Source organism: Pseudomonas sp. lyk4-R2A-8, from assembly GCF_030209095.1.
GTDB classification, from domain to species: Bacteria; Pseudomonadota; Gammaproteobacteria; order Pseudomonadales; family Pseudomonadaceae; genus Aquipseudomonas; species Aquipseudomonas quebecensis.
Window position 1 is genome coordinate 453,717 of the sequence record NZ_JARVSS010000011.1, and the last position, 55,502, is coordinate 509,218.

Genomic DNA, 55,502 nt, shown 5'->3' on the forward strand with positions numbered 1-55,502 from the left:
CCAGGGATTGCGGGGTTGTCGGTCTGGGTGTAGCCGTCCAGGTCGCCCAGTTCCCAGTTGGTGGCTTCTATATAGAGAATCGGCACATTCAGCGCCTCGAACGCTTCGCCGTCGCTGCAGCAGCCGGTGCCTTTGGGGTATTGCGGGTCCAGGCCGGGGTTGGTGAACAGGGGAATGTTCAATTCCCTGGCGATCTGGAATGTGTGCTCGCGCAACGCCGCCAGCGCCGGGTTGGCGGTGCTGTTCTGGCCGGCGTGGGCGTACATCATGTCGCCGGTGATCAGGCTGTCGAGGTTGATCATCGCCAGCATATTCGCGCGCTGGCTGGCGCTCAGCGAATCGACGAAAGCCCGAGAGCCGCGCAAGCCTTCTTCTTCCGCGCCGAAACCGACAACCTGCAGGCCGTTTTCCAGCTGCAGACCGCCCAGGTTCTTCGCCACTTCGGTCAGTACGCTGGCGCCGGAACCGTTGTCGTCCAGGCCTTGCAGGGTCGGGCGGCCAAAGTAAGTGTCGAAATGCGCGCCAATCACCACGTACTGCGGCCGGGTGCCGGCGGCGTAGGCTACTACGTTCTGCGAGGCGCGACTGCCGCCGCTCCAGGTGAAATCCTGGCGACTGATGCTGTAGGCCGCGCCCATCTGGCTTTGCATCCAATCGGCCGCGCCGGCGAAATTGGCCGTGCCACGATAACGGCCGGGGTAATCGTTGATCAGTTTTTCCAGGGTGGTATTGGCGTGCTCGCCGTATTCATAGGCTGAGGTTTGCAGGGACAGCAGGGCGCAGGTCGCGCCGATCGCGAAGGCGAGGGGCTTTATCACAGGGTCTTCCTTGAAGTGACGGAGTTGTTGAACCCAGACCCTTTGCACAATGTGCGCCTCATTCCCTGGGCGATTGTGAATTGGCGCATTGTTAAACGGCGGGGTCGCGTGGCTGTAAGTTGTAACGGATTTGATACCAGCGACGGTATTCAATGTCGTGACTTGGCGCACGATTTTGGAGAGGGGTGCTGCGAAAGGTAGCGTTTTTGTTACATGGACACGGGCTGTGGGAGGAGGCTGGCTCCGCCCCACAGTCAACCGATGCTTAAGCCTTGAGGGTCTTCACACCTTCGGGCGTGCCCAGCAGCAACACATCCGCCGGCCGCGCGGCGAACAGGCCGTTGGTGACTACGCCGACGATGGCGTTGATCCGGGTTTCCAGCTCGACCGGGTTGGTGATCTGCATGTTGAACACATCGAGGATGATGTTGCCGTTGTCGGTCAACACGCCTTCGCGGTACACCGGGTCGCCGCCCAGCTTCACCAATTCGCGGGCTACGTGGCTGCGGGCCATGGGGATAACTTCCACCGGCAGCGGGAATGTGCCCAGCACCGGCACCAGTTTGCTGGCATCGGCGATGCAGATGAAGGTCTTGGCCACGGCCGCGACAATCTTCTCGCGGGTCAGGGCTGCGCCGCCGCCCTTGATAAGGTGCAGGTGCTCGTCGCTTTCATCGGCGCCATCGATGTAAAACTCCAGGTCGCTCACGGTATTGAGCTCATACACCGGAATGCCGTGGCCCTTGAGGCGCGCGGCGGTGGCTTCGGAGCTGGCCACGGCGCCGTCGAACGCGCCCTTGTGCTGGGCCAGCGCATCGATAAAGCAGTTGGCGGTGGAGCCGGTGCCGACGCCGACGATGCTCTTGTCGTCGAGTTTGGGAAGGATTAAATCGACGGCGGCCTGGGCCACTGCCTGTTTGAGTTGATCCTGGGTCATGCGGGCTCCGGAACGGGCGGGGAGTGATCGAGGGCGGCGAGTATACCCCAACAAAACCTCGGGATTCGTGTGGTCGTACGGCTAAAAGCCGGGTTAGACTCCTTGGCCCTGCCCAACCCGCCCAGTGATGCTTTCCGATGCTTGAACAGTACGTCAAAAAGATCCTCACCTCGCGCGTCTACGACGTGGCCGTGGAAACCCCGTTGCAGACCGCCCGCCAGCTCTCCGAGCGCTTGGGCAACAAGGTCTGGCTCAAGCGGGAAGACTTGCAGCCGGTGTTCTCGTTCAAGATTCGCGGCGCCTACAACAAGCTGACCCAACTGAGCGCCGAAGAACGTGCGCGCGGTGTGGTCACCGCCTCGGCGGGTAACCACGCCCAGGGCCTGGCCCTGGCGGCGAAAGTGCTGGGGGTCAAGGCCACTATCGTGATGCCCAAGACCACCCCGGAGATCAAGGTTGAAGGCGTACGCTCGCGCGGCGGTAAAGTGGTATTGCACGGCGATTCGTTTCCGGAAGCCCTGGCCTATTCGCTCAAGCTGGTCGACGAAAAAGGCTACGTCTACATTCACCCCTACGACGATCCGCACACCATTGCCGGGCAGGGCACCGTGGCGATGGAGATCCTGCGCCAGCACCCTGGCCCGCTGGATGCGATTTTCGTCCCGGTGGGCGGCGGCGGCCTGATCGCCGGTATCGCGGCATACGTGAAATACCTGCGCCCGGAAATCAAGATCATCGGCGTCGAGCCGGACGATTCCAACTGCCTGCAAGCCGCGATGGCAGCGGGCGAGCGCGTGGTGCTGCCGACCGTGGGTCTGTTTGCCGATGGCGTGGCGGTGGCGCAGATCGGTCAGCACACGTTCGAGATCTGCAAGGACTATGTGGATGAAGTGATCACCGTGAGCACTGACGAAATCTGCGCGGCGATCAAGGACATCTACGATGACACCCGCTCCATCACCGAGCCGGCCGGCGCGCTGGGCGTGGCGGGCATCAAGAAATACGTGGAAACCCGTGGCGTCAGTGGCCAGACCCTGGTAGCCATTGATTCCGGCGCCAACGTCAACTTCGACCGCCTGCGTCACGTGGCCGAGCGCGCCGAGTTGGGTGAAGGCCGCGAAGCCATTATCGCCGTGACCATTCCCGAACAGCCGGGCAGCTTCAAGGCGTTCTGCGAGGCCGTGGGCAAGCGCCAGATCACCGAATTCAACTACCGCTACCACACCGGCAGCGAGGCGCACATCTTTGTCGGCGTGCAAACCCACCCGGACAGCGACCCGCGCAGCGCATTGATCGCCAGCCTCACCCAGCAGGGTTTTCCGGTGCTGGACCTGACCGAGAACGAACTGGCCAAGTTGCACATCCGCCATATGGTCGGCGGGCATGCGGCCAAGGTCAGCGACGAAATGGTCCTGCGTTTCGAGTTTCCGGAACGGCCGGGGGCGTTGTTCAACTTTCTCAATAAACTGGGCGGTCGCTGGAACATCTCGATGTTCCACTATCGCAACCATGGCGCGGCCGATGGTCGTGTGGTCGCCGGCCTGCAAGTACCGGCGGACGAACGTCACCTGGTTCCGGCGGCCCTGGCGCAAATCGGCTACCCGTACTGGGATGAAAGCGATAACCCGGCCTACACACTGTTCCTCGGTTGAGCGACTACGCTGACTGGGCGACCTTTAAGGAAGACGATCCATGGATACCCTGATCACCCTCAAGACTGTCCACATCGCCGCCACTGTGGTGCTGCTGCTGTGTGGCCTGGGCCTGGCGCTGCTGGCCTGGCGCAACCGCAGCGCCGGCCCGGCCGTCGTCGTCCGGCGCCCCTGGGCGTTCGTGTGGTTGCTGATGGGAGTCTGCCTGCTCAGCATGCCGTTTACCGGCTGGTGGCTGGTGCACTTGGTGGGCTGGCCACTGGGGCAGACGTGGATACTGGGTTCCAGCCTGCTCTACACCGTGGCGGCGCTGGCCTGGTTCTGGCTGGTGGCGCGCCTCAACCGGCTGCGCAAAGGCGAGGGCGGCAGCCTGAATTTCACCCTGGTGCTGGCGGTGGTCAGCCTGGTGGGGTTTGTGGCGATTGCTGGGTTGATGGGGGCCAAGCCGGTTTAACGCTTGGGCCGTGTCGCCTGCATCGGGGGCAAGCCCCTCCCACACGGACTCGGTCAAATGTGGGAGGGGGCTTGCCCCCGATAGCACCCTCAGCTACGCAGGGTAATCATCGGCCAACCCCGCTTCTCGGCTTCGGCGCGTAAATTGGGGTCCGGGTCGACCGCCACCGGGTTCGCCACCTGCTCCAACAGCGGCAAGTCGTTCATCGAGTCGCTATAGAAGTAACTGCCTTCCAGGCTATGCCCGGTCTCCTCCAGCCAACGATTCAAACGCGTGACCTTGCCTTCACGGAAACACGGCACGTCCGTGCTGCGTCCGGTATAGCGGCCGTTTTCCATCTCGCATTCAGTGGCGATCAGGGTGTCTACGCCCAGGCGTGCGGCAATCGGCGCGGTGACGAAGCGGTTGGTGGCGGTGATGATCACCAGCTTGTCGCCGGCTTCGCGGTGCTTGGCCAGCAATTCTGAGGCTCGTGGCAGCATGATCGGCTCGATGCAGTCGCGCATATAGTCGTTATGCCATTCGTCCAGCTGGGCCATCTCGGTGCGGCCGAGGATCTCCAGGCAAAAGCTCAGGTAGGCGGCGTTGTCCAGGCGGCCGGCCAGGTAATCCTGATAGAACTCGTCGTTGCGGGCCTTATAGGCCACCGCGTCGAGAATCCCGCGTTCGCACAGGTAATCGCCCCACGCATGGTCGCTGTCACCGCCAAGCAGGGTGTTGTCCAAGTCGAATAAAGCCAGGCGCATTGCAGTTACTCGCTGAAATGTCTGTAAAAAGGCGTCCAGAATACGGTCTTTTCACAAGAGTGCACATAAGCTAAGAAGCCTCGTTGCCGCTTGCGCAAGCTTTGTGGAACAATGCGGCGACATGCGTTTGCGAGGTTGTTGCCGTGATCGACCCCGATGGTTTCCGTCCTAATGTCGGGATTATTCTTACGAATGATGCCGGACAGGTGCTATGGGCTCGCCGAATCAACCAAGATGCCTGGCAGTTTCCTCAGGGCGGAATCAACCCCGACGAAACCCCTGAAGACGCCTTGTACCGTGAGTTGAACGAAGAAGTCGGCCTTGAGCGTGAAGATGTGCAGATTTTGGCCTGTACCCGTGGCTGGTTGCGCTATCGTTTGCCGCAACGCCTGGTGCGTACCCACAGCCAACCGCTGTGCATCGGCCAGAAGCAGAAATGGTTTCTCCTGCGCCTGATCTCCAACGAGCAGCGGGTGCGGATGGATTTGACCGGTAAACCGGAGTTCGATGGCTGGCGCTGGGTCAGTTATTGGTACCCGTTGGGCCAGGTGGTGACATTCAAGCGCGAAGTTTATCGTCGCGCTCTCAAAGAGCTTGCCCCGCGCCTTTTAGCGCGCGACTGACGACGGAGTTCGACCCCGAGCCATGCTCAATACGCTGCGCAAGATCGTCCAGGAAGTTAACTCCGCCAAGGATCTCAAGGCGGCGTTGGGGATTATTGTGTTGCGCGTCAAGGAAGCCATGGGCAGCCAGGTCTGCTCGGTTTACCTGCTGGATCCAGAGACCAACCGTTTTGTGCTGATGGCCACCGAGGGCTTGAACAAGCGCTCCATCGGCAAGGTCAGCATGGCGCCCAATGAAGGTCTGGTTGGCCTGGTAGGGACGCGTGAAGAACCCCTGAACCTTGAAAACGCGGCCGATCACCCGCGTTATCGTTACTTTGCCGAAACCGGCGAAGAGCGCTACGCCTCGTTCCTTGGGGCGCCGATCATCCACCACCGCCGCGTTGTCGGCGTGCTGGTCATCCAACAGAAAGAACGCCGCCAGTTCGACGAGGGTGAAGAAGCCTTCCTCGTGACCATGAGCGCGCAACTGGCCGGGGTTATCGCCCACGCCGAGGCCACCGGCTCCATCCGTGGCCTGGGTCGCCAGGGCAAGGGCATCCAGGAAGCCAAGTTCGTCGGCGTGCCGGGCTCGCCAGGCGCCGCCGTGGGTACCGCGGTGGTCATGCTGCCGCCGGCCGATCTCGACGTGGTGCCGGACAAGACCATCAGCGACATAGACGCTGAAATCAAACTGTTCAAGACCGCCCTCGAAGGCGTGCGCGCCGACATGCGCAACCTGTCGAACAAACTGGCCACCCAACTGCGCCCCGAAGAGCGCGCGTTGTTCGAGGTGTACCAGATGATGCTTGACGACGCGTCCCTCGGGAACGAAGTCAAGACCGTGATCAAGACCGGCCAGTGGGCCCAGGGCGCCTTGCGCCAGGTGGTCAGCGATCACGTCAACCGTTTTGAAATGATGGACGACGCCTACCTGCGCGAGCGCGCCTCGGATGTGCGCGATCTGGGTCGCCGTCTGCTGGCCTATCTGCAGGAAGACCGCAGCACCAACCTGGTCTACCCCGACAACACCATCCTGATCAGTGAAGAACTGACCGCCACCATGCTCGGCGAAGTGCCTGAAGGCAAACTGGTGGGCCTGGTGTCGGTACTCGGTTCGGGTAACTCCCACGTCGCGATCCTGGCCCGCGCCATGGGCATTCCGACAGTGATGGGCCTGGTGGACCTGCCGTATTCCAAGGTCGACGGCATCGATATGATCGTCGACGGCCATCGCGGTGAAGTCTTTACCAACCCCAGCGAAGTACTGCGCAAGCAATATGCCGAGGTGGTGGAAGAAGAGAAGCAGCTGGCGCTGGGCCTCGATTCGTTGCGTGAGTTGCCGTGCGTAACACTCGACGGTCACCGCGTGCCTTTGCTGGTCAACACCGGCCTGCTGGCCGATGTGGCCCGCGCGCAGCAGCGAGGCGCCGAAGGCGTGGGTCTGTACCGCACCGAAGTGCCGTTCATGATCAACCAGCGTTTCCCGAGCGAGAAGGAACAGCTGGCGATCTATCGCGAGCAGTTGTCGGCCTTCCACCCGCTGCCGGTGACCATGCGCAGCCTGGACATTGGCGGCGACAAATCGCTGTCGTACTTCCCGATCAAGGAAGACAACCCGTTCCTGGGCTGGCGCGGTATCCGCGTGACCCTCGACCATCCCGAGATTTTCCTGGTACAGACCCGCGCCATGCTCAAGGCCAGCGAGGGCCTGAACAACCTGCGCATCCTGTTGCCGATGATCTCCGGCACCCATGAGCTGGAAGAAGCGTTGCACCTGATCCACCGGGCCTGGGGTGAAGTGCGCGACGAAGGCGCCGACGTGCCGATGCCGCCGATTGGGGTGATGATCGAAATTCCGGCGGCCGTATACCAGGCTAAGGAGCTGGCGCGGCAGGTGGACTTCCTGTCGGTGGGTTCCAACGACCTGACTCAGTACTTGCTGGCCGTGGACCGCAACAACCCCCGGGTGGCCGACCTGTACGACTACCTGCACCCGGCGGTGCTGCAAGCCCTGCAACATGTGGTGCGCGACGCCCACGCCGAAGGCAAACCGGTGAGTATCTGCGGTGAAATGGCCGGCGACCCGGCGGCGGCGGTGTTGTTGATGGCGATGGGCTTTGACAGTCTGTCGATGAACGCCACCAACCTGCCGAAAGTGAAGTGGCTGCTGCGCCAGGTCAACCTGAGCATGGCCAAGGATCTGCTGGCGGAGGTGATGACCATCGACAACCCGCAAGTTATCCACAGCTCGCTGCAATTGGCCCTGAAAAACCTGGGCCTGACGCGGATGATCAATCCGGCGTCTGCCAAGACCTTGTAACTGATCGTTCCCACGCAAAACGTGGGAAAGATCATGCCGCTAAATTCTGAGCTCTACTTCACCCAGTCGCCCACCCAGCGGCCCAAAACTACGCTCCACCATCCGCCGCGTCCCATCGGCATTCACAATCAGCGCCGTACTGGCTCGGGTCCCATAAGCAGGGCTGGCGATAAACACGCTGGATAACAGGCTTTCAGTCGCCAACCCCACGCCGGTATCCGGTAACTCGGCAAACGGCGCCGTCTGCGGGTCGCTTAAAATCCCCAGCAACGTTTCCGGCTGCGGGTCTGCCAACACCTCGCTCAACGCCGCCTTGGCCTTGAGCAACTTCGGCCACGGTGTATCCAGCCCGGCATTTGAAAGCCCATAGACCCCGACTTTCAGTTGCGTTGGCTCAGTGTGGTTGGCGTTGTAATGCCACAACTCATCCCGCGTGCCCACCAGCAGGTTAAACCCGGCGTATTCAATCGATCTGCCGTTAACATCGGCCAAATATTCATCAATCGGTAGCGAACCACTGAGAAACCGCGCCACCAGTTCCCCACGGGACCTGCGTGCGGGCGGCTGGTACGGGTCGCGAATATTGGTCAGGGCCGCAAACCGGCCTTCGGCGCTGATCCCCAGCCAGGTGCCGCCGGCTTCCTGATCGCGGCCGGCGTACACATGGGGCATATCCGGCCACTGCGCCAGCGGCAGCGTGGGGCGGGCATAGAACTCATCACGGTTGGCCGCGACGATCAACGGCTGGGCGTGGCCCGGCCGCCAGGCGAAAACAATCAGGCACATCAGGCGATCCCTTTTGTGTTTTTGTCACTCTACTGACTCAAGCAGAGGCGTTCCATCGTATCCAGTTGGGTCGCATGCCTTCCATCCGTTAACATGCCGGACTTGTTTCGAGGGCTCCCATGGAATTTCTACTGTATCTGGTGCTCGGCGCCTGTGCGGGTGTGCTCGCCGGGCTGTTCGGCGTGGGAGGCGGGATCATCATCGTGCCGGTGCTGGTGTTCAGCTTCACCTTGCAGGGCTTCGACCCGCAGGTACTGACGCACCTGGCCGTGGGCACGTCCCTGGCGACCATCATCTTTACCTCGGTCAACGCTGTGCGCGAGCACCATCGGCGTGGCGCGGTGCGCTGGCCGATCTTCGTGTGGATGACCGTGGGCATCCTGATCGGCGCCGGCTTCGGTGCGCTGACCGCCGAAGCGATTTCCGGGCCGCACCTGCAGAAGATCATCGGCGTATTTGCCCTGCTGGTGGCACTGCAACTGGCCCTGGACATGAAGCCGAAGGCCAGTCGAACGGTGCCGGGCAAGGTTGGGCTGACCCTCGCCGGCACTGTTATTGGGTGGGCCTCGGCGATTTTCGGAATTGGCGGCGGCTCGCTGACCGTGCCGTTTCTGACCTGGCGCAGCGTGCCGATGCAGCAGGCGGTAGCTACTTCGTCGGCCTGCGGCCTGCCGATTGCGCTGGCCAGTGCATTAAGTTTCATGATTCTGGGCTGGCACGACCCGCTGTTGCCCGCTCATAGTCTGGGCTTCGTGTATTTGCCGGCGCTGTTGGGCATTGCCCTGACGAGCATGGTATTTGCGCGCTTCGGTGCACGGTTGGCGCATCGCTTGTCGCCGCGTTTGCTCAAGCGTCTGTTCGCCGGTTTGCTGTTTTGTGTCGGTTTGAATTTTTTGCTGTAACGCACGCTTAATCGCGTCCGGGCATGGTCCGGTCGCCATAACGAATGATTTAACGAGGAGTCGCAATGCTGCCTTACCCGCAGATCGACCCGGTGGCCCTGGCCATCGGTCCGCTGAAAATCCACTGGTACGGCTTGATGTACCTGATCGGCATCGGCGGCGCCTGGCTGCTGGCGTCCCGGCGCCTGAACCGTTTCGACCCGACCTGGACCAAGGAGAAGCTCTCCGACATGGTGTTCTGGTTGTCGATGGGGGTGATCGTCGGCGGGCGCCTGGGGTATGTGCTGTTTTACGATCTCTCGGCGTACATCGCCAACCCAATGCTGATCTTCGAGGTGTGGAAGGGTGGCATGGCGTTCCATGGCGGCTTCATCGGTGTGATGATCGCCGCCTGGTGGTTTGGCCGTCGCAACGGCAAGTCGTTCTTCGAACTGATGGACTTCGTCGCGCCGCTGGTGCCGATCGGCCTGGGCGCTGGGCGTATCGGTAACTTCATCAATGCCGAGTTGTGGGGCAAGCCGACCGACGTGCCGTGGGCCATGGTGTTCCCGCCGTTCAGCGACCCTGCCCAGTTGCCGCGCCATCCGTCGCAGCTGTACCAGTTCGCCCTGGAAGGTGTGGCACTGTTCCTCATTCTGTATATCTTCTCGCGCAAACCGCGCCCGACCATGGCCGTGTCCGGCATGTTCGCGCTGTTCTACGGGATCTTCCGGTTCATCGTCGAATTCGTACGGGTGCCGGATGCGCAGCTGGGTTACCTGGCGTGGGGCTGGCTGACCATGGGGCAGGTGCTCAGCATGCCGATGATTCTCGTCGGTCTTGGCCTGTTGTGGTGGGCGTATAACCGTCCGCAACCGCTGAAGAACACCGCGCTTTAAATTCGAATGCCTGGGCTCGACCGCGAAGAGCCCAGGCTTCAACGATACGGGTACCCACATGAAGCAATACCTCGAACTACTGAACGACGTCGTGACCAATGGCCTGACCAAGGGCGACCGTACCGGCACCGGCACCAAGGCCGTGTTCGCCCGGCAGTTTCGGCACAACCTGGCCGACGGTTTCCCGCTGTTGACCACCAAGAAGCTGCACTTCAAGAGCATCGCCAACGAGCTGATCTGGATGTTGAGCGGTAACACCAACATCAAGTGGCTCAACGAAAACGGCGTGCGCATCTGGGACGAATGGGCCACCGAAGACGGCGACCTAGGCCCGGTCTACGGCGAGCAGTGGACCGCCTGGCCGACCAAGGACGGCGGTACGATCAACCAGATCGACTACATGGTGCACACGCTCAAGACCAACCCCAATAGCCGCCGTATCCTGTTCCATGGCTGGAACGTCGAGTACCTGCCTGACGAAACCCAAAGCCCCCAGGAGAACGCGCGCAACGGCAAACAGGCCCTGCCGCCGTGCCACCTGCTGTACCAGGCATTCGTGCATGACGGCCACCTGTCGATGCAGTTGTATATCCGCAGCTCCGACGTATTCCTCGGCCTGCCGTACAACACCGCCGCGCTGGCGCTGCTGACCCATATGCTGGCTCAACAGTGTGACCTGATTCCCCACGAGATCATCGTCACCACCGGCGACACCCATGCCTATAGCAACCATATGGAACAGATCCGGACCCAACTGGCGCGTACGCCGAAGAAGCTGCCGGAGCTGGTGATCAAGCGTAAGCCCGAATCGATCTACGACTATAAATTCGAAGACTTCGAAATCGTAGGCTACGAGGCCGATCCGAGCATTAAGGCCGACGTGGCTATCTAGAGCCTGACGCTGTCCAATGTGGGAGGGGCTTGCCCTCCCACAGTTGAACAGTGTTCGCTTGAGTCAGTGCCCGTGGCTCCTGCCTACATGTGAGGGCTCGGCCTCGCTGGGGGCCACCCCGCCGTTGACCTCCAATCGCTGCAAAATCCCGCAGTGATCCCCACCCCCACACCGCTGGCGCAGATCCAGCAATTGCTCCTGCAAGGCCAGCAACCCATCGATGCGTGCTTTCACATGCTGGATATGCTCGTCGATCAACGCATTGACGCTTTCGCACTGGTCCTGGGGGCTATCGCGCAGGCTGAGCAGGCTGCGGATTTCTTCCAGGGTCATGTCGAGGCTGCGGCAGTTGCGAATAAAGATCAGCCGCTCTGTGTGCGCCTGGGTGTACACGCGGTAGTTGGCGTCGGTACGTGCCGGGGGCGGCAGCAGGCCTTCCTTCTCGTAGTAACGGATGGTTTCCACCGGGCAGTCGGTAAGTTTCGCCAGTTCGCCGATCTTCATTGGCGCAATCTCCACAATGGATGCTTGACCCTATAGTGGCTACAGGGTCTTTACTTGGCAACAGGCACCTTACGGACGCGACCTGATGAGCGATTCCATTCACACCCCACATAAACACGACCATGACCATGACCATGGCGAGCAGAAGCTGACGCCCGTGCATAACCACGGGCATGGCGGCTCCTGCTGCTCCGCCACCCCGGCCCCTGCGGTGGTGCAACTGAGCGAAGCACCCACCGCCGGTGCGCACCTGAGCACCTTCCGTATCGAGGCCATGGACTGCCCCACCGAGCAAACGCTGATCCAGAACAAACTGGGCAAGCTCGCCGGTGTGCAGCAGCTGGAATTCAACCTGATCAACCGTATCCTCGGCGTCACCCATGACCTGCCGAGCACCGCGCCGATCATTGACGCGATCAAATCCCTTGGCATGCAGGCCGACCCCATCGAAGAGGGCGTGCCTGCCGCTGCCCCCCCGGCCAAGAAGCATTGGTGGCCGTTGGCCGTGTCGGGTCTTGGGGCGTTGGGCGCCGAAGTGCTGCACTTCACTAATGCCGCGCCGACCTGGGTGATTGCCCTGGTGGCGCTGGTGTCGATCTTCAGTGGCGGCCTCGGCACCTATAAAAAGGGCTGGATCGCCCTGAAAAACCTCAACCTGAATATCAACGCCCTGATGAGCATCGCCGTCACCGGCGCGGTACTGATTGGCCAGTGGCCGGAAGCGGCCATGGTGATGTTCCTGTTTACCGTGGCCGAACTGATCGAGGCGAAGTCCCTGGATCGCGCGCGCAACGCCATCAGCGGTTTGATGCAGATGACCCCGGAACGGGCCACCGTGCAGCAGTCTGACGGCAGTTGGACCGAACAGGAGGTGAAAAGTATCGAACTGGGCGCTGTCGTGCGGGTTAAGCCCGGCGAGCGTATCGGCCTGGACGGTGAAGTCACTGCGGGTCAATCCACTATCGATCAGGCGCCGATTACCGGTGAAAGCTTGCCGATTGAAAAGACCGTGGGCGATAAAGTCTTCGCCGGCACCATCAACCAGGCAGGCTCTCTGGAGTACAAGGTCACGGCGGCAGCCAACAACTCCACCCTGGCGCGGATCATCCACGCGGTGGAGCAGGCCCAGGGCGCACGGGCGCCGACGCAGCGCTTTGTGGACCGCTTTTCGAAGCTCTACACCCCGGCTGTTTTCCTGTTCGCCCTCGGTGTGGCGGTGATTCCTCCACTGTTCATGGCCGGCGTCTGGTTCGACTGGATCTACCGCGCGCTGGTGCTGCTGGTGGTCGCGTGCCCGTGTGCATTGGTGATCTCCACACCGGTGACCATCGTCAGCGGCCTGGCCGCTGCGGCGCGCAAAGGCATCCTGATCAAGGGCGGCGTGTACCTGGAGGGTGGTTACAAACTTGATTACCTGGCCCTCGACAAGACCGGCACGATCACCCACGGCAAACCGGTGCAAACCGACTACCTGGCGCTGTTCCCAACCCTCGAGGACAGCGCGCCGGCCCTGGCCGCCAGCCTGGCGGGGCGTTCCGATCACCCAGTTTCGCTGGCGATCGCCAACGCGGCTGTGGATAAAAACCTGCCGACCCATGTTGTGGATAACTTCGAGGCCTTGGCCGGCCGGGGCGTGCGCGGGGACATCAATGGCCAAACCTACCACCTGGGTAACCACCGCCTGGTGGAAGACCTTGGCCTGTGTTCGCCGCAGTTGGAAGAAAAGCTGTTCGCCCTGGAAAAACAAGGCAAGTCCGTGGTGCTGCTGCTCGATAAATCCGGCCCGCTGGCACTGTTCGCGGTGGCCGACACGGTCAAGGACAGCAGCCGTGAAGCCATCGAGCAGTTGCATGAATTGGGCATCAAGACCCTGATGCTCACCGGCGACAACACCCACACCGCCCAGGCAATCGCTGCGCAGGTGGGCATCGATCAGGCCCAGGGCGACCTGTTGCCCACCGACAAACTTCACGCCATCGAAACCCTCTACGCCCAGGGCCGTCGAGTGGGCATGGTCGGCGACGGCATCAACGACGCCCCGGCCCTGGCGCGCGCCGAGATCGGCTTTGCCATGGCCGCCGCCGGCACCGACACTGCCATCGAGACCGCCGACGTGGCCTTGATGGATGACGATTTGCGCAAGATTCCGGCATTCATTCGGTTGTCGCGACAAACGTCGAGTATCCTCAAGCAGAACATCGCCCTGGCGTTGGTGATCAAGGCGATCTTCCTCGCGGTGACGTTCATGGGTATGGCCACCATGTGGATGGCGGTGTTCGCCGACATGGGCGTAAGCCTGCTGGTGGTGTTCAATGGCCTGCGCCTGTTGCGCAAATAGACAAGAGAGGGTGGTGTGCTGAGTGCCGAGCTGAAGGCGTTTTTTATGGTCGCCCGCCTGGGCAGCATCACCCAGGCGGCGAAAAAACTCGGCCTGAGCCAGCCCACGGTCACTACCCAGATCCGCAACCTGGAAAGCCAATACGGCGTCGAGCTGTTCTATCGCGGCGGGCGCCGCCTCACCGTCAGCGACGAAGGCGCGCGGTTGCTGCCGATGGTCAAGACGCTGTTGCAGCAGGAAGCCGATATCGAGTTTTTCCTGCGTAACAATGGTCAGGTCCAGGGCGCCCTGCGTATTGCCGCGACGGCACCTTATTACATCCTTGATCTGGTCAAAGCGTTCCGCGAACGCCTGCCGCAGGTGGAGGTGTCGGTGGAAATCGGCAACTCGCAGCAAGTGCTCGAAGCGCTGGATGATTACCGCGTCGATGTGGCGGCGTCCTCACAGCTGCTCGACGACCCACGTCTGATCCGCCGCGTCCTCGGCACCGATCCGCTGGTACTGGCGGTGCATCGCAACCACCCCCTGGCCAAACTCGATCATGTGCCGTTGAGCGCGCTCGCCGGACACACGCTGTTGATGCGCGAGGTGGGTTCCACCACGCGGCGCCTGACCGAAGACATGCTGCGCGGGGCTGGCGTGAGCTACGGCCCGCTGCTGGAAATCGGCAGCCGCGAATCGATCCGCGAGGCGGTGCTGCGCAATATCGGCATCAGCATCATCGCCCGCCAGGAAGTGCCCCATGACCCGCAGTTGAAGGTGCTGACCCTCGAGCATGCGCCGCAGATTCCGGAGTATCTGTACTGCCTCAAAGAACGAAAAGGCGCTCGCCTGCCGGCGGCGTTTTTGGGGTTGGCGCAGGAGATGTCGCCGATCTGAAGCCTTGTAGTGGCTCTGGGGGGCAATCGGGGGCAAGCCCCCTCCCACAGTTGAATTGTGAACGGCTTCAAGTGTGGGAGGGGGCTTGCCCCCGATTGGCGATATGCGTCCTACACAAATCTGCGAATACCACTATCGCCGCGCTTTGCCTTCCTGCCACAAGAGCGACGCATTGCCTGCCTAGCATGGCCTTCATCCGTTTGATGAGGTGCCACCATGAACACAGCCCTGACCCAACCCGGCGCGCCCATGAAGGTGCGCGGTATCCAGAAGCGCTTCGGCGCCTTTACGGCGTTGGACAACGTCTCCCTGGATGTCGCCGCCGGCGAGCTGGTGTGCCTGCTGGGCCCGTCCGGCTGCGGCAAGACCACCTTGTTGCGCTGCATCGCCGGCCTGGAGCGCCAGGACAGTGGCGAGCTTTACCTGGGCGGCCGTGACGTCTCCGTGCTGCCGCCCCAGGCACGGGACTACGGCATTCTGTTCCAGTCCTACGCGCTGTTTCCCAACCTGACCGTCGAAGCGAACATCGGCTACGGCCTCACCGGCAGCGGCCGCGACGAAGTGCGCCAGCGCGTCGGTCAAATGCTGGAACTGGTGGGCCTGCTCGGCAGCGAAAAGAAGTACCCCGGCCAGCTTTCCGGCGGCCAGCAACAGCGGGTCGCCCTGGCCCGTGCCCTGGCGCCGGCGCCGTCGCTGCTGTTGCTGGATGAGCCGATGTCGGCCCTCGACGCCCGGGTGCGCGAGCACTTGTGCACCGAACTGCGCCAACTGCAACGGCGCTTGGGCATCACCACGCTGATGGTGACCCACAACCAGGACGAAGCCATGTTGATGGCCGATCGCATCGCCGTGATGCACAACGGTAAGGTCGAGCAATACGCCACGCCCCAGGAAATCTATGACCGTCCGGCCACGCCGTTCGTGGCGGAGTTTGTCGGCCAGGGCAACTGGCTGCCGTTCAGTCGTAACAGCATCAGCCATGCCCAGGTCGGCGGGCTGACTATGCGCCTGGCCGATGATGCCGGTAGAGCCAAGTCCGGTCGCCTGTTCTGTCGCCCGGAAGCGATCAGCGTCAACCCTCCTGTGCACGAGGAGAACCTGTTCCCGGCCAAGGTCCGCGAAATCACCTTTCTGGGCAACCGATGCCGCATGAGTTTTGAGCTGGAGCACTTGCCCGGTCATCCGCTGCTGGCCGAACTCGCCCCCGAAGCCATGCCGCGCCTGGGTGCCCAGGACATCTGGGTAGCCTTGCCGCCGCGCAGCCTGCAGGTGTTTGCCTGAGATGGCCGTAGTAATGAGTGTGCCTGCAACGCGTCAGGTTTCCCGTGCCGAGTGGGGCGACCGCATTTTTGTGGTCGGCGGCAAATGGCTGTGGCTGAGCCTGCTGAGTGTCGCGGTGTTGTTGCCATTGCTGGCGATCTTCTGGCGTGGTTTCAGCAACGAGGCCGGGCAGGGCGGCGGTTTTGTCGCTGCACGTGAACTGGTGACCAGCGCCAACTTCCACTGGTTGTTGGGCAATAGCCTGAAAGTCTCCCTCAGCGTGGCGGCCATCGTCGTACCGCTGGCCTACCTGTTTGCCTACGCGCTGCAACGTACATTGATTCCCGGCAAAGCGATCTGGCGCGGCCTGTCATTGCTGCCATTGATGGCGCCCTCGATGTTGCCGGGCATCGCGCTGGTATACCTGTTCGGCAACCAGGGTCTGCTGCGCGGGATGCTCGCGGATAATATCTACGGCTTCTGGGGCATCGTGCTCGGCGAAGTGATCTACACCTTCCCACACGCGCTGATGATTTTGCTGTCGGCGCTCTCGCTGGCGGATGCGCGCCTGTTCGATGCCGCATCGAGTATGGGTGCCAGCCCGGCCCGGGCGTTTCGCAGCATTACCTGGCCGGCCACGCGCCAGGCCGTGTTCGCCGCGTTCTGCCTGGTGTTCACCCTGACCATCACCGATTTCGGCGTGCCTGTGGTGGTTGGCGGCGATTATCAGGTACTGGCGCTGGAGGCGTACAAGGCGGTGGTCGGCCAGCAGCAGTTCGGTCGCGGTGCGTTGATCGGCATGGTCCTGCTCCTGCCGGCGCTGTTCAGCTTCGCTGTGGACGCCTGGCTGCGCCGTCGTCACGGCGATGCCATGAGCGGTCGCGCCCAAGTCTTTCGTCCGGCGCCGTCGCGCTTGAGAGACGCCTGCTACCTGGTCATCGTGCTGCTGATCTGCGCGCTGTTGCTGCTGGTATTTGGCATGGCGGTGTATTCCTCGCTGGTGAAGTTCTGGCCGTACAACCTGTCGCTGTCCCTCGCTCATTACCAGTTCGAGGACACCGCCGGCGGTGGTTGGCTGGCGTATCGCAACAGCCTGACCCTGGCGCTGTGTACGGCATTGATCGGCAGCGTGCTGATTTTCACCGGTGCCTACCTGATGGAAAAGACCAAGGGCCAGAAGCACCTCAATCTGACGTTGCGCATGCTCAGTTTCATTCCGATGGCGGTGCCGGGGTTGGTGCTGGGTTTGGGCTACGTGTTCTTTTTCAACCTCAACGGCAACCCGCTGCATGTGTTCTACGGGACCATGACCCTGTTGGTGGTGTGCACCATTGCTCACTATTTGACCACCGCACAGATGACCGCTACTACCGCGCTGCGCCAGTTGGACGCTGAGTTTGAAGCCGCCGCGCTGTCGCTCAAGGCGCCGCTGTATCGCCATTACTTGAAAGTCACGGTACCGATCTGCCTGCCGGCGCTGCTGGACATCCTGCGCTATTTATTCGTGTCGGCGATGACCACCGTGTCCGCCGCGATCTTCCTCTACAGCCCCGACACCATTCTCGCCGCCGTTGCCGTGTTGAACATGGACGACGCCGGCAATGTAGGCGGCGCGGCGGCCATGTCCACTTTGATCCTGTTCACCTCGGGCGGCGTCTCGCTGCTGCTGGCGTGGGCGTCACGCGGCGCCTTGCGTCGCTCCCAAGCCTGGCGCCAGACCGCGCCCGGCCAATAAACAACCCTGAAGGAGGTTCCTTATGTTCAAGCCCCTGGCGCTGGTCGCTGCCGTACTCACCGCATTCAGCCTGAATGCCTTCGCCAAGACCGACCTCACCGTGTACACGGCCCTCGAAGCCGAGCAGTTGAAGACCTATAAAAAAGCCTTCGAGCAGGCCAACCCCGATATCGAGATCAAATGGGTACGCGACTCCACCGGGATCATCACCGCCAAGCTGCTGGCCGAAAAAGATCGCCCGCAGGCTGACGTGGTGTGGGGCCTGGCCGCCTCGAGCCTGGCGATCCTCGAGCAGCAGGGCATGCTGGACAACTATGCGCCGAAGGATTTGGACAAGATCGGCAAGAATTACCGCGACCCTGCCAATCCGCCCGCGTGGGTCGGCATGGACGTCTGGGCCGCGACGATCTGTTTCAATACCGTCGAAGCCGAGAAGCAGGGCCTGACCAAACCGGTGAGCTGGCAGGACCTGACCAAACCTGAATACAAGGGCAAGATCGTGATGCCCAACCCGGCGTCGTCCGGCACCGGTTTCCTTGACGTGAGTGCCTGGTTGCAAACCTTCGGCGAGAAGCAGGGCTGGCAGTACATGGATGACCTGCACCAGAACATCGGCCAGTACGTCCACTCCGGCTCCAAGCCTTGCAAGTTGGCGGCTTCCGGTGAATTCCCGATCGGTATTTCGTTTGAGTACCCGGCGGTCCAGCTCAAACGCCAAGGGGCGCCGCTGGACATCATCCTGCCCAAAGAAGGCCTGGGCTGGGACATCGAAGCCACCGCCGTGATGAAAGGCACCGCCCACGCCGATGCGGCGAAAAAACTCGCCGACTTCTCCGCCAGCCCCGCTGCGATGGAGCTGTACAAGGACAACTTTGCGGTACTCGCCCAGCCAGGTATCGCCAAGCCGCAGACCGAGTTGCCGGCCGACTACGAGCAACGCTTGATCAAGAACGACTTCGCCTGGGCCTCGAAAAACCGCGACAGCATCCTGACCGAATGGCGCAAGCGCTATGACGGTAAGTCGGAGAAGGTCGCCGGTCAGTAATGATCGTTCCCACGCTCCGCGTGGGAATGCGCCCTGGACGCTCCGCGTCCGCTGTTAAATGAGTGACGCAGAGCGTCACTGGATGCATTCCCACACAGTGTGGGAACGAGAGGAACGCATGAGCAGTGATCTGTTAATTGTCGGCGCCGGCATCCTCGGCCTGTCCCACGCCTACGCCGCCGCCAAGCGTGGGCTCAAGGTCAAGGTGTTCGAACGCAGCGCCACGCCTCTGGGCGCCTCGGTACGTAACTTCGGCCAGGCCCTGGTTACCGGCCAGCCGCCTGGGCCGATGCTCGACCTGGCGCGGCAAAGCCGTGACATCTGGGGGCATTGGGCCCAGGTGGCGGGCCTGCCGCTCAAGCGCAACGGCGCTTACCTGTTCGCCCGCACCGAAGCGGAAGAACACCTGCTGGAAGCGTTCTGCGCCGGGCGCGCGCAGGAACACGGGTACAACGTGGAGCTGCTGCAGGGCGCGGCAATGCGCGATCTGTACGGCGGCCAGTTCCGTCATCACCGGGCCGCGCTGCACGGTCGCGACGACCAGCAACTGTATTCGCGGGAAGCTCTCCCGGCGTTGATCGACTATCTTCGCCGCGAACTGAAGGTGGAATTTCACTTTTCTACCCTGGTGCGCGACGTTGAGCCGGGCCACGTGCACAGCACGGCGGGCAGCTTTCGCGGCGAACAGATCATCGTCTGTTCCGGCCATGACTACCAAACTCTGCTGGCCGAAGCGCTGGCCGAACTCAACCCGAGTATCTGCCGCCTGCAAATGCTACGGGCGCGACCAGCGCTGAATCTGAACCTGCAACATGCTTTGCTCACGGGCCTCAGTTGCGTGCATTACGGCGCGTTCGCCGATCTGCCGGAAGCGGCGGCGGTGCAGGCGCAGATCCTGCGCGATGCGCCGCACCTGCACGAGCATGGCATTCATCTGCTGATCAGCCCCACGCCTTATGGTGAGCTGATCATCGGCGATTCCCATGATTACGGCCGGGATGCGTCACCCTTCAACGGCGAACAGGTGGACAACTGGATGATTGAACTGGCCGAGCAGACCCTGGGTTGTGCAATTCAGGTAGTCGAGCGCTGGCAGGGGGTTTATGGCGCGCGCGGACCGGGGCCGTTTTCCTTCGTACGGGCAGCGCCAGGGGTCAGCGCGGCGTTGATGCACACCGGCGTGGGCATGAGCGTGGGGCCGGCGCTGGGCGAGCGCAACGTTGCGGCGCTGTGGGGTGAGGCGTGAGTAGCCCGGAGCAGACGATTGTCAATGTGTTCGGCCTGTACGAACAGCACGGCGCGGCGGACTACATCGGCGAACCGGTGTCGCAGCTCGAGCATATGTCCCAGGCCGCGCAGCAGGCCCTCGCCGAAGGCTTCGATGACGAAGTGGTATTAGCGGCGTTCTTTCATGATATCGGCCATCTTTGTGATCAACGTGCCGAGAGCATGGGCGGTTACGGCGTGGTCAGCCATGAGCGGCTGGGGGCGGATTACCTGCGCCGAGCCGGCTTCAGCGAACGCCTGGCCAGGCTTGTGGAGTATCACGTCCAGGCCAAGCGTTACCTGACCTTCAGCCAGCCGGATTATTACGCACGCCTGAGCGAGGCCAGCCGCCGCACCCTGGCTTACCAGGGCGGCATGATGAGTGCGGTCGAGGCCCGGGCCTTCGAACAGGACCCGCTCTGCGCGGTGAGTGTGCGTCTGCGGCATTGGGATGAGATGGCCAAGCAGCCCAATGTGCCGCCGCTCGACCTTGAATGGCTCAAGGCCAAGGCACGGCGGTTGCTGACGGCTCAGTCCTGATCGAGGCGCTCGGCGAGGGCGTCGATCTGTTCCTGGCGCTCGGCCTGGCTCAGTCTTGCATGGGGGTTGAGGGACGACCATTGCGGGTGGGCGCGGGCCTTATGCAGGGCGTCGGGCAGTTTGCCCTCGCGCCAGGTTTTGTCCTGGGGTGTGTCCACTTTGATGCTGTGCATCGCCGCATGGCCGCGCAGGTTGAGGGCCTTGAGCAACTGGCGTTGGCGCAGGGCGAGCAGGCGCAGCACGCTGTCGTCCACGGTCAGCTCGCGGTGACCCTTGAGCTTGCCCATCAAGCGGTTGCCATAGCTGCGTGCGGTTTGCAGCGCGCCTCCGGCAATCGCACCGGCCAGGGCGGCGGCGCCGAGGGTCAGGCCGCCGACCAGCAGATCCACACCCGCACCGGCCGCCGCACCGGCAGCGATCCCGCCGCCGACGCGCACGCCGAGTTGCTTGAGGGTTTCGGGGTTGAACAGGTCGTCGCCCCAGCGCCCGTCCAGCAACGGCAAATCACTGGCGGCGGCATCCTGCGGGCGGAACCCGAAGAGTTTGAGCAAGGCGTCCACACACTTTTGTTCGCGTTGACGCACAGCCTTGCGCAGTTCGCCGATTGCGTTGTGCTCGTCCTCGGTGACCACGCTGCGTCGGCACGCGGCGCAGTCGATCAGCAGCTCGGCGATCAACCGCGCGGCGCTTTGCTGGCGGGCCTGGCGTTGAGCCTCCTGGTCAAGAACCAGCCTTTCTAACTGCGGCCGGGCGTTTTCCAGCAGCAGGGCGAGGCTTTCATACAAGCGCCGTTCGCCGTCTTCGGGCGGCGCGACGCTGTCAAAACGCACCAGCGCATGCAGGCCGAGGCGTGCCAGGGCTTCACGCCAGTCCGGCTCGCGGTGGTCGCTGCTGCTGACGAAGTTGAGTATCGGCAACAACGGCTTGCCGCAACTGGCCAGCACCTGCAGTTCGTCGCGGTATTTGGCGAGCACCGGTTCGCGGGCATCGATCACGTACAAGCCGGCGTCCGAGGCCTGCAGTTGGCGCAGCACCTTGGCCTCCTGTTCGAACCGCTGGCGCGCTTCACTGCCCTCCAGGAAGCGCGCCAGGCGCGCCGGGCCGTCAAGCCGTTCGCCAGGGCGGTCCAGGCGCTCCAGGTAATCGAGCAGGGCGATGGCGTCTTCCAGACCGGGCGTGTCGTACAACTCCAGCAAGGCTTCACCGTCCACCGACAGGCGCGCGCCTTCGACATGCCGCGTGGTGCTGGGGCGATGGGAGACTTCGCCGAAGCCCACATCGCGGGTCAGGGTACGCAACAGCGAGGTCTTGCCGACGTTGGTGTGGCCGACCACGGCGAGTTTCAGCGGCTTAGTCATGACCGGTCTCCAGCCAGTTCAACGGTGCGCAGTCGGCGAAGGGAAGCTCGAGCTGTTGCAGCGCGTTGTGCCAATCGCCCAGGCGTTCGGCGTCCAGCGCCTGGCCGGGTGGCGCCTGCAACAGCCAGACGCGGGCGGCGCTGGCGCTGCGAGCCAGCTCGGCGATCAGCGCCAGGCTGCCGCGATCCGGCGAGCGCCGTGGGTCGCAGGCAATGGCCAGGCGCGCAGGTGGGAAGCGCGTGAGTTGTTCCAGCAGTTTGTGGCGCGATTCGCGGCTGTCGAGAATACCGGCGTTACTTACGTTGGCCGGCAGTTTGGGCGGCCAGGGGTGCTGACCGTCCAGTTCGATGGCCACCAGCAGGGCGCCATTGCTGTCCTGTTCACTCACGCCGCCGATGACGGCATGCAAGTGATCGGGCGCGGCGTCATTAACCCCAAGACGCTCGCTGCTTGGCATCAGGCGCTCGCGCAGTTGGCTGTAGCCGGGCAGGTTGAGGTCTAGGCGCAGGGCGGCGCGTCCGCGTTTCCAGCGCCACAGGCAGAGCAGGGCGAGGATCAGGCGAGGCAGCAGGCCGTAAACCAGCAACACGCCGACCAGCCACGCTGCCCAGGCCTGGCGCGCACGCTCGATATTCACGGCTGCATCCCCGCTGGCGCGGATCATCTCGGCGCTTGGCACGTTGAAGCCGAGCAGGGCAGGCAAGGTACCCAGCGCTTGTGTCACAGCGACGAAGGTATCGGCGCCGAGGATAGTGGTTTCCCACACAAAGCCGTAGCGGCGTGTGGCAAGCAATGTCAGAAGAATCACCAGCGCACTGAGCGATGCCAGCAGCCAGAGGCTATTGACCAGGACGCCTACGGCCCAGCGATTGAGCTTCTGCCGTTGCAACAGCAGTAACAGGGCCGGGGCCAATTGCGCGGCCTTGGCATCACGCGCGAATTTTTCGCTGAGCCACAGCCACAGGCGCCCGAGGCTGGCGCTATGTTCGCCGGCCAATAGCAGGCCCAATGCCCAGCTGATCAGCAGAATCAGGTTCAAGCCGAGCAGGCTGCCCAGCGCCCAGAACACGTTCACTGGCGCCAATCCGTTACCCAGCGCGGCAAACGCCAGGGCGGCACCGCTGACCACCGCGAGTATCGCCAGCAGCACCAGCGCCAGGCGCGCGCCTTGCAACCAGCGGGTCAGGGCCGCCACCAAGCCATCGCGCTCGGCCAGGTGCAAGGCGCGTCGTTGAATGCGCGTCGGCAGGTCGCCTCCGGCCGTGCGGGCCAGGCGGTTGGCTTCCTGGTCTTCGAGGTTGCCGGCGTGTTCTTCACGCAGCCGCACGGTTTCCGTCAGCCAGAGTGTGTGTAGCGAGTTCAGTGCAGTCACGCGCTGTCCTGTTGAGCAAGTGAGTCTGGAGCATAACCGCTGACTCGCGGCTCTGGTATTCTCGTCGCCATGAAAAAAACTCTCCCTCTAAGCCTGATCGCAGCCCTCGGTGAAAACCGCGTGATCGGCGTCGACAACCGCATGCCCTGGCATTTGCCCGGGGATTTCAAATATTTCAAGGCCACCACCCTCGGCAAGCCGATCATTATGGGGCGCAAGACCTGGGACTCCCTGGGCCGACCGCTGCCGGGGCGCTTGAACATTGTGGTCAGCCGTCAGACCGACCTGGCGCTGGAAGGTGCGGAAGTTTTTCCGTCACTGGAGGCCGCCGTCAAGCGCGCCGAGGCATGGGCATTGGAGCAGGGCGTGGACGAGCTGATGCTGATCGGCGGCGCGCAGTTGTATGCGCAGGGCCTGGAGCTGGCGGATCGGTTGTATTTGACGCGGGTGGCGTTGAGTCCGGAAGGGGATGCGTGGTTTCCGGAGTTTGATCGCAGCCAGTGGACGCTGGTGTCGAATGCTGAGAATGCGGCTGAGGGCGACAAGCCAGCCTACAACTTTGAAGTTTGGGAAAAAGCCTAAAAGCATCGGGGGCAAGCCCCCTCCCACATTGATATGCACGCCAAATGTGGGAGGGGGCTTGCCCCGATGGCGGTCTATCAGGCCTGCGCTAACTCCGCATGCTCATCCGCCTCCAGCAGCGCCTTGTCCGTCTGCCCCATGATCTGGCTGGTAATCGCGCCGGCCGTCATCGAACCATTCACGTTCAGCGCCGTACGGCCCATGTCGATCAGCGGCTCCACGGAAATCAGCAGCGCCACCAGTGACACCGGCAAGCCCATGGCCGGCAGCACGATCAACGCGGCAAAGGTCGCACCGCCGCCCACCCCGGCAACGCCTGCCGAACTCAAGGTCACAATCGCTACCAGGGTCGCGATCCACAGCGGGTCCAGCGGGTTGATGCCCACGGTCGGCGCCACCATCACCGCCAACATGGCAGGGTAGAGACCGGCGCAACCGTTCTGGCCGATGGTCGCGCCGAACGAAGCGGCGAAGCCGGCGATGGATTGCGGGATACCCAGGCGACGGGTCTGCGCTTCGATGCTCAGGGGAATCGCGGCCGCGCTGGAGCGACTGGTAAAGGCGAAGGTCAACACCGGCCACACCTTGCGGAAAAACCGCAGTGGGTTGACCCCGGCCAACGACAGCAGCAGGCCGTGCACCACGAACATCAGGCCCAAAGCCAGGTACGACACCAGCACAAAGCTGCCGAGCTTGATGATGTCCTGCAGGTTGGAACTGGCCACCACCTTGGTCATCAGCGCCAGTACGCCGTACGGGGTCAGCTTCATCACCAGGCGCACCAGGCGCATCACCCAGGCTTGCAGGGTGTCGATGGCGTTGAGGACCTTCTGGCCTTTTTCCACGTCATCCTTGAGCAGCTGCAGCGCGGCAACCCCCAGGAATGCGGCGAAAATCACCACGCTGATGATCGACGTCGGCTTGGCCCGGGCCAGGTCGGCAAACGGGTTGGCCGGCACGAACGAGAGCAGCAGTTGCGGGATATTCAGGTCGGCGACTTTGCCCGCGTAATCGCTCTGGATCACTTGCAGGCGCGCCATTTCCTGGGTGCCGGCCACCAGGCCTTCGGCGGTAAGGCCGAACAGGTTGGTGAGGGCGATACCGATCAACGCCGCAATCGCAGTGGTGAACAGCAGCGTGCCGATGGTCAGGAAGCTGATCTTGCCCAGGGACGCCGCGTTATGCAGGCGCGCCACGGCACTGAGGATCGAGGCGAATACCAGCGGGATCACGATCATTTGCAACAACTGCACATAGCCGTTGCCGACCAGGTCGAACCAGCCGATGGAGGCCTTGAGCACCGGGTTGCCGGCGCCGTAGATGGCATGCAATACCACGCCAAACACCACGCCCAGCACCAGCGCGAACAGAACCTTTTTGGCCAGGCTCCATTGGGTACGACGGGTTTGTGCCAGGCCCAGCAGCAGGGCCACGAACACCAGTAAGTTGAGAATCAGCGGCAGATTCATTTGAGCTCCATTGAGAAGGCGCCAATCGCGTGAGCCTGCGATTGCGAACCGGGGAGCCTAACAGCTTGAAATATAATGATTTAATACCAATATGGAATGGTAACTGTCGTTTTTGGAATAAGCGTTTGACGCAAAGGCGTATGGCGTTGGCGGTAACGGGACGCGCACGGTCGCGGGTGAAGTGGGAACTGTCATAGGGATTTGTTAGCGTCGATGTCTTTCACTCAGGGAGACAACGCCTATGAAGCTCGCGCCGACACTACTGGTATCCGCCGTACTTTGCCTGGGGCTCGCCGGCCAGGCGTTCGCCGACACCGAGTTGAAACACTGGCCGGCACCCGCCGCCAAGCAGTTGAACGAGATGATCGCCGCCAACGCCAACAAGGGCAACTTCGCGGTGTTCGACATGGACAACACCAGCTACCGCTACGACCTCGAAGAGTCGCTGTTGCCCTACATGGAAAACAAGGGGCTCATCACCCGCGAAAGCCTTGATCCATCGCTCAAGCTAATGCCGTTCAAGGACACTGCCGACCACAAGGAAAGTCTGTTCAGTTACTACTATCGCCTGTGCGAAGTGGACGACATGGTCTGTTACCCGTGGGTCGCCCAAGTGTTTTCCGGCTTCACCCTCAAGGAACTCAAAGTCCAGGTCGACGAGCTGATGGCCTCCGGCAAGCCCGTGCCGGTCAGTTATTACGAAGGCGATGTGGTGAAGACGTCCGAGGTGCAGCCGCCGAAAGTCTTCACCGGCCAGGCCGAGCTGTACAACAAGCTGATGGAAAACGGCATCGAGGTGTATGTGATGACCGCCGCCTCGGAAGAACTGGTGCGCATGGTCGCCGCCGACCCGAAGTACGGCTACAACGTCAAACCCGAGAGCGTGATCGGCGTGACCACCCTGCTCAAGGACCGCAAGACCGGCGAACTGACCACCGCACGTAAACAGATCGCCGCCGGCAAATACGACGAGAAGGCCAACCTCGGCCTGGAACTCACCCCGTACCTGTGGACCCCGGCGACCTGGATGGCCGGCAAGCACGCAGCGATCCTCACCTACATCGACGAATGGAAAAAACCGCTGATCGTCGGCGGCGACACGCCGACAAGCGATGGCTACATGCTGTTCCACGATGTGGACGTGGCCAAGGGCGGCATTCACTTGTGGGTCAACCGCAAAGACAAGTACATGGCCCAACTCAACGGCATGATGGCCAAGCATGCGGCGGCGCAGGCCAAGGAAGGGCTGCCGGTGACGGCGGACAAGAACTGGGTGATCGTCAAGCCGGATGAAATCCAGTAACTGATCAAAAATGGGGGAGGGGGCTTGCCCCCCGATTGCAATAGTTCAGTTGCAAATGTGCTAACTGGCACGCTGGCTTTGAGATTTGACCCGGCAAAAAAATGCCCCGCACTTGGCGGGGCATTTTTATGGGGGCGAGTCTTACAGGCCGTCGAGCATCGCCTTGTTACGCACAGCGCCTTTGTCGGCACTGGTAGCGAGCAGGGCGTAAGCCTTCAGCGCGGTAGTGACCTTGCGCGGACGCTTCTCCACCGGCTTCCAGCCTTTTTTATCCTGCTCGACCCGGCGTGCCGCCAGTTCTTCGTCGCTGATCAACAGGTTGATCGAGCGGTTCGGAATGTCGATCAGCACTTTGTCGCCATCCTGCACCAGGCCAATCGCACCGCCCGCTGCGGCTTCCGGCGAAGCGTGGCCGATGGACAGGCCCGAGGTGCCGCCGGAGAAACGTCCATCGGTCAGCAGGGCGCAGGCTTTGCCCAGGCCTTTGGATTTCAGGTACGACGTCGGGTAGAGCATTTCCTGCATGCCCGGGCCGCCTTTGGGGCCTTCGTAGCGGATGATCACGATGTCGCCGGCCTTCACTTCGTCGGCGAGGATGCCGCGTACGGCGCTGTCCTGGCTTTCGAAGATTTTCGCGTTGCCTTCGAACACATGGATGGACTCATCCACGCCGGCGGTTTTGACCACGCAGCCGTCGAGGGCGATGTTGCCGTACAGCACGGCCAGGCCGCCTTCTTTGGAGTAGGCGTGCTCGACACTGCGGATACAGCCGTTTTCACGGTCGTCGTCGAGGGTGTCCCAACGGGTCGACTGGCTGAAAGCGGTCTGGGTCGGGATGCCCGCCGGGCCGGCCTTGAAGAAGGTGTGCACGGCTTCGTCGTCGGTCTGGGTGATGTCCCATTTGGCGATGCCGTCGGCCATGGTCTTGCTGTGCACGGTCGGCAGGTCGGTGTGCAGCAGGCCGCCACGGGCCAGGGAGCCGAGGATCGAGAAGATCCCGCCGGCGCGGTGCACGTCTTCCATGTGGTACTTCTGGATGTTCGGCGCGACCTTGCACAGTTGCGGCACATGGCGGGACAGCCGGTCGATGTCGCGCAGGTCGAAGTCGATCTCGGCTTCCTGGGCCGCGGCCAGCAAGTGCAGGATGGTATTGGTGGAACCGCCCATGGCGATGTCCAGGGTCATGGCGTTTTCGAACGCCTTGAAGTTGGCGATGTTGCGCGGCAACACCGACTCATCGTTGTCGCCGTAGTAGCGCTTGCACAGCTCGACGATGGTGCGGCCGGCCTGCAGGAACAGCTGCTCGCGGTCGCTGTGAGTGGCCAGGGTGGAACCGTTGCCCGGCAGTGCCAGGCCGAGGGCCTCGGTGAGGCAGTTCATCGAGTTGGCGGTGAACATGCCGGAGCACGAACCGCAGGTCGGGCAGGCGCTGCGCTCGTATTCCGCCACCTTCTCGTCAGAAGCGCTGGAATCGGCGGCGATGACCATGGCGTCGACCAGGTCCAGGCCATGGGAGGCGAGTTTGGTCTTGCCGGCTTCCATCGGACCGCCGGAGACGAAGATCACCGGGATGTTCAGGCGCAGCGCGGCCATCAACATGCCGGGGGTGATCTTGTCGCAGTTGGAGATGCACACAATGGCGTCGGCGCAGTGGGCGTTGACCATGTACTCCACGGAGTCGGCGATGATCTCGCGGCTCGGCAGCGAGTACAGCATGCCGTCATGGCCCATGGCTATGCCGTCGTCCACGGCAATGGTGTTGAATTCTTTTGCCACGCCGCCGGCGCGTTCGATTTCGCGGGCGACCAGCTGGCCCAGGTCCTTGAGGTGGACGTGGCCGGGTACGAACTGAGTAAAGGAGTTGGCAATCGCGATGATCGGCTTCTTGAAGTCGTCATCTTTCATCCCCGTGGCGCGCCACAGTGCGCGGGCGCCGGCCATGTTGCGGCCGTGGGTGGATGTTTTCGAGCGGTAATCTGGCATGGAGCACTCCGGGCGGCTAATCAGGTACTAAAGGGGAGTGAGCTTCTATGGACGTCTGGAACACTCAGAAATAGCCGTGTGTCCGGAGGTTGCCTCAAACGCTGCGGGATCGCCGCGCGCCGTGGCCTTGAGCTCATAAACCCGCCGGGGGATGACTGGCGATGAATAGGGCCGATTCTACACCGCTGGCGGCTGGAGGGAATGGGGCAATACTCAGCGCCACCGGCTTTGTTTAGACTGGCGGCCCTTTGCTCTTACCTCGCTCCAAAGGAATTGGAATGCCCGTTATTCATCGTCTTCTAGGCTTCTACCTGCTGATCGGCCTGATCCAGGGCATCGTCTGCTATTACGCCGGCCAGTTGCATCGCTTGAGCGAGACGCTGTTCTTCGTCACCGGCACCGTGGTGTTGGTCGGCGGCACTACGTTGCAGCTGCTGGGCGAAAAAGCCCGACATTGGCGCTCATTGCTGCCTACCCTGGCGTTCACCCTGCTGATGGGCGGCATGACATTTTGGGTCTGCCAGGGCCTTGACCCGGATGACAATCACCGCTGGGCGATCAATACCTGGATCATCAGCTTGCTGGTGCTGTGTTATGTCTGTGCCACCTTCCTGTTCGCCTGGCCCGTCACCAAAGGGCAGCGCTGGCGCTATGAGGACCTGTTCCTGCAAGCCTGGAGCAGCGTGTTTATCGTGCTGTACGCGTTGATCCTGGTGGCGGTGATCATGCTGTTGCTCAAACTCTGGGGCCAACTGTTCCTGATGCTGGGCATCGAGTTTTTTGAGCGTCACTTCTGGAGCAAGCTGTTCCTGTGCTTCAGCCTGCCGCTGGTGTTTGCGCTGGGGATGTATCTGGCGGCGCGTAGCGAGAAGGTCATCGGCCAGATGCGCAGCATGCTGTTGAGCGCCTGCGGTCTGTTGCTGCCATTGATTGCGCTGATCAGCGTGTTGTTTACCCTGACCTTGCCGTTCACCGGGCTGGCGCGGATTTGGGCCACGGGTTATTCCACCCCGATTCTGCTGGTGTTGGCCGGGGCGCAGTTGTTCCTGCTCAACGGCGTGTTCCAGGATGGCGTCCAGCCTCGACCGTATCCCAAATGGTTGACGCATTTTATCGAGTTGAGCCTGCTGTGCCTGCCGATTCTTGCCGCGCTGGCGTTTTATTCAAGCTGGCTGCGGGTCGAGCAATATGCCTTGTCGCCCCTGCGTTTCATCGCACTGGCACTGGCCGTATTGTGCAGCCTGTACGGCCTGGCGGCGGTGTGGGCGGTGGCCTTGCGCTCGCCGGTCTGGCTGGGCAACTTGCGGGTGACCAACCCGGCCCTGGCGTTGCTGTTTTGTGGGCTGGTGGTGTTGATCAATACGCCGCTCCTGGACCCGGTGCGCTTGAGCGTCGACGATCAGGTCCGGCGTCTGCTCGACGGGCGTATCAAGGCAGAAGCGTTCGATGCGAACAACCTGCGCTTCGGCCTGGAAAAGTCCGGCCAGGAGGCGTATGCGAAATTGCAGGCCGACCTGGATCAGGAGCGCATTCTTGACCCGCAAGCACGCCGCGCCCTGCGCGAGCGCATGGAGGACACGTCGCTGAGTTTCAGCGAACAGTACGAAAAGGAACGCGCCCAGCGGCCCAAGCCCGAGTTGGAATGGATCGGCCCGCAGCCCAAAGGCAGCGAACAGTTCGCGAACCTCAGCCTGGATGCGGACTCGCCTTGCGAACCCGGCTGCGTGCTGTGGGCGGTCGACCTTGACGAGGATGGCCGGCCCGAAGTGCTGGCCATCCCACACACCGGCTACAGCCACGACTTCATGCTCCCGCGCATTTTTGTACAGGGCCGGAAGGGCCAATGGGGAGATCGCGGCCCGCTGCTGTGGACGCAACTGCCGGACGGAGCCGTCGACACTGAAGCGCTGATCCGTGACATCCGCGCAGGCAAGGTATCGTTGGCCAAGCCGCGTTACCTGCAATTGGAGTCCAGTGACATGTTGCTCACCCCGGTAATTCGGGAGCGTTAGTCGCGGCCTGTTCGGTGATTGGTCACCAGCCCCCACAGGCTCAACCCGATAAAACTGAGGGCGATGGTCAGCAGCAGATGACCGCCCGCCTGGGCCAGTGCCGCGCTGCTGACGGCGGCGGTGAGGAACATGATGCTGTTTCCTGCCGAGGCCGCCGTGCCCGCGCGGCTGGAAAATAACAGCATCGCTGCAGAAATGGCGGCGGGTCGAACCAGGGTGACGGCGAGGGCGCTGATCAGCATTGGAATCAGCAAGGTCACGGTGGTGATGGCTTTCAGGCTGATGATCAGCGTTAACAGCGCGCCAGCAACAAGCAGTAGCCCTAGGCCGATGTTGATTTGTCGCGACAGCGAAATGCGCTTTTGCAGGTACGAAGCCGCCACGCCGCCGAGCAGATAGGCCAAGCCGTACACCATCAGCACCAGCGCATATTGGTATTCGGACAACTTCAGCGCATCCATGAAAATCATCGGCGTCACGCTGATCAAGGCGAAATAACAGGCAAACACCAGGGCGGCGATCCACCAGTAGCGCAGGAAGTCACGATTGCGCGCAACAGCTTTGAGTGTGCCGAGGATGGGCACCGGCGCGCGATGCGGGCCGGTGGACTTGGAGGGCAGGATGCAGAACGCATGGATCAACATGCCCAATGCCATCAGTGCAAAGCCGTAGAAACTGCCTTGCCAGTCGAAGGTGGTTTGCAGCCAGGAGCCGATCAGCGGCGACAGTGCGACAAACGAGCCGCTCAGGGTCATGTAATAGAGGCGCACTCTGGCACGGTGCTGTTCTTCGAACAGGTCCTCCACCAGCGCGTGGCCCAGTACGAAGAAACCGCAGCCCACAGCCTGTACGCTTCGAAACAGCAGGAAGGTCGGATAGTCGTTCGCCAGTGCGCAGCCCATCGCTCCCAGGATCGACAGCACGATACAGCCGAGCAGGACTTCCTTGCGTCCCCATTTATCCGAGAGCGGCCCGGCGACCATCTGCGAGATCGAAAACACCAGCGTAAACAGACTGATCGACAGCGCGATGTCTGCACTGGGGGTGTCGAACCGGGTTGCCAGCGCCGGGAAGGAGGGCAGCAGGATATTGATCGGGAAGAAGCTGATCAGGGAAATGCTGGTGATGAGGATGAAGCGGGAGAGGATGGGCCCAGACATTGTTATTGTTTTCCGGCGTAAAACCAGAAACCGATACTAGTCTGCGAAAAATGCAATGCAATCCAAAGTGTTGGAAGAAATTTCCTGAATTAACGTAGCTTGCTGCGGTAGGAAAAATCTTCATTGCACCGCGCAAAGGTGGGAGGGGGCTGGCCCCTCCCACCGTTTCAGCTATTGGGCAACAACCGGCACGTAATGCTCTTGATATACCGCGTCTCCACGATCGCCGGATGCACCGGATGATCCGGACCCTGGCCGCCGCGTTCCAGCATCTGGATATTGCGGTCCAGATGGCGCGCGCTGGTCAGCAGGATGTTTTGCAGGTCGTCCTCCGGCAAGTGCATGGAGCACGACGCACTGACCAGGATGCCGTCCTTGCTGAGCAGGCGCATGGCTTGCTCGTTCAGGCGGCGGTAGGCGCCTTCGCCGTTCTTCATGTCTTTCTTGCGTTTGATGAAGGCCGGTGGGTCGGCGACGATCACGTCGAAGCGCTCTTCGCTGGCTTTCAGCTCCTTGAGCGCTTCAAAGACGTCGCCTTCGATGCAGGTCATTTTCTCGGCGACGCCGTTGAGCGCCGCGTTGCGCTCCACACCGTCGAGGGCGAAGGCGGAGGCGTCGACGCAGAACACTTCATTGGCGCCGAACGCCGCGGCTTGCACGCCCCAGCCGCCGATGTAGCTGTACAGGTCAAGTACGCGTTTGCCTTTGGCATACGGGGCCAGGCGGGCGCGGTTCATGCGGTGGTCGTAGAACCAGCCGGTTTTCTGGCCCTGGATCACCGGGGCTTCGAATTTCACCCCGTTTTCTTCCAGCGCCACCCACTCCGGCACCAGGCCGAACACGGTTTCGACATAGCGGTTGAGGCCTTCGGCGTCGCGTGCGGCGGAATCGTTCTTGAACAGGATACCGCTGGGCTTGAGCACTTGAGTCAGCGCTGCGATCACGTCGTCCTTATGGGCTTCCATGGTCGCCGAGGCGATCTGTACCACCAGGATGTCGCCGAAACGGTCGACCACCAGGCCCGGCAGCAGGTCGGAATCGCCGTAGACCAGGCGGTAGAACGGTTTGTCGAACAGGCGATCACGCAGGGACAGGGCGACGTTCAGGCGATGCACCAGCAGCGACTTGTCCAGCGGCAACTTGATGTCGCGCGACAGCAGACGGGCGCAGATCAGGTTGTTCGGGCTCATGGCCACAATGCCGAGGGTCTTGCCGCCGGCCGCTTCCAGGATGGCCTGGTCGCCTGCCTGGAACCCGTGGAGTGGGGTGGCGGCCACATCGATTTCGTTGCTGTAGACCCACAGGTGGCCGTTGCGCAAACGACGATCGGCGTTGGCTTTGAGACGCAGGCTTGGCAGGGACATGACGTCGCTCCGGAAAAAAGAGCGGGAGTATACCCTTTGCGCACCGGTTTATGTGGGCGCTGGCTTGCCTGCGATGCGGACGGCGCGCTGTATCTGACGTACGGCGGCGATGCTGTCGCAGGCAAGTCAGCTCCCACATTTGATCGGGTTTCAATTCAGGTTTTTTGAGGTGTCAGTCAGCTTTGCTTCAAGGTTAGAATCCCCACCTAGCCCGGAGTGTGTACTTATGTCCCAAGAGCTTACCGCCGAACAGATTCAACAGGCCCTGCAAGGCATCAGCGTACCGCCGCAACCGCAGATCATGGTGGATCTGCAGATGGAGCAGTACATGCCCGACCCGGACCTGGAGGTGATCGCGCGGTTGATCTCCCAGGACCCGGGCCTGTCCGGCGCGCTGCTTAAAATCGTCAACTCGGCGCATTACGGCCTGAGCAACAAGATCGCGTCGATCCAGCGCGCGGTGAACCTGCTGGGCAGCCGTTCGGTGATCAACCTGATCAATGCCTTGTCGATCCGGGGTGAAATGAGCGATGAAACCATCGTCACCCTCAACCGCTTTTGGGACACCGCTCAGGACGTGGCCATGACCAGCCTGACCGTGGCCAAGCGCACCGGCTCCCAGGCCGTGGACGAGGCCTATGCCCTTGGGCTGTTCCACGATTGTGGCGTACCGCTGATGCTCAAGCGCTTTCCCAACTACATGAGCGTGCTCGAAGAGGCCTACGCCAATGCCGGGCCGGACTGCCGCGTGGTCGATACCGAGAACAACGCGTTCAATACCAACCACGCGGTGGTGGGCTACTACACCGCCAAGTCCTGGCGCTTGCCGGAACATGTGACCGACGCGATCGCCAACCACCACAACGCCCTGGCGATTTTCAGCGACGAATCGTCACGCAATGCACCGCTGAAGAACCTGCTGGCGATCCTGAAGATGGCCGAGCACATCTGCGAGTCTTACCGGGTGCTGGGGAACCAGTCGGTGGACCATGAGTGGAATGCCGTTGGCCCTCTGGTGCTCGATTATGTGGGGCTGTCGGACTACGACTTCGAGAGCATGAAGTTGTCGATCCGCGAATTGGGCGCGAACTGATTTTTTACCCAAGAGGCGTACATGCCCGAGTTACCTGAAGTCGAAACCACCCGTCGCGGGATTGCCCCGCACCTGGAAGGCCAGCGCGTCAGCCGTGTGGTGGTGCGCGAACGGCGCCTGCGCTGGCCGATCCCGGAAGACCTGGATGTGCGTCTCTCCGGGCAGCGCATCGTGCTGGTGGAACGGCGCGCCAAGTACCTGTTGATCAATGCCGAAGTGGGCACTCTGATCAGCCACCTGGGCATGTCCGGTAACCTGCGCCTGGTGGAAACCGGCATGCCGGCGGCCAAGCATGAGCATGTGGATATCGAACTCGAATCCGGCCTGGCCCTGCGCTACACCGACCCCCGGCGTTTCGGCGCGATGCTCTGGAGCCAGGACCCGCACAACCACGAACTGCTGCTGCGCCTGGGGCCGGAACCGTTGACCGACCTGTTCGACGGCGAGCGCCTGTTTCAACAGTCCCGCGGCAAGTCCATGGCGGTCAAACCGTTCATCATGGACAACGCGGTGGTGGTCGGTGTGGGCAACATCTATGCGACGGAAGCGTTATTTGCGGCGGGGATCGATCCGCGTCGAGCGGCCGGCGGCATTTCACGCGGGCGTTATTTGAAGCTAGCGATCGAGATCAAGCGGGTGCTGGCAGCGGCCATCGAGCGCGGCGGCACTACATTGCGGGACTTTATCGGCGGCGATGGGCAGCCGGGTTATTTTCAGCAGGAACTGTTCGTCTACGGCCGGGGCGGCGAGGCGTGCAAGGTGTGCGGGACTGAGCTGCGCAATGTGGTGCTGGGGCAGCGGGCGAGTGTGTTTTGCCCAAGGTGCCAGAGCTGATTGCGGGTGATGGCTGATATCGCTATCGGGGGCAAGCCCTCTCCCACAGTTTGGGCATACATTCCAAGTGTGGAAGAGGGCTTACCCCCGATAAGGCCCTGACAGGCGCTGAATAAGCTCAATGCTTACCGGTAATCTGCCGGTACTTCTCCATCAACTGCTCTTGCGTCTCCGGATGGGCTTCATCCAGCGGAATGCAATCCACCGGGCACACCTGCTGGCACTGAGGTTCGTCATAGTGGCCGACGCACTGGGTGCACAGGTTGGGGTCGATCACATAGATCTCCTCACCTTGGGAAATCGCCGCGTTCGGGCACTCGGGTTCGCAGACGTCGCAATTGATGCAATCGTCGGTGATGATCAGGGACATGGAAACTCCTGCCAGGGCCGTCAGCCAAGGCATCTGAAAACTAATGCGCGCAATTGTGCCGCATTGGCGCCCGCAGTGCGAGCAGGCGCCGATTGAGCGGTCTTACTTCTTGAAGCGCAGCGTCAGTGCATCGGCCACGGCCGGATGCACAAACTTGGTGATATCTCCGCCCAACGCCGCGATTTCCCGGACCAACGTCGAGGAAATGAACGAGTAACGCTCCGACGGCGTCAGGAACAGGCTCTCAACGTCCGGCGCCAGTTGGCGGTTCATATTGGCCAGTTGGAACTCGTATTCGAAGTCCGACACCGCGCGCAGGCCGCGCAGGAATACATTGGCGTTCTGCTCCTTGGCGAAATGCGCGAGCAACGTGGAAAAGCCCACCACTTCCACGTTGGGCAGGTGCTTGGTGACCTCTCGCGCCAGCTCCACGCGCTGTTCCAGGGGAAACAGCGGGTTTTTCTTGGGGCTGGCAGCGACCGCGATGATCACATGGTCAAACAGGCGAGAGGCGCGTTCGACCAGATCTCCGTGGCCTTTGGTAATCGGGTCGAAGGTACCTGGGTACAACACTCGGTTCATCGCGTCGTCCTGGCGGAGTCCGTTGGGGAACCGGATGGTATCGCAGCCATCTCGGTCGGCCAAGTCGACTTATGTAGATAGATGCCGTGAATCCCACGTTTATTCACGCTGTTTTCAGACGTTCGGCCAATGCCGTTGCCAATTGCGCGGTCAGTCCATACACCGACAATTGCGGGTTGGCGCCAATGCTGGTGGGGAACAACGAACCGTCGTGGATCGACAGATTGCGCAATTGGTGGTGCCGGCCAAGGCTGTCGGCCACGGCCATTTTCGGGTCTTCGCCCATGGCGCAACCGCCCATCACGTGGGCGCTGCCCAGGCAGGTGCGGTGCAGTTCCAGGTTGAGGCCCTCGATCAGCGTGCGGGCCTCGGCCAGGGTCTTTACATAGCGCGCATCATGGTGCAGCGGTTTGACCGACGTGGCGCCCGCCGCAAACTGAATCTCGGCCATGCTATGAAAGGCGCGCCGCAGGCCGTCCCAGGCATAGTCCGACACTTGGTAGTCGAGCACCGGCGTGCCGTCGCCGCGCAGCTCCACATTGCCGCCCGGGCTGTCGGGATGAAAGCCGTCGCGCAGCAACGCCAGCATGGCGTGGGTATTGGGTAGCTGGCTCATGTCCAGTGCATTCTGGGCGCCGTAGCCGCCCAGCAGCGTACTGGCCAGCGCCGGGTGCAACGGTGGCGCTTCGAGCTTGTAGGACATTTTGCCGGTGGTGCCGTCCTGCCATTGGAAATGGTCGGAATAGATCGACTGCGGCGCGCCGTAAAACGGGTTGATCACCTCGTCGAACAGTGCCGCAGAGAAATTCACCAGGTGCAGGAAGGTACGCTTGCCCAGTCGCGAATGCGGGTCGGGCGCGTCCGACCGCATCAGCAGCGCCGGGCTGTTGATGCCGCCACCGGCCAATACATAATGCTTGGCCTTGACCGTGATCTTGCGCCCGGTGGGCGCTACACAGCGGGTGTCCATCGCCACGCACTCCAGGCTGCTGACGGTGTCGCCGTTATATTTGAAACGCTCGGCGCGCGCCAGATAGAGCAGCTCGCCGCCTTGTTCCAGGGTCGACGGGATGGTGGTCACCAGCATCGATTGCTTGGCGTTGACCGGGCAGCCCATGCCGCAATACCCCAGGTTGAAACAGCCGCGCACGTTGCGTGGGATCACGTGCCAGCTGTAGCCAAGTTTTTCGCAGCCCTTGCGAATGACATCGTTGTTGGCGTTAGGCGGGATGGCCCAGGGGGCGATGCCCAGGCGTTGCTCCATTTTTTCGAACCACGGCGCCATCTCGGCGCTGCTGTGGCCCTTCACCGTATATTCGCTGGCCCAGTGAGAAAGGGTTGCGTCCGGTGTGCGAAAACTCGATGTCCAGTTGATCAGCGTGGTACCGCCCACCGCGCGGCCCTGCAGGATGGTGATTGCGCCGTCCTTGCTCATGCGGCCGATGCCTTCCTGGTACAGGCTGGTGTAGGCCTCGTCCTCAAGTAACGTGAAATCGCTGCTGGTCTTGAGCGGGCCTTCCTCGATCAGCAGCACCTTGTAACCGGCCGCGCTGAGGATTTCCGCGGTGGTGCCACCGCCGGCGCCGCTGCCGATGATCGCGACATCGGTTTCCAGGGTCAGGTCTTGATCGAGGGCGGCGCCATTATGGGTTTTCCAGCCACGGGCCAGGCCTTCGCGGAACAGATCGGGTACAGGCATCAGGGTCGTCTCTTGTTTTTATTGTGGGGGATGCGGTTCAGATCTTCGGCGGCCCGGGGTAGCCGCAATGGGCCCAGGACGCCGGCTGGAAGTACCAGGCCATGATCACCAGCTTGAGCAGCGAGCCCTGGCCCATGCGCAGCAGGTTCAGGTAACTGTTTTCCCAGCGATGCAGGAAATTGCGGATCTGCTCGGCACTGGCGTTCTCCCAACTGCCCCAGACACCGGTGAGCGGTCCACGGGTGAGGCCCATGCCGAGTACGTCGAACAATTGCTGGGTGAGCTTGAACATCTCCGGGGACAGGTGCTGCAGGCTGAAATCGAGTTTTTTCAGGGTGCCGTCGATGCCGCTGGCCACCTCCTGGGCGCTGGCCACGCCTTCCAGCACCACAGGGATTACCGCGCGCAAAAACGGCAAATCGCTGCTGCGCAGCAGGGCAAAGCCGCTGGCCGGGGTGCTGCTGGAGCAGCCGCTGAGGCTGGCGCCCAGCCCTGCGGTAGCCAGGAACGCGCTGGCACACAGGCCGATCTTCAAGACGCCGCGTCGTGACAGCGCGGGTGAATCCGTGAGGCTGGGGTTCATTGTTATTGTTATCCCGTAGGTGGCGGAATCAGCGGACGAACAGTTTCTGGATCAACTTCTGAATGGCTTTGCCGTAGGGCGGGTAGATCAGCTTCGTGGCGTTCAGGCGCTGTTTGACCAGCACCCCCTTGGCCTTGCTGAACGTCAGGAAACCCTCATGAGCGTGGTAATGGCCCATGCCCGAGGGGCCGATGCCGCCGAAGGGCATATCGTCCTGGGCCACGTGCAGCAGGGTGTCGTTCAGGCATACGCCACCGGAATGGGTTTCGTGCAGCACGCGCTGCTGGTCGCCTTTGTTGTAGCCGAAGTAGTACAGCGCCAGGGGGCGAGGGCGCTGGTTGATGTAGGCAAAGGCCTGTTCGAGGCCGCGATACGGGACGATCGGCAGCACCGGGCCGAAGATTTCGTCCTGCATCACAGTCATGTCGTCGCTGACGTTGAGCAGCAGACTGTGAGGCATGCGCCGCGCCTGGCCCTGGTCGTACAGCGGAATCAGGGTGGCGCCCTTGTCGATGGCGTCTTTGACGTAGGCGTTGAGCCTGGCCAACTGTCGCTCATTAATGATGGCTGTGTAGTCCGGGTTGTCGGTCAGCGTGGGATAAAACCCGCGAATGGCGTTGCTGTAAGCCTCGACAAACCCCTCGATGCGGTCTTCTGGTACCAGCACGTAGTCCGGCGCGACGCAGGTCTGCCCGGCGTTCAAGGCTTTGCCGAAGGCGATGCGCTCGGCGGCATCCTTGAGCGGTACATCTGCGGAAACGATGGCCGGCGACTTGCCGCCCAGTTCCAGGGTTACCGGGGTGAGGTGTTCCGCCGCCGCGCGCATCACATGCTTGCCGATACTGGTGGCGCCGGTGAACAGCAAGTGATCGAAGCGCAGCCGGGAGAACGCGATGCCCATATCGGCCTCGCCGAGCACCACGCACACCAGGTCTTCAGGGAAGATTTTCGCCAGCAGCGTCTTGAGCAATTGCCCGGTAGCGGGAGTGGACTCACTGAGTTTGAGCATCACCCGGTTACCCGCCGCCAACGCTCCGACCAGCGGGCCGATGGCCAGGTACAGCGGGTAGTTCCACGGCACGATCACACCGACGACCCCCAGTGGCTGGTAAATAACGCTGGCTGAGGCCGGTTGGAAGGCAATGCCTACGGTGCGTCGGGATGGTTTCATCCAACGCTTGAGGTGTCTGCTGGCGTAGTGAATGCCATGCAGGCTGGGCATCAATTCAGCGAAGAGGGTTTCGTCGGCGCTGCGGTGGCTGAAGTCCTGGCTGATGGCGTCGATCAGGGCCTGGCGTTCGTTGCTGAGCACATTCCGCAGGGCCTTGAGCCATTGCTGGCGTTGCGCGGCCGGCGGCATCGGGTTTGCGGCGTAGGCATGCCGTTGGGCGTCAAACAGCGCCTGGAGTTGATCCAGCGCCTGGGTATCCTGCAGGTAAGCAACGTTGGCGGACATGGCGCAGTACCGATTGTTATTGGTCTGCGTGGATTTTTAGAGTCATTACTCTAAATTGTCAAATAACATTGCAGCAACATGATGGATTTATCCAGGCCGAGATAGCCCGTAAGATGCCCCATCCCGTGTACAGAAGCTGATCCCCTATGGCACCACGAGTAAAGACCAGCGAGCGCATTGTGCAAACCAGCCTGGAGCTTTTTAACCAGCAGGGCGAACGCAGTGTCAGCACCAACCATATCGCCGCCCATATGGAAATTTCGCCGGGCAACCTGTACTACCACTTCCCCAACAAGCAGGCGATCATCGCCGTGCTGTTTCGCGAATACGAAGCGCTGGTGGACAGCTTCCTGCGTCCGCCCCAAGGGCGCGCCATGCAGGTGGAGGACAAGCGCTTCTACCTGCAGGCCGTGCTGGCCGGCATGTGGCGCTATCGTTTCCTGCACCGGGACCTGGAACACCTGCTGGAAAGCGACCCGGAGCTGGCTACTGGCTATCGGCGTTTTTCCCAGCGCTGCCTGATCCAGGGCGGTGCTATCTATCAGGGCTTTGTCGATGCCGGCATCCTCAACATGGACCCGGTGCAAACCGAAGCCCTGACCCTCAATGCCTGGATCATCCTCACCTCCTGGGTGCGGTTTTTGTGCACCACCAATGAAAACTCTGCCCACCTGAGCGCCGAAGCGATCAAACGCGGGGTGTATCAGGTGCTGGTGCTGGAGGCGGGTTTTGTCACGCCCCAGGCGAAAGAGGCGGTAGACGCGCTGTTCAAGGAGTTTTACGTGCCGTTGAATCAGGCACTGGAAGACGTGAAGTAGGCCCTTTCTCTAATGCTACAGGAGTCCGCCATGCCGCTTGCCCAACTGATCAGTCCCCAGCAATTGGCCGAGCGCGGCAAGGCCGAAGGTCTAGTGATCCTCGATTGCCGCTTTGCCCTGGAGGACCCGGACTACGGGCGCTCCAGTTATGAAGAAGGTCACATTGAGGGGGCGCAATATGCCGATCTGGATCGTCACCTCAGTGGTCCGGTGGTAAAAGGCGTGACCGGCCGCCACCCTTTACCGGCGGCGGACACCTTCGCCAAGCAACTGCGGGCCTGGGGCATCAGTGCGGATACCGATGTCGTGCTATATGACGACGGCCCGGGCGCCTATGCTGCGCGGGCATGGTGGCTGCTCGCCTGGCTGGGCAAGCGCGACGGCGTGTTCATTCTGGATGGCGGCCTCAAGGCTTGGCACAGCGCCGGTTTCCCATTGAGCCTGGACGTTCCGGTAAACGAAGCGGGGAGCTTTGTCGGACAGCCGGACAATCATCTGCTGCTGGACGCCGAACACCTGCAAAAACGCTTGGGTCAGCCGGGCATGACCTTGATCGATGCTCGCGCACGCGCGCGTTTTCGCGGCGACGTTGAGCCCATCGACCCGATTGCCGGGCATATTCCCGGCGCGCAGTGCGCGGCATTCAATGAAAACCTCGGCAGCGACGGGCGCTTTTTGCCGGCTGAACAACTCAAGCAACGCTTCGCCGCACAGTTGCAGGGGCGTTCGCCGGAAGAACTGGTGGCCTATTGCGGTTCGGGGGTGACGGCGTGCCACAACCTGTTCGCCCTGAGCCTGGCGGGTTATCCACTGGGTAAGTTGTATGCGGGGTCGTGGAGCGAGTGGATCACCGATTCGAAGCGGGCGATTGCTACGGGCGACTGAGCTTCCACCCGTTTTAGCCGTGTTGTGCCAATAACCATTGGGGGATGCGACGTTCCAGGTAGTAGCCGGGGCGTTTCAGTGAACCATCGACAAAGCCCACATGGCCACCCTTGGTCGTGAGCTCAAACTCGGTGCAATCCGACAGCTCGCTGGCCTGCGGCAGGCTATGGGCAAACACGAACGGGTCGTCGGCGGCCTGGATAATCAGGGTGGGGGTGCGGATGCCGCCCAGATAGTAACGACTCGACGCGCGGCGGTAATAATCCTCGGCACTCAGAAAACCGTGCAGCGGCGCGGTGACCCGGCCGTCGAAGTCCCAGAACGTGCGCATCTTCTCCAGCGAGCCGAGGGCCTCCAGGGTTTTCAGTCCCTCCACCTGGCCGTCCTGTAGGAAGCGGCGTTGCTTGACGCGGATATACGCCAGCATCTCGCGCATGAAGTGCTTTTGATACACCCGCGAAAACCCCAACCCGATGCGATCGGCGCACTGATCCAGGCGAAAGGGTACCGACACTGCCGCTGCGCCTTGCAACCCGGACATTTCCCCCGTTTCCCCCAAGTGCTTGAGCAACACATTGCCGCCCAGCGAGTAACCCACCGCGTACAAGGGCGCCAACGGTCGCTTGGCGCGCAGGTGCGCAATGGTCGCTGCGAGGTCTTCGCTGGCGCCGGAGTGATAGCTGCGCGCCAACAGGTTCGGCTCGCCGGAACAGCCCCGCCAGTTCAGCGCGACGCTGGCCCAGCCCTGGCCGGCGAGGACTTTCTGCAAGCCTGCGACATAGGGGGAATTGGACGAGCCGGTCAGCCCATGCAGCACCAGCACCAGCGGCACGTGTGCGTCGTGGGGGCCATGCCAGTCGAGGTCGAGAAAGTCGCCGTCGTCCAGCCACAAGCGCTCGCGTTGGCGCTCAATGTGGGTTGTGGGGCGCAACAGCGGCCCCCACAGGGTTTGCAGGTGAGGGTTGCCGAGGCCGAAGGCGGGGGTAAACAGGTCGGAGGACGGTGTCATGAAACTCTCGGTTTGTGGCGAGCCCGCTCGCCACAAGTAAAGCCAGTCTGAACAATCAGGCGGCGCTTTCGACCAACCGGTGCCACAACGCGTAATACACCCGCCCGGATTTTTGCTCCCGGTGCAGGCGCCACGCGCCCGGCAGGCCCAGGGTAGAAGGTGCGGTTTCGCTTTCGGTGTAGATCCACGCATCGGCAGCCAGCCATTGGCGTTCTTCCAGCAGCGCACACACGGTGGGCAACAGGTTCTGATTGAACGGCGGGTCGAGGAACACCACGTCGTACTCGCTGGCAGGCTGGGTTTCCAGGTAGCGCAGGGCGTCGGCGGTCTGCACCTGGCCGTTGGTGCAACGCAGGGTGCCCAGATGTTCCTTGAGGCTGGACACCGCGACGTTGCTGGCATCCAGCGCCTGGGCCTGGGCAGCGCCACGGGACAGCGCCTCCAGGAACAGCGCGCCACTGCCGGCGAACGGGTCCAGCACCCTGGCCCCGCCGATGTAGGGCGCGAGCCAGTTGAACAGGGTTTCGCGCACGCGATCCGGCGTGGGGCGCAGGCCTACCACGTCGGGGAAGCTCAGCTTGCGGCTGCCCCATTCACCGCCAATGATGCGCAGTTGGCCCACACCGTTATGCACGTTGTGGACAGGTTTTTTCGGGCGAGATGAACTGGCCATTAATGCTCCGGGACGCCGAGCGGCTGCTCGGCGGGTTTATCAGTAGGGGGCGGTAGTGGCTTCTGCGCAATCGTTGGGCCGGCGGTCACGATGACCATCTTGTCGGCGCTCAAGTGTTTGTTCAACGCAGCCTTGACCTGCTCTACGGTCAGGGCCTGGGATTGTTTCATGAAATCTTCGAGATAGCTCAGCGGCAGGTTGTAGAAACCCATGGCGCCCAGCTGGCCGACGATATCGGCGTTGCTCGCCGTCGACAGCGGGAAGCTGCCGGCCAGCTCACGCTTGGCGTCATCCAATTCCTTCTGGGTCGGGCCGGTCTTGAGGTAATCGGCCAGCACTTGCTCCACCAGTCGCAGGGTGCCGCCGCTCATTTCGGCGCGGGTTTGTAAGTTGATCATGAACGGGCCGCGCACCTGCATGGGCGAGAAACCGGAGTACACACCATAGGTCAGGCCGCGTTTCTCGCGCACTTCGCTCATCAAGCGCGTGCCGAACCCACCGCCGCCGAGGATCTGGTTGCCCAGGGACAAGGCTGCGTAGTCCGGGTCGGCGCGGTCGATGCCCAGTTGGGCGAACAGCAGGTGAGTCTGCTTGGAAGGGAACTCGATATGACTCAGACCGGCCTTGGGCTCGGTGGGCTGGGCGATTTTCGGCAGGGCAGGGCCCTTGGGCAGCGAGGCGGACACCTTGGCGGTCATGGCCTCGGCTTCGGCGCGGCTCAAGTCACCCACCACCGCAATCACTGCGTTACCTGCGGCATAAGCCTTGGCATGGAAGGCCTGCAGTTGTGCGAGGGTAATCTTCGGCACGCTTTCAGGCGTGCCTTCGCTGGAATGCGCATAAGGGTGATCGCCATACAGGCGCTTGAACAACTCAAGGCTCGCCAGTTTGGCGGGGTTCTGCTTCTGGTATTCGAAGCCGGCCAGGATCTGGTTCTTGATGCGCGCCAGGGAATCGGCCGGGAAGGTCGGTTGGCCGATCACCTGGTCGAACAGCGCCAGGGCGGCGTCGCGCTTGGCGCTGTCGCTGAGGCTGCGCAGGGACACCAATGCCATGTCGCGGTAGGCACCGTTGCCGAAGTCGGCGCCCAGGCCTTCAAAGCCGCTGGCGATCTGGCTGACGTCCTTGCCCGGCACGCCTTCGTTGAGCATGGCGTTGGTCATCAACGCCAGACCGGGTACATCGCCGTCCTGGCTGCTGCCGGCGGCGAACAGGATGCGCATGTCGAACATGGGCAGTTCGTGGGCTTCGACGAACAGCACCTTGGCGCCTTCCGCGGTGGTCCAGGTCTGCACATCCAGCTTGCGATTGGTCGGCGCCTTGCCGTCCAGTTCCGCCAGGGACTGCAGCGTGTTGGCCGATTGGGCCTGATCCAGCGCCTGGCTGGCCACGGACTCGCCGGGGCGCAGGAAGTACACGGCGCTTGCGGCGATCAAGGTGACGGCGATCAGGCCAGGCAGGATAAGGCGGCTGTTTTTGCGATCACTCATGAGCGGTCTCCTCGGGCAGAACATGGGCGACGCTCAAACGTTCGCGGGTGAAGTAAGTGCGGGCGGCCTTCTGGATATCATCCGGGGTCACGCTTTGCAGGTCGGCGAGTTCGCTGTCCATGAGTTTCCACGACAGCCCCACGGTCTCCAGGGAGCCGATGGCGGTGGCCTGGCTGGTGATGGAGTCCCGCTGATAGACCAGGCCGGCGATGACCTGGGCACGGATGCGCTCCAGTTCTTCAGCGGTCGGCGGCTTGGCTTTCAACTCGTCCAGAAGGCGCCACAGGCCGGCTTCGGCTTGGGCGATGGTCTTTTTCTTCTGCTGGTTCGGCGTGGCCGAGAGGGTGAACAGGGTGTCGCCACGGGTATAGGCGTCGTAGTTGGTGGAGGCGGCGGATACCAGCTCTTCGCCGCGCTCCAATTGTTCGGAAATACGCGCGCTATAGCCGCCATCCAGCAGGGCCGAGATCAGGCGCAGGGCCTGCACCGAACGCTTGTCCTCGGCAGTGGCGAGGCCCGGGACGTTGAAGCCCAGGATCACGCTGGGCAATTGAGTCTGCACGCGCATTGTCAGCAGGCGCTCGCCGGGTTCGGCCAGTTCCATCGGGATCTTGGCCGGTGGCACGTCACGCTTGGGGATCGGGCCGAAGTAGCGCTGGGCCAGGTTCTTGACCTCGTCCGGGGTCACGTCGCCGACCACCACCAACGTGGCGTTGTTGGGCACGTACCAGGACTGGTACCAGTGGCGCAGTTCCTCGACCTTCATGCGTTCCAGGTCCGCCATCCAGCCGATGGTCGGCGTGTGATAGCCGCTGGCCGGGAAAGCCATGGCCTTGAAGCGTTCGAAGGCCTTGGACATCGGGTTGTCATCGGTGCGCAGGCGGCGCTCTTCCTTGATCACCTCGATCTCGCGGCTGAACTCGTCGGCCGGCAGGCGCAGGCTGGCCATGCGGTCGGCTTCCAGCTCGAAGGCCACACCCAGGCGGTCGCGGGCCAGTACTTGGTAGTAGGCGGTGTAGTCGTCGCTGGTGAACGCATTTTCTTCGGCGCCCAGGTCGCGCAGGATCAGCGAGGCTTCGCCTGGCCCGACCTTGGCGCTGCCCTTGAACATCATGTGTTCCAGGGCATGGGATAAACCGGTCTGGCCCGGGGTTTCATAGCTTGAGCCGACCTTGTACCAGACCTGGGAAACCACTACCGGCGCGCGATGGTCTTCGCGCACGACCACCTTGAGGCCGTTGTCGAGGGTGAATTCATGGGTGGGTTGTGGATCGGCAGCCAAAGCTGAAAGAGGCAGACAAACTGTGCTGAACAGCAGGCCTGCGGCGCGGCGGGCGAGAGCATTCATTCGTTTTTTAACCTGTTGGGCTGCCCGCTTGGTCTTAGCGTCGGCGGGCGAGGAGGTGCTAGGATACTGATCCGATTCAGGGACGGCCACAGCGGCTGTCTTGTTGAGGCCCTATTTAGGCCTTACAAAATGTTGCGCATGAACGAGCTGGCTAAAAAACAGTCTGTTACGCATCGAATTTTATTTACCGGCACGCCCCTAGGCGCGTCGCTACCTTGAGATAGCCGTCTCCATGTTTGGTTCCAACGACGACAAGAAGACCCCAGCCGCGGCTGGCGAGAAAAAAGGCCTGTTCGGATGGCTGCGCAAAAAGCCGCAGGAAACCGTCGTCGAACAGCCGCAGGTTCAACCTGAGCCGATCCCCGAACCCGTTATAGAAGCCGAACCGGCGGCCGAAGCGCCGGCACCGGTGGTATTGCCCCTGGTGGAGCCGGTATTGCAGCCGGTCGTCGAAGCGCCGCCTGAGCCTGAGCCGGAGCACAAGCCATGGCCGCCGTTGCCGGTGGCCGAGGAACCGGTGGCGCTGGTCGATGATGTGCAGGCTGAGCACCTCGTGCCGCCGATTCCGCCGGTTGTCGAACCTGAGCCGCAGCCGGCGGCAGTCGAGCCGACGCCTGCTCCGGTAGTTGTGCCTGCGCCGGCCGAGCCTGCGCCGGTGCTGGAGGCCGCGCCTGCGGTCATCGCTGCGCAACCGGCCGAAATCAGCAAGACCGGCTTCTTCGCCCGCCTCAAGCAAGGCCTGAGCAAGACCAGCGCCAGTATCGGTGAAGGCATGGCCAGCCTGTTCCTGGGCCGCAAGACCATCGACGACGAACTGCTCGAAGACATCGAAACCCGTCTGCTGACCGCCGACGTCGGCGTCGAAGCCACCGCGGTAATCATCCAGAGCCTGACCCAGAAGGTCGCCCGCAAGCAACTGACCGACGCCGATGCCCTCTACAAATCGCTGCAGGCCGAGCTGGCCGCGATGCTCAAGCCGGTCGAAGCGCCGCTGGTGATCACCCCGAACAAGCCATTCGTGATTCTGGTGGTGGGCGTCAACGGCGCCGGCAAGACCACCACCATTGGCAAACTGGCCAAAAAGCTGCAGCTTGAGGGTAAGAAAGTCATGCTCGCCGCCGGCGATACCTTCCGTGCCGCTGCCGTGGAGCAGTTGCAGGTCTGGGGTGAGCGCAACAAGATCCCGGTCATCGCCCAGCACACCGGCGCCGATTCCGCCTCGGTGATTTTCGACGCCGTGCAGGCGGCCAAGGCCCGTAACATCGATGTGCTGATCGCCGATACCGCCGGTCGCCTGCACACCAAAGACAATTTGATGGAAGAGCTGAAAAAAGTGCGCCGTGTGATCGGCAAGCTCGACGCCGACGCGCCCCACGAGGTGCTGTTGGTGCTGGACGCCGGTACGGGCCAGAACGCTATCAGCCAGGCCAAGCAGTTCAACCAGACGGTGCAGTTGACCGGTCTGGCCTTGACCAAACTCGACGGCACGGCAAAGGGCGGTGTGATCTTCGCCTTGGCTAAACAGTTTGGGTTGCCGATTCGCTATATCGGTGTCGGTGAGGGTATCGACGACTTGCGCACCTTTGAAGCCGAACCCTTTGTCCAGGCACTGTTTGCCGAGCGGGAGCGTTCATGATTCGATTCGAACAGGTCGGTAAACGCTATGCCAACGGGCATGTCGGCTTGCATGAGCTGAGCTTTCGAGTGCGTCGCGGCGAGTTCCTGTTTGTCACCGGCCATTCGGGCGCGGGCAAAAGTACCTTGCTGCGCCTGCTGCTGGCCATGGAGCGCCCGACCACCGGCAAACTGCTGCTGGCCGGCCAGGACCTGGCCACCATCAGCAATGCGCAGATTCCGTTTCTGCGCCGCCAGATCGGCGTGGTGTTCCAGAACCACCAGTTGCTGTTCGATCGCACGGTGTTCAATAACGTCGCGCTGCCGCTGCAGATTCTCGGGTTGTCCAAGGCTGAGATCATCAAGCGCGTGGATTCGGCCCTGGAGCGTGTAGCGCTGTCGGACAAGACCGACCTCTACCCCGGCGACCTGTCCACCGGCCAGCAGCAGCGCGTCGGTATCGCCCGCGCTATCGTCCACCGCCCGGCCCTGCTGCTGGCGGACGAACCCACCGGCAACCTCGACCCGCGTCTGGCGGCGGAGATCATGGGCGTGTTCGAAGACATCAACCGCCTGGGCACCAGTGTGCTGATCGCCAGTCACGACCTGGCGCTGATCGCACGCATGCGCCATCGCATGCTTACTTTGCAACGCGGCCGCCTGATCGGCGACGGGGAGGCGGGCGTATGAGTGCCACACGCAGCCCCAAGGTTTCCGAGCGCGTGGCGCCAAAACCGGCCGACCCGCAACCGAAAAAGAAAAAACACAACGATGACGACGGCCCGGACTTCAGCACCCTGCTGCGCGCCTGGATCGAAAGTCATCGCGCCAGCCTGGTCGACAGCCTGCGCCGCCTGGGCAAGCAGCCGATCGGTAGCTTTTTTACCTGCCTGGTAATGGCCGTGGCCTTGAGCCTGCCGATGGGCTTGTCGCTGTTGCTCAATAATGTGGAGCGCCTGGGCGGCTCCTGGCAACGTGCGGCGCAGATTTCGCTGTACCTGAACCTGGATGCCAGCCCACAGCAGGGCGAAGCGTTGCGCGACGACATCAAGAACATGCCGGGCGTGGCGGATGCCGAGTACGTCAGCCGTGACCAGGCCCTTGAGGAGTTCCAGCAACAATCCGGCCTGGGCGAGGCGCTCAAGGAGCTGCCGCAGAACCCATTGCCCGGCGTGGTGCTGGTAACGCCGAACGAAGTGGACAAGGCCGCCCTCGAAGCCCTGCGACAAAAACTCGCAGAGCTGCCGAAGGTGCAACAAGCGCAACTTGATCTAGTCTGGGTAGAGCGCCTGGCGGCGATCCTCAAGCTGGGTGACCGGTTTGTGTTCGGTTTGACGGTGTTGCTGGTGTCTGCATTACTTTTGGTGATAGGTAATACCATTCGTCTTCATATTGAAAACCGTCGCACTGAGATAGAAGTGATTAAACTGGTCGGCGGCACTGACAGCTATGTGCGTCGGCCGTTTCTGTACATGGGCGCGCTTTATGGCTTCGGTGCGGGGATTTTGTCCTGGGGTGTCCTGGCGTTTGGCCTGAATTGGCTGAACGACGCGGTGGTCGGGCTGGCCGGGCTGTACGGCAGCGATTTCGCCCTGGCGGGCGTGCCGGTTGCCGATGGCCTGTCACTCTTGCTCGGCGCGGTATTGTTGGGGTATATCGGTGCCTGGATTGCGGTCGCACGGCATTTACGTGAGCTGGCACCGAAGTAGTTAATGTCAGATTAATGTGGTTTCGTTTGTATTGACCGTATCAGTGGTTTAGGGAACTTGTCCTACGGTTCCCGGTCAATTTTCGCAGTGCTGAACTGCACGAGTTATGTGAGTCGGAGGTTTTTTCGTATGACCACTTCTTTGCAACCTGCTTATGCCTTGGTGCCGGGTGCGAACCTGGAAGCCTATGTGCACACGGTCAACAGCATTCCATTGCTGACGCCCGAGCAGGAGCGTGAACTGGCCGAGAGTCTCTACTATGAGCAGGATTTGGGGGCGGCTCGGCAGATGGTGCTCGCCCACCTGCGTTTTGTCGTACATATCGCCCGTAGCTATAGCGGCTACGGCCTGGCCCAGGCTGACCTGATTCAGGAAGGCAACGTGGGCCTGATGAAGGCGGTCAAGCGCTTCAACCCTGAAATGGGCGTGCGCCTGGTGTCGTTTGCCGTGCACTGGATCAAGGCGGAAATTCACGAGTTCATCCTGCGCAACTGGCGCATCGTGAAAGTCGCGACCACCAAGGCCCAGCGCAAATTGTTCTTCAACCTGCGCAGCCAGAAAAAGCGCCTGGCGTGGCTGAACAACGAAGAAGTCCACCGCGTGGCCGAAAGCCTCGGTGTGGAGCCGCGCGAAGTGCGCGAAATGGAAAGCCGTCTGACCGGTCATGACATGGCGTTCGACCCGGCCGCTGAAGCGGACGACGACAGCGCTTTCCAATCGCCCGCCAACTACCTGGAAGACCACCGGTACGACCCGGCGCGTCAACTGGAAGACGCGGACTGGAGCGATAACTCCAATCACAACCTGCACGAAGCGCTGGAAGTGCTGGACGAACGCAGCCGCGACATCCTCTACCAGCGTTGGCTGGCGGAAGAAAAAGCCACGTTGCACGACCTGGCACAGAAGTACAACGTGTCGGCCGAGCGGATTCGTCAGCTTGAAAAGAGCGCGATGAACAAGCTGAAGCTGTCCATCGCCGCTTAACAATGTGGGAGGGGGCTTGCCCCCCGATGGCGGAGTGTCAGTCAACTTCTGTGTGACTGACACTCCGCCATCGGGGGCAAGCCCCCTCCCATATTTGTTTCTGTGTTGTGTCAGTCGGACCAGGGGGCTTTGCGGGCGTTGTTCAGCTCCATCAGGTAACCATCACCGCCCAGCTGGCTCATCTGTTGTCGAATCCACGCCGCCCGCCGCGCCACGTACGCTGTTGGGTGACTGGCACTCCACACGCGAGGGTTGGGCAACACTGCCGCCAGATAGCTGGCCTGCTGCCGTGATAAGCCCTTGGCGCTCACCCCAAAGTGATGTCGCGCCGCCGCTTCTGCGCCAAACACGCCCTCATCCCATTCCACGCTGTTGAGGTAAACCTCAAGAATGCGCTGCTTGGGCCACAACACCTCGATCAACCCGGTGAACCAAGCCTCCAGGCCTTTGCGCAAATAACTGCGGCCGGCCCACAGGAACAGGTTCTTGGACACCTGCTGGCTCAACGTACTGGCGCCGCGTATCGAACCGCCGCGCTCGTTATGCGCCAATGCCGCCTGGATCGCACCGAAATCGAAACCCCAATGCTGCGGGAAGCGTTGATCTTCACCGGCCATCACCGCGACTTTGAGGTCATCGGAAATCTCGTCCCAGGGCACCCAGGTGCGCTGCAGGTCGATGGGTTCGCCGTCGAACCATGACTCGACCTTGCGCTCCACCATCAGCGCGGTGAACGGCGGCGGGACGACACGAAACAGCAGCACCAGCAACACACTGCCGATGGCGAACCATTTCACGACTTTGAGTAAACGACTGAAGAGGACACGCAGCATAGAGATGGCTTGGCCGAACCCGTTGAGCGGGCCATTATACAGACCCTGCCCGATGAGTCTGACTGGAGTTCCCATGCTGCGTAGCTTTCTGATGCTGGCCGCCTTTTTTGGCTTTACGGGCGTTGCCCTTGGCGCCTTCGCCGCCCATGGCCTGAAAAACCGCCTGAGCGCCGACTACCTGGCGATCTTTCACACCGGCGTGACCTACCAATTGGTGCACACCCTGGCGCTGTTGGGCGTCGCGCTGCTGGCCGCCCACATCCCCGGCCGGCTGGTGACCTGGGCCGGCGTGTCGTTTGTGGTCGGGATCGTGCTGTTCTCCGGCAGCCTGTATGCGCTGACCCTGACCGGTGTCAGCAAGCTGGGCATCATCACACCCTTCGGCGGCCTGGCCTTCCTGCTCGGCTGGTTCTTCCTGGGCCTTGCTGCCTGGCGCATGCAGCTGACCGCTTGACGCTTGGAGCTGACCTTCAGGTCCCAATCGAGCTAGAATGCGGGCCCCTAAAAACGATGGCGGCCCGTGGCATGCGCATTCAGTTGAACGGCGAACCCTTTGAACTGCCCGACGGTGAAACCGTTTCGGCCCTGCTGACCCGTCTGGACCTGACCGGGCGTCGCGTCGCGGTGGAACTCAACCAAGACATCGTTCCGCGAAGCCAGCATGAAGGTACCGCGTTGAGCGACGGTGACCAGGTCGAAGTGGTCCACGCCATCGGCGGCGGCTAGTCGCGTAGCTTTCTGAATTCTGCAGAACCTCACCCCATACGAGGATTTCCCATGAGCATCGTTCGTAACGACAAGCCCTTCGTCCTGGCCGGCCGTACCTACCAGTCCCGTCTGCTGGTCGGCACCGGCAAGTACCGCGACATGGAAGAAACACGCCTGGCCATCGAAGCCTCGGGTGCCGAAATCGTGACCTTCGCCGTACGTCGCACCAACCTCGGCCAGATCGAGGGCGAGCCGAACCTGCTCGAAGTGCTGTCGCCGGACCGCTACACCTTTTTGCCGAACACCGCCGGTTGCTACGACGCCGTCGAAGCCGTGCGCACCTGTCGCCTGGCCCGTGAGCTGCTCGACGGTCATAACCTGGTCAAGCTGGAAGTGCTGGCCGACCAGAAAACCCTGTTCCCCAACGTGATCGAAACCCTCAAGGCCGCCGAAACCCTGGTCAAGGAAGGCTTCGACGTGATGGTCTACACCAGCGATGACCCGATCATCGCGCGCCAATTGGCCGAAATCGGCTGTATCGCGGTGATGCCGCTGGCCGGCCTGATCGGTTCAGGCCTGGGGATCTGCAATCCCTACAACCTGCAGATCATCCTCGAAGAAGCCACGATCCCGGTATTGGTGGACGCGGGCGTGGGCACCGCCTCCGACGCGACCATTGCCATGGAACTGGGCTGCGACGCGGTGCTGATGAACTCGGCCATCGCCCATGCCCAGCAACCGATCATGATGGCCGAAGCCATGAACCACGCCATCGTCGCGGGCCGCCTGGCCTACCTCGCCGGGCGCATGCCGAAAAAACTCTACGCCAGCGCCTCTTCGCCGCTGGATGGTCTGATCAAGTAAGAGCCATTGATGACTGAATCAAACGAAACGCCGAACACCCAGGAAGCAGGCGACGAGTCCAAGCACCGCCGCATCAAAAGTTTTGTGATGCGCGCCGGCCGCATGACCGAAGGCCAGCAAAAGGGCCTGGAACAAGGTACGCCGTTGTTCGTGCTGCCCCTGGCCGACGCGCCGGTGGACTACGACCAGGTGTTCGGCCGTTCGGCCCCGCGCTCCCTGGAGATCGGCTTCGGTATGGGCCACTCCCTGCTGGAAATGGCAGCGGCTGCGCCGGAACAGGATTTCATCGGTGTGGAAGTGCATCGTCCAGGTGTCGGCGCGCTGCTCAACGGCGTGCTGACCCAGGGCCTGACCAACCTGCGGGTGTACGACTGCGACGCGATCGAAGTACTTAACCGCTGCATCGCCGACAACAGTCTGGACCGCTTGATGCTGTTCTTCCCCGACCCTTGGCACAAAGCCCGCCACCATAAGCGCCGCATCGTCCAGGCTTCGTTCGCGGAACTGGTGCGCAGCAAGCTCAAAGTCGGCGGTATCCTGCATATGGCGACCGACTGGGAGCCGTACGCGGAGTACATGCTGGAAGTGATGAACGTCGCCCCCGGCTACCGCAACCTGGCCGAAGACGGCAAATGCGTACCGCGCCCGGCGGAGCGTCCAATCACCAAGTTTGAACGCCGTGGTGAGCGGCTGGGGCATGGGGTGTGGGATTTGAAGTTCGAGAAGCTGGCATAACTCGCCACTGGCTTGAAATGCAATCCAATGTGGGAGGGGGCTTTTGCCCCCTCCCACAGTTGTTTTGTGTCGGATTTGAGATCAGCGGCGGTCGGCGACGACCCCAATCAACACCAGCACCACCACCAGCACCGGTGCCAGGCTGTAGTTGTTGAACTGGCTCAACCCGCGCACGATCCACGGTGTGGCGTAGATCAAGGCGGCGCCGCTGCCGATCATGCAGACCAGGGCCATCAAAGGCACGCGCAAGGCGCCGGCGATGCTGCCCAGGCGGGCTTCGATCCAGCCTTTGATGTCGGCACCGAACAGCACCAGCAAGCAGCCGACGAGGGCCAGGGAGATTTCCGACAGGTTGCTGCGGCTCCAGCGGGATACGGTGGCGAGCAGGTCGAGTACCAAATCCATTCGAATTCCTTAGAGCGTCAGCTCAAAAACTTCTGCAACAGGTCATTGAGAAAGAGTTGCCCGTGGTCGGTGGCCGCCAGGCGTGACGGTTCGACCTGCATTAAGCCGCTTTGTTCTGCCTCCCTGCGTGCTTCGTCGAGGCTTGCCAGGGCCAGACCGGTGCGCTCGGCGTAGAGCCTGGCCTCAACGCCGTCGGTAAGCCGCAGGGCATTCATCAGAAACTCGAATGGCAGTTCTTCGTTGGTCAGTTCCTTCGCGCCGGCCTGGAAGCTTTTGGCCGGGTTCAGATAGTCCTTGGGCGCGCGGGTTTTCCACGTGCGCACAATACGCCCGTCCGGATGACTGAGTTTGCCGTGGGCACCGGCGCCGATACCGATAAAGTCGCCGAAGCTCCAGTAGTTCAGGTTATGCCGTGCCGGTCGGCCCGGCTGCGCATAGGCCGAGACTTCATATTGTGCGTAACCGTGCTCGGCCAGCAGCGCCTGGCCCGCTTCCTGGATATCCCACAGCGTGTCGTCTTCCGGCAGCGCCGGCGGCTGGTTCCAGAACACGGTGTTGGGTTCCAGGGTCAACTGGTACCAGGACAAATGCGTGGGCTTGAGCGCGATGGCCTGGCGCAGATCGCTCAACGCGTCGTCCAGGGACTGATCGGGCAAGCCGTGCATAAGGTCGAGGTTGAAGTTATCGAACCCGGCCTGGCGCGCCATCCCGGCGGCGCGTACGGCCTCGTCGCCGTTGTGAATGCGGCCCAGGGCTTCGAGTTTTGCTTGCTGGAAGCTCTGGATGCCGATGGACAGCCGGTTGATTCCCAGCTTACGGTAAGCGACGAACTTCTCTTGCTCGAAAGTGCCGGGGTTGGCTTCCAGGGTAATTTCGATGTCGCCGGCAAACGGGATGCGTGCTTCCACGCCTTTGAGCAGTCGCCCCAACGCCGCAGCGCTGAACAGGCTGGGCGTGCCGCCGCCGAAGAAGATCGAACTCAGTTCACGCCCATATACCGCGTGCAGATCTTGATCGAGGTCAGCCAGCAAGGCGTCGACGTATTCTTCTTCCGGCAGCACCTTGCTGGCGGTGTGGGAGTTGAAGTCGCAGTACGGGCATTTGCGCACGCACCACGGAATATGGATATACAGCGCCAGGGGCGGCAGCACAGGCATGGCCGCCCGAGGTGTTTGCACGCCGCCGTGAATCAGCGGCTGCGCAGAGGTGTTCTGGGTCATTTCAGGCTCAGGCGTTGGCGCAGCAAATCCATTGCGCGAGCACGGTGGCTGATCTGGTTCTTGTCGGCCGGGCTCAGCTCGGCACTGGACACGTTACGCTCCGGCACCCAGAACAGCGGGTCATAGCCAAACCCATGCTCGCCGCTGGCCGCATGCAGGATGCGCCCGTGCCACAGGCCTTCACAGAGGATCGGCAGCGGGTCGTCGGCGTGTCGCACCAGCGCCAGTACGCAGACGAACTGCGCGCCGCGCTCGGCATCCGGTACGTCCTTGAGGGCTTCGAGCAGCTTGGCGTTGTTGGCCGCGTCGCCCTTGCCATCGGCATAGCGTGCCGAGTAGATCCCCGGCGCACCGCCAAGGAAGTCCACCGCCAGGCCCGAGTCGTCCGCCAGTGCCGGCAGACCGGAAATACGCGCGGCATTGCGCGCCT

The 55,502-nt window shown here is 62.1% G+C and carries 53 protein-coding genes (2 of these 53 cut by a window edge); 29 read left to right on the forward strand and 24 right to left on the reverse strand.

Annotated features, from left to right (window positions below; genetic code table 11):
- Both QRN10_RS13035 and rpiA read right to left on the reverse strand, forming a co-directional pair.
- On the reverse strand, positions 1 to 818 hold the beginning of the coding sequence (locus tag QRN10_RS13035) for an autotransporter domain-containing protein (RefSeq protein WP_285428508.1). The gene continues 1,129 nt to the left of window position 1, outside the view; only the first 818 of its 1,947 coding nucleotides appear in the window; it begins with the start codon at positions 816 to 818; its stop codon lies off the left edge, out of view.
- A gap of 265 nt (positions 819 to 1,083) precedes the next feature.
- On the reverse strand, positions 1,084 to 1,755 hold the full coding sequence (rpiA, locus tag QRN10_RS13040) for a ribose-5-phosphate isomerase RpiA (RefSeq protein WP_181076455.1): 672 nt from the start codon (positions 1,753 to 1,755) through the stop codon (positions 1,084 to 1,086).
- A 137-nt stretch (positions 1,756 to 1,892) separates the two neighbouring features.
- On the opposite strand from rpiA, the gene ilvA reads away from it, so the two are divergent.
- Together ilvA and QRN10_RS13050 are read left to right on the forward strand one after the other, a co-directional pair.
- Positions 1,893 to 3,407, forward strand: coding sequence for a threonine ammonia-lyase, biosynthetic (gene ilvA, locus QRN10_RS13045; RefSeq protein WP_181076457.1), 1,515 nt, complete (start codon positions 1,893 to 1,895; stop codon positions 3,405 to 3,407).
- 40 nt (positions 3,408 to 3,447) lie between these two features.
- Positions 3,448 to 3,861 (forward strand): DUF2269 family protein, encoded by a 414-nt coding sequence (locus QRN10_RS13050; protein WP_181076459.1) that lies wholly within the window; start codon positions 3,448 to 3,450, stop codon positions 3,859 to 3,861.
- An 89-nt stretch (positions 3,862 to 3,950) separates the two neighbouring features.
- Here QRN10_RS13050 and QRN10_RS13055 read toward each other — a convergent pair whose 3' ends face one another.
- Positions 3,951 to 4,607, reverse strand: coding sequence for a histidinol-phosphatase (locus tag QRN10_RS13055; RefSeq protein WP_285428509.1), 657 nt, complete (start codon positions 4,605 to 4,607; stop codon positions 3,951 to 3,953).
- A 143-nt stretch (positions 4,608 to 4,750) separates the two neighbouring features.
- Here QRN10_RS13055 and QRN10_RS13060 point away from each other — a divergent pair, with 143 nt between their 5' ends.
- Both QRN10_RS13060 and ptsP read left to right on the forward strand, forming a co-directional pair.
- Entirely contained in the window at positions 4,751 to 5,230 is a 480-nt protein-coding gene (locus QRN10_RS13060) for an RNA pyrophosphohydrolase (protein ID WP_003176750.1), read from the forward strand.
- A 22-nt stretch (positions 5,231 to 5,252) separates the two neighbouring features.
- Positions 5,253 to 7,532, forward strand: coding sequence for a phosphoenolpyruvate--protein phosphotransferase (ptsP, locus tag QRN10_RS13065; RefSeq protein WP_181076462.1), 2,280 nt, complete (start codon positions 5,253 to 5,255; stop codon positions 7,530 to 7,532).
- Between the two features lie 39 nt (positions 7,533 to 7,571).
- Here the strand turns inward: ptsP and QRN10_RS13070 are convergent, their stop codons facing one another.
- Entirely contained in the window at positions 7,572 to 8,318 is a 747-nt protein-coding gene (locus QRN10_RS13070) for an NRDE family protein (protein ID WP_285428510.1), read from the reverse strand.
- A gap of 119 nt (positions 8,319 to 8,437) precedes the next feature.
- On the opposite strand from QRN10_RS13070, the gene QRN10_RS13075 reads away from it, so the two are divergent.
- From QRN10_RS13075 to QRN10_RS13085, 3 genes are all read left to right on the forward strand, one after another.
- A complete protein-coding gene (locus QRN10_RS13075) occupies positions 8,438 to 9,220 on the forward strand; it encodes a sulfite exporter TauE/SafE family protein (protein WP_181076465.1) in 783 nt (260 codons plus the stop codon).
- A gap of 65 nt (positions 9,221 to 9,285) precedes the next feature.
- Positions 9,286 to 10,098 (forward strand): prolipoprotein diacylglyceryl transferase, encoded by an 813-nt coding sequence (gene lgt / locus QRN10_RS13080; protein ID WP_181076467.1) that lies wholly within the window; start codon positions 9,286 to 9,288, stop codon positions 10,096 to 10,098.
- 58 nt (positions 10,099 to 10,156) lie between these two features.
- Positions 10,157 to 10,990: a thymidylate synthase gene (locus QRN10_RS13085; protein ID WP_181076469.1), complete on the forward strand. Its 834-nt coding sequence runs from the start codon at positions 10,157 to 10,159 to the stop codon at positions 10,988 to 10,990.
- Between the two features lie 63 nt (positions 10,991 to 11,053).
- On the opposite strand, the gene cadR is transcribed toward QRN10_RS13085, so the two are convergent.
- Positions 11,054 to 11,494, reverse strand: a complete 441-nt coding sequence (cadR, locus tag QRN10_RS13090; protein WP_285428511.1) for a Cd(II)/Pb(II)-responsive transcriptional regulator — start codon at positions 11,492 to 11,494, stop codon at positions 11,054 to 11,056.
- Between the two features lie 85 nt (positions 11,495 to 11,579).
- Here cadR and QRN10_RS13095 point away from each other — a divergent pair, with 85 nt between their 5' ends.
- The 7 genes from QRN10_RS13095 to QRN10_RS13125 all read left to right on the forward strand — a co-directional run bounded on the left by QRN10_RS13095 (position 11,580) and on the right by QRN10_RS13125 (position 20,557).
- A complete protein-coding gene (locus QRN10_RS13095; RefSeq protein ID WP_181076472.1) occupies positions 11,580 to 13,832 on the forward strand; it encodes a heavy metal translocating P-type ATPase in 2,253 nt (750 codons plus the stop codon).
- Positions 13,833 to 13,847: 15 nt separating this feature from the next.
- Positions 13,848 to 14,711: a LysR family transcriptional regulator gene (locus tag QRN10_RS13100; RefSeq protein WP_181076473.1), complete on the forward strand. Its 864-nt coding sequence runs from the start codon at positions 13,848 to 13,850 to the stop codon at positions 14,709 to 14,711.
- Positions 14,712 to 14,927: 216 nt separating this feature from the next.
- The gene (locus QRN10_RS13105; RefSeq protein ID WP_181076475.1) at positions 14,928 to 15,992 is read left to right on the forward strand and encodes a putative 2-aminoethylphosphonate ABC transporter ATP-binding protein; all 1,065 of its coding nucleotides are present in this window, start codon (positions 14,928 to 14,930) and stop codon (positions 15,990 to 15,992) included.
- Between the two features lies 1 nt (position 15,993).
- Positions 15,994 to 17,706, forward strand: coding sequence for a putative 2-aminoethylphosphonate ABC transporter permease subunit (locus QRN10_RS13110; RefSeq protein ID WP_285428512.1), 1,713 nt, complete (start codon positions 15,994 to 15,996; stop codon positions 17,704 to 17,706).
- Between the two features lie 22 nt (positions 17,707 to 17,728).
- Positions 17,729 to 18,751 carry a putative 2-aminoethylphosphonate ABC transporter substrate-binding protein gene (locus QRN10_RS13115; RefSeq protein WP_253509723.1) on the forward strand — a complete coding sequence of 341 codons (1,023 nt, stop codon included), beginning with the start codon at positions 17,729 to 17,731 and terminating at the stop codon, positions 18,749 to 18,751.
- Between the two features lie 118 nt (positions 18,752 to 18,869).
- Entirely contained in the window at positions 18,870 to 19,997 is a 1,128-nt protein-coding gene (locus tag QRN10_RS13120) for a TIGR03364 family FAD-dependent oxidoreductase (RefSeq protein ID WP_285428515.1), read from the forward strand.
- Positions 19,994 to 20,557, forward strand: coding sequence for a phosphonate degradation HD-domain oxygenase (locus QRN10_RS13125; RefSeq protein ID WP_253509721.1), 564 nt, complete (start codon positions 19,994 to 19,996; stop codon positions 20,555 to 20,557). The genes QRN10_RS13120 and QRN10_RS13125 overlap by 4 nt, the downstream gene beginning before the upstream one ends.
- Here QRN10_RS13125 and QRN10_RS13130 read toward each other — a convergent pair.
- Both QRN10_RS13130 and QRN10_RS13135 read right to left on the reverse strand, forming a co-directional pair.
- Positions 20,548 to 21,915, reverse strand: a complete 1,368-nt coding sequence (locus tag QRN10_RS13130) for a DUF3482 domain-containing protein (RefSeq protein ID WP_253509720.1) — start codon at positions 21,913 to 21,915, stop codon at positions 20,548 to 20,550. The two genes, QRN10_RS13125 and QRN10_RS13130, sit on opposite strands and share 10 nt — an antisense overlap.
- A complete protein-coding gene (locus QRN10_RS13135) occupies positions 21,908 to 23,287 on the reverse strand; it encodes a DUF2868 domain-containing protein (protein WP_285428516.1) in 1,380 nt (459 codons plus the stop codon). The genes QRN10_RS13130 and QRN10_RS13135 overlap by 8 nt, the downstream gene beginning before the upstream one ends.
- Before the next feature lie 69 nt (positions 23,288 to 23,356).
- Here QRN10_RS13135 and QRN10_RS13140 point away from each other — a divergent pair, with 69 nt between their 5' ends.
- Positions 23,357 to 23,869, forward strand: coding sequence for a dihydrofolate reductase (locus QRN10_RS13140; RefSeq protein WP_285428517.1), 513 nt, complete (start codon positions 23,357 to 23,359; stop codon positions 23,867 to 23,869).
- 77 nt (positions 23,870 to 23,946) lie between these two features.
- Here the strand turns inward: QRN10_RS13140 and QRN10_RS13145 are convergent, their stop codons facing one another.
- Positions 23,947 to 25,338, reverse strand: coding sequence for an L-cystine transporter (locus tag QRN10_RS13145; RefSeq protein WP_181076488.1), 1,392 nt, complete (start codon positions 25,336 to 25,338; stop codon positions 23,947 to 23,949).
- A gap of 241 nt (positions 25,339 to 25,579) precedes the next feature.
- Between QRN10_RS13145 and QRN10_RS13150 the strand changes: the two genes are divergently transcribed.
- Positions 25,580 to 26,641 (forward strand): haloacid dehalogenase-like hydrolase, encoded by a 1,062-nt coding sequence (locus QRN10_RS13150; protein WP_285428518.1) that lies wholly within the window; start codon positions 25,580 to 25,582, stop codon positions 26,639 to 26,641.
- Positions 26,642 to 26,782: 141 nt separating this feature from the next.
- Here QRN10_RS13150 and ilvD read toward each other — a convergent pair whose 3' ends face one another.
- The gene (ilvD, locus tag QRN10_RS13155; protein WP_181076491.1) at positions 26,783 to 28,624 is read right to left on the reverse strand and encodes a dihydroxy-acid dehydratase; all 1,842 of its coding nucleotides are present in this window, start codon (positions 28,622 to 28,624) and stop codon (positions 26,783 to 26,785) included.
- Positions 28,625 to 28,902: 278 nt separating this feature from the next.
- On the opposite strand from ilvD, the gene QRN10_RS13160 reads away from it, so the two are divergent.
- On the forward strand, positions 28,903 to 30,636 hold the full coding sequence (locus QRN10_RS13160) for a DUF4153 domain-containing protein (protein ID WP_285428519.1): 1,734 nt from the start codon (positions 28,903 to 28,905) through the stop codon (positions 30,634 to 30,636).
- On the opposite strand, the gene QRN10_RS13165 is transcribed toward QRN10_RS13160, so the two are convergent.
- Together QRN10_RS13165 and QRN10_RS13170 are read right to left on the reverse strand one after the other, a co-directional pair.
- Positions 30,633 to 31,796: an MFS transporter gene (locus QRN10_RS13165; RefSeq protein ID WP_181076494.1), complete on the reverse strand. Its 1,164-nt coding sequence runs from the start codon at positions 31,794 to 31,796 to the stop codon at positions 30,633 to 30,635. The two genes, QRN10_RS13160 and QRN10_RS13165, sit on opposite strands and share 4 nt — an antisense overlap.
- A gap of 167 nt (positions 31,797 to 31,963) precedes the next feature.
- Positions 31,964 to 33,160 (reverse strand): class I SAM-dependent rRNA methyltransferase, encoded by a 1,197-nt coding sequence (locus QRN10_RS13170; protein WP_181076495.1) that lies wholly within the window; start codon positions 33,158 to 33,160, stop codon positions 31,964 to 31,966.
- 226 nt (positions 33,161 to 33,386) lie between these two features.
- Between QRN10_RS13170 and QRN10_RS13175 the strand changes: the two genes are divergently transcribed.
- Positions 33,387 to 34,253 carry an HDOD domain-containing protein gene (locus QRN10_RS13175; protein WP_181076497.1) on the forward strand — a complete coding sequence of 289 codons (867 nt, stop codon included), beginning with the start codon at positions 33,387 to 33,389 and terminating at the stop codon, positions 34,251 to 34,253.
- A gap of 21 nt (positions 34,254 to 34,274) precedes the next feature.
- The gene (gene mutM, locus QRN10_RS13180) at positions 34,275 to 35,087 is read left to right on the forward strand and encodes a bifunctional DNA-formamidopyrimidine glycosylase/DNA-(apurinic or apyrimidinic site) lyase (protein WP_034101302.1); all 813 of its coding nucleotides are present in this window, start codon (positions 34,275 to 34,277) and stop codon (positions 35,085 to 35,087) included.
- A gap of 118 nt (positions 35,088 to 35,205) precedes the next feature.
- Here the strand turns inward: mutM and QRN10_RS13185 are convergent, their stop codons facing one another.
- From QRN10_RS13185 to QRN10_RS13205, 5 genes are all read right to left on the reverse strand, one after another.
- On the reverse strand, positions 35,206 to 35,457 hold the full coding sequence (locus QRN10_RS13185) for a YfhL family 4Fe-4S dicluster ferredoxin (RefSeq protein ID WP_181076498.1): 252 nt from the start codon (positions 35,455 to 35,457) through the stop codon (positions 35,206 to 35,208).
- 102 nt (positions 35,458 to 35,559) lie between these two features.
- The gene (gene coaD / locus QRN10_RS13190; protein WP_003176711.1) at positions 35,560 to 36,039 is read right to left on the reverse strand and encodes a pantetheine-phosphate adenylyltransferase; all 480 of its coding nucleotides are present in this window, start codon (positions 36,037 to 36,039) and stop codon (positions 35,560 to 35,562) included.
- A 103-nt stretch (positions 36,040 to 36,142) separates the two neighbouring features.
- Positions 36,143 to 37,738, reverse strand: coding sequence for a GMC family oxidoreductase (locus QRN10_RS13195; protein WP_285428520.1), 1,596 nt, complete (start codon positions 37,736 to 37,738; stop codon positions 36,143 to 36,145).
- Between the two features lie 37 nt (positions 37,739 to 37,775).
- Positions 37,776 to 38,321, reverse strand: a complete 546-nt coding sequence (locus QRN10_RS13200) for a twin-arginine translocation pathway signal protein (RefSeq protein WP_253509713.1) — start codon at positions 38,319 to 38,321, stop codon at positions 37,776 to 37,778.
- Between the two features lie 28 nt (positions 38,322 to 38,349).
- Positions 38,350 to 39,777, reverse strand: a complete 1,428-nt coding sequence (locus QRN10_RS13205) for a coniferyl aldehyde dehydrogenase (RefSeq protein WP_266247274.1) — start codon at positions 39,775 to 39,777, stop codon at positions 38,350 to 38,352.
- A 146-nt stretch (positions 39,778 to 39,923) separates the two neighbouring features.
- Here QRN10_RS13205 and QRN10_RS13210 point away from each other — a divergent pair, with 146 nt between their 5' ends.
- Positions 39,924 to 40,595: a TetR/AcrR family transcriptional regulator gene (locus tag QRN10_RS13210; RefSeq protein WP_181076502.1), complete on the forward strand. Its 672-nt coding sequence runs from the start codon at positions 39,924 to 39,926 to the stop codon at positions 40,593 to 40,595.
- Positions 40,596 to 40,625: 30 nt separating this feature from the next.
- Positions 40,626 to 41,480: a sulfurtransferase gene (locus tag QRN10_RS13215; protein ID WP_285428521.1), complete on the forward strand. Its 855-nt coding sequence runs from the start codon at positions 40,626 to 40,628 to the stop codon at positions 41,478 to 41,480.
- Positions 41,481 to 41,493: 13 nt separating this feature from the next.
- Here QRN10_RS13215 and QRN10_RS13220 read toward each other — a convergent pair whose 3' ends face one another.
- Genes QRN10_RS13220 through QRN10_RS13235 form a run of 4 tightly spaced genes read right to left on the reverse strand, consistent with a single transcriptional unit; the run spans position 41,494 to position 46,000 of the window.
- Positions 41,494 to 42,489 (reverse strand): hydrolase, encoded by a 996-nt coding sequence (locus tag QRN10_RS13220; RefSeq protein ID WP_253509711.1) that lies wholly within the window; start codon positions 42,487 to 42,489, stop codon positions 41,494 to 41,496.
- 55 nt (positions 42,490 to 42,544) lie between these two features.
- Entirely contained in the window at positions 42,545 to 43,162 is a 618-nt protein-coding gene (gene rsmD / locus QRN10_RS13225) for a 16S rRNA (guanine(966)-N(2))-methyltransferase RsmD (protein WP_285428522.1), read from the reverse strand.
- On the reverse strand, positions 43,162 to 44,652 hold the full coding sequence (locus QRN10_RS13230) for a M16 family metallopeptidase (protein WP_181076506.1): 1,491 nt from the start codon (positions 44,650 to 44,652) through the stop codon (positions 43,162 to 43,164). The genes rsmD and QRN10_RS13230 overlap by 1 nt, the downstream gene beginning before the upstream one ends.
- Complete coding sequence (locus tag QRN10_RS13235; RefSeq protein WP_181076508.1) at positions 44,645 to 46,000, reverse strand: M16 family metallopeptidase; 1,356 nt, start codon at positions 45,998 to 46,000, stop codon at positions 44,645 to 44,647. Before QRN10_RS13235 ends, QRN10_RS13230 begins: the two co-directional genes overlap by 8 nt.
- 232 nt (positions 46,001 to 46,232) lie before the next feature.
- Between QRN10_RS13235 and ftsY the strand changes: the two genes are divergently transcribed.
- The 4 genes from ftsY (at position 46,233) to rpoH (ending at position 50,307) form a co-directional block, all read left to right on the forward strand.
- Positions 46,233 to 47,636, forward strand: a complete 1,404-nt coding sequence (gene ftsY, locus QRN10_RS13240) for a signal recognition particle-docking protein FtsY (RefSeq protein ID WP_181076509.1) — start codon at positions 46,233 to 46,235, stop codon at positions 47,634 to 47,636.
- Positions 47,633 to 48,304: a cell division ATP-binding protein FtsE gene (ftsE, locus tag QRN10_RS13245; RefSeq protein ID WP_003176700.1), complete on the forward strand. Its 672-nt coding sequence runs from the start codon at positions 47,633 to 47,635 to the stop codon at positions 48,302 to 48,304. The genes ftsY and ftsE overlap by 4 nt, the downstream gene beginning before the upstream one ends.
- On the forward strand, positions 48,301 to 49,323 hold the full coding sequence (gene ftsX, locus QRN10_RS13250; RefSeq protein ID WP_181076511.1) for a permease-like cell division protein FtsX: 1,023 nt from the start codon (positions 48,301 to 48,303) through the stop codon (positions 49,321 to 49,323). Before ftsE ends, ftsX begins: the two co-directional genes overlap by 4 nt.
- 129 nt (positions 49,324 to 49,452) lie before the next feature.
- A complete protein-coding gene (gene rpoH / locus QRN10_RS13255) occupies positions 49,453 to 50,307 on the forward strand; it encodes an RNA polymerase sigma factor RpoH (protein WP_005792286.1) in 855 nt (284 codons plus the stop codon).
- A 110-nt stretch (positions 50,308 to 50,417) separates the two neighbouring features.
- Here the strand turns inward: rpoH and mtgA are convergent, their stop codons facing one another.
- Complete coding sequence (gene mtgA / locus QRN10_RS13260) at positions 50,418 to 51,140, reverse strand: monofunctional biosynthetic peptidoglycan transglycosylase (RefSeq protein ID WP_266247265.1); 723 nt, start codon at positions 51,138 to 51,140, stop codon at positions 50,418 to 50,420.
- Between the two features lie 73 nt (positions 51,141 to 51,213).
- On the opposite strand from mtgA, the gene QRN10_RS13265 reads away from it, so the two are divergent.
- From QRN10_RS13265 to trmB, 4 genes are all read left to right on the forward strand, one after another.
- Positions 51,214 to 51,594: a DUF423 domain-containing protein gene (locus QRN10_RS13265; RefSeq protein WP_181076515.1), complete on the forward strand. Its 381-nt coding sequence runs from the start codon at positions 51,214 to 51,216 to the stop codon at positions 51,592 to 51,594.
- A 71-nt stretch (positions 51,595 to 51,665) separates the two neighbouring features.
- A complete protein-coding gene (thiS, locus tag QRN10_RS13270; protein WP_285428523.1) occupies positions 51,666 to 51,866 on the forward strand; it encodes a sulfur carrier protein ThiS in 201 nt (66 codons plus the stop codon).
- A gap of 51 nt (positions 51,867 to 51,917) precedes the next feature.
- Positions 51,918 to 52,712, forward strand: a complete 795-nt coding sequence (locus tag QRN10_RS13275) for a thiazole synthase (protein ID WP_034101284.1) — start codon at positions 51,918 to 51,920, stop codon at positions 52,710 to 52,712.
- Positions 52,713 to 52,721: 9 nt separating this feature from the next.
- Positions 52,722 to 53,447 (forward strand): tRNA (guanosine(46)-N7)-methyltransferase TrmB, encoded by a 726-nt coding sequence (gene trmB / locus QRN10_RS13280; RefSeq protein ID WP_181076518.1) that lies wholly within the window; start codon positions 52,722 to 52,724, stop codon positions 53,445 to 53,447.
- 81 nt (positions 53,448 to 53,528) lie between these two features.
- Here the strand turns inward: trmB and QRN10_RS13285 are convergent, their stop codons facing one another.
- The 3 genes in view from QRN10_RS13285 to rdgB are tightly spaced (at most 59 nt apart) and all read right to left on the reverse strand, a layout consistent with a single transcriptional unit that may run on beyond the window.
- The gene (locus tag QRN10_RS13285; protein ID WP_122716594.1) at positions 53,529 to 53,852 is read right to left on the reverse strand and encodes a DUF3392 domain-containing protein; all 324 of its coding nucleotides are present in this window, start codon (positions 53,850 to 53,852) and stop codon (positions 53,529 to 53,531) included.
- A 17-nt stretch (positions 53,853 to 53,869) separates the two neighbouring features.
- On the reverse strand, positions 53,870 to 55,009 hold the full coding sequence (gene hemW, locus QRN10_RS13290) for a radical SAM family heme chaperone HemW (RefSeq protein WP_285428543.1): 1,140 nt from the start codon (positions 55,007 to 55,009) through the stop codon (positions 53,870 to 53,872).
- 59 nt (positions 55,010 to 55,068) lie between these two features.
- Positions 55,069 to 55,502, reverse strand: partial view of an RdgB/HAM1 family non-canonical purine NTP pyrophosphatase gene (gene rdgB, locus QRN10_RS13295; protein ID WP_285428524.1) — the 3' portion only. Its footprint extends 163 nt past the window's final position; only the last 434 of its 597 coding nucleotides appear in the window; its start codon lies beyond the right edge, outside the window; the stop codon is at positions 55,069 to 55,071.

Excerpts from the sequence above, each read along its gene's own strand:
- QRN10_RS13120 (WP_285428515.1), top strand. The coding sequence starts at position 18,870 with ATGAGCAGTGATCTGTTAATTGTCGGCGCCGGCATCCTCGGCCTGTCC.
- QRN10_RS13075 (WP_181076465.1), top strand. The coding sequence starts at position 8,438 with ATGGAATTTCTACTGTATCTGGTGCTCGGCGCCTGTGCGGGTGTGCTC.
- rpiA (WP_181076455.1), bottom strand. The coding sequence starts at position 1,755 with ATGACCCAGGATCAACTCAAACAGGCAGTGGCCCAGGCCGCCGTCGAT.
- QRN10_RS13170 (WP_181076495.1), bottom strand. The coding sequence starts at position 33,160 with ATGTCCCTGCCAAGCCTGCGTCTCAAAGCCAACGCCGATCGTCGTTTG.
- mutM (WP_034101302.1), top strand. The coding sequence starts at position 34,275 with ATGCCCGAGTTACCTGAAGTCGAAACCACCCGTCGCGGGATTGCCCCG.
- ftsX (WP_181076511.1), top strand. The coding sequence starts at position 48,301 with ATGAGTGCCACACGCAGCCCCAAGGTTTCCGAGCGCGTGGCGCCAAAA.
- QRN10_RS13115 (WP_253509723.1), top strand. The coding sequence starts at position 17,729 with ATGTTCAAGCCCCTGGCGCTGGTCGCTGCCGTACTCACCGCATTCAGC.
- cadR (WP_285428511.1), bottom strand. The coding sequence starts at position 11,494 with ATGAAGATCGGCGAACTGGCGAAACTTACCGACTGCCCGGTGGAAACC.
- QRN10_RS13235 (WP_181076508.1), bottom strand. The coding sequence starts at position 46,000 with ATGAATGCTCTCGCCCGCCGCGCCGCAGGCCTGCTGTTCAGCACAGTT.
- rsmD (WP_285428522.1), bottom strand. The coding sequence starts at position 43,162 with ATGGCCAGTTCATCTCGCCCGAAAAAACCTGTCCACAACGTGCATAAC.
- coaD (WP_003176711.1), bottom strand. The coding sequence starts at position 36,039 with ATGAACCGAGTGTTGTACCCAGGTACCTTCGACCCGATTACCAAAGGC.
- QRN10_RS13205 (WP_266247274.1), bottom strand. The coding sequence starts at position 39,777 with ATGTCCGCCAACGTTGCTTACCTGCAGGATACCCAGGCGCTGGATCAA.
- QRN10_RS13195 (WP_285428520.1), bottom strand. The coding sequence starts at position 37,738 with ATGCCTGTACCCGATCTGTTCCGCGAAGGCCTGGCCCGTGGCTGGAAA.
- QRN10_RS13200 (WP_253509713.1), bottom strand. The coding sequence starts at position 38,321 with ATGAACCCCAGCCTCACGGATTCACCCGCGCTGTCACGACGCGGCGTC.
- QRN10_RS13175 (WP_181076497.1), top strand. The coding sequence starts at position 33,387 with ATGTCCCAAGAGCTTACCGCCGAACAGATTCAACAGGCCCTGCAAGGC.
- QRN10_RS13150 (WP_285428518.1), top strand. The coding sequence starts at position 25,580 with ATGAAGCTCGCGCCGACACTACTGGTATCCGCCGTACTTTGCCTGGGG.
- QRN10_RS13055 (WP_285428509.1), bottom strand. The coding sequence starts at position 4,607 with ATGCGCCTGGCTTTATTCGACTTGGACAACACCCTGCTTGGCGGTGAC.
- ftsY (WP_181076509.1), top strand. The coding sequence starts at position 46,233 with ATGTTTGGTTCCAACGACGACAAGAAGACCCCAGCCGCGGCTGGCGAG.
- ilvD (WP_181076491.1), bottom strand. The coding sequence starts at position 28,624 with ATGCCAGATTACCGCTCGAAAACATCCACCCACGGCCGCAACATGGCC.
- QRN10_RS13165 (WP_181076494.1), bottom strand. The coding sequence starts at position 31,796 with ATGTCTGGGCCCATCCTCTCCCGCTTCATCCTCATCACCAGCATTTCC.
- QRN10_RS13130 (WP_253509720.1), bottom strand. The coding sequence starts at position 21,915 with ATGACTAAGCCGCTGAAACTCGCCGTGGTCGGCCACACCAACGTCGGC.
- QRN10_RS13095 (WP_181076472.1), top strand. The coding sequence starts at position 11,580 with ATGAGCGATTCCATTCACACCCCACATAAACACGACCATGACCATGAC.
- QRN10_RS13220 (WP_253509711.1), bottom strand. The coding sequence starts at position 42,489 with ATGACACCGTCCTCCGACCTGTTTACCCCCGCCTTCGGCCTCGGCAAC.
- QRN10_RS13275 (WP_034101284.1), top strand. The coding sequence starts at position 51,918 with ATGAGCATCGTTCGTAACGACAAGCCCTTCGTCCTGGCCGGCCGTACC.
- QRN10_RS13085 (WP_181076469.1), top strand. The coding sequence starts at position 10,157 with ATGAAGCAATACCTCGAACTACTGAACGACGTCGTGACCAATGGCCTG.
- QRN10_RS13160 (WP_285428519.1), top strand. The coding sequence starts at position 28,903 with ATGCCCGTTATTCATCGTCTTCTAGGCTTCTACCTGCTGATCGGCCTG.
- trmB (WP_181076518.1), top strand. The coding sequence starts at position 52,722 with ATGACTGAATCAAACGAAACGCCGAACACCCAGGAAGCAGGCGACGAG.
- ftsE (WP_003176700.1), top strand. The coding sequence starts at position 47,633 with ATGATTCGATTCGAACAGGTCGGTAAACGCTATGCCAACGGGCATGTC.
- QRN10_RS13265 (WP_181076515.1), top strand. The coding sequence starts at position 51,214 with ATGCTGCGTAGCTTTCTGATGCTGGCCGCCTTTTTTGGCTTTACGGGC.
- QRN10_RS13285 (WP_122716594.1), bottom strand. The coding sequence starts at position 53,852 with ATGGATTTGGTACTCGACCTGCTCGCCACCGTATCCCGCTGGAGCCGC.
- QRN10_RS13185 (WP_181076498.1), bottom strand. The coding sequence starts at position 35,457 with ATGTCCCTGATCATCACCGACGATTGCATCAATTGCGACGTCTGCGAA.
- mtgA (WP_266247265.1), bottom strand. The coding sequence starts at position 51,140 with ATGCTGCGTGTCCTCTTCAGTCGTTTACTCAAAGTCGTGAAATGGTTC.
- QRN10_RS13105 (WP_181076475.1), top strand. The coding sequence starts at position 14,928 with ATGAACACAGCCCTGACCCAACCCGGCGCGCCCATGAAGGTGCGCGGT.
- ilvA (WP_181076457.1), top strand. The coding sequence starts at position 1,893 with ATGCTTGAACAGTACGTCAAAAAGATCCTCACCTCGCGCGTCTACGAC.
- thiS (WP_285428523.1), top strand. The coding sequence starts at position 51,666 with ATGCGCATTCAGTTGAACGGCGAACCCTTTGAACTGCCCGACGGTGAA.
- QRN10_RS13230 (WP_181076506.1), bottom strand. The coding sequence starts at position 44,652 with ATGAGTGATCGCAAAAACAGCCGCCTTATCCTGCCTGGCCTGATCGCC.
- ptsP (WP_181076462.1), top strand. The coding sequence starts at position 5,253 with ATGCTCAATACGCTGCGCAAGATCGTCCAGGAAGTTAACTCCGCCAAG.
- hemW (WP_285428543.1), bottom strand. The coding sequence starts at position 55,009 with ATGCCTGTGCTGCCGCCCCTGGCGCTGTATATCCATATTCCGTGGTGC.
- QRN10_RS13215 (WP_285428521.1), top strand. The coding sequence starts at position 40,626 with ATGCCGCTTGCCCAACTGATCAGTCCCCAGCAATTGGCCGAGCGCGGC.
- lgt (WP_181076467.1), top strand. The coding sequence starts at position 9,286 with ATGCTGCCTTACCCGCAGATCGACCCGGTGGCCCTGGCCATCGGTCCG.
- rpoH (WP_005792286.1), top strand. The coding sequence starts at position 49,453 with ATGACCACTTCTTTGCAACCTGCTTATGCCTTGGTGCCGGGTGCGAAC.
- QRN10_RS13050 (WP_181076459.1), top strand. The coding sequence starts at position 3,448 with ATGGATACCCTGATCACCCTCAAGACTGTCCACATCGCCGCCACTGTG.
- QRN10_RS13210 (WP_181076502.1), top strand. The coding sequence starts at position 39,924 with ATGGCACCACGAGTAAAGACCAGCGAGCGCATTGTGCAAACCAGCCTG.
- QRN10_RS13070 (WP_285428510.1), bottom strand. The coding sequence starts at position 8,318 with ATGTGCCTGATTGTTTTCGCCTGGCGGCCGGGCCACGCCCAGCCGTTG.
- QRN10_RS13145 (WP_181076488.1), bottom strand. The coding sequence starts at position 25,338 with ATGAATCTGCCGCTGATTCTCAACTTACTGGTGTTCGTGGCCCTGCTG.
- QRN10_RS13110 (WP_285428512.1), top strand. The coding sequence starts at position 15,994 with ATGGCCGTAGTAATGAGTGTGCCTGCAACGCGTCAGGTTTCCCGTGCC.
- QRN10_RS13140 (WP_285428517.1), top strand. The coding sequence starts at position 23,357 with ATGAAAAAAACTCTCCCTCTAAGCCTGATCGCAGCCCTCGGTGAAAAC.